General features: G+C 66.9%; 54 protein-coding genes (2 of these 54 only partly in view). 42 read left to right on the top strand and 12 right to left on the bottom strand.

Going from position 1 to position 57,671, the window contains the following annotated elements; all coding sequences use genetic code 11:
* From rpsM to glmM, 8 genes are all read left to right on the top strand, one after another.
* Positions 1-174: the end of a 30S ribosomal protein S13 gene (rpsM, locus tag NNX37_RS01805; RefSeq protein WP_230021123.1), read on the top strand. Its footprint begins 204 nt before the window's first position; the window shows 174 of its 378 coding nt (coding positions 205-378); the start codon falls outside the window, past its left edge; its stop codon occupies positions 172-174.
* A gap of 66 nt (positions 175-240) precedes the next feature.
* Entirely contained in the window at positions 241-642 is a 402-nt protein-coding gene (gene rpsK, locus NNX37_RS01800; protein WP_049829160.1) for a 30S ribosomal protein S11, read from the top strand.
* A gap of 182 nt (positions 643-824) precedes the next feature.
* Positions 825-1,835: a DNA-directed RNA polymerase subunit alpha gene (locus NNX37_RS01795; protein ID WP_146361126.1), complete on the top strand. Its 1,011-nt coding sequence runs from the start codon at positions 825-827 to the stop codon at positions 1,833-1,835.
* A gap of 65 nt (positions 1,836-1,900) precedes the next feature.
* The gene (rplQ, locus tag NNX37_RS01790; RefSeq protein WP_255790480.1) at positions 1,901-2,443 is read left to right on the top strand and encodes a 50S ribosomal protein L17; all 543 of its coding nucleotides are present in this window, start codon (positions 1,901-1,903) and stop codon (positions 2,441-2,443) included.
* Positions 2,444-2,481: 38 nt separating this feature from the next.
* The gene (locus tag NNX37_RS01785) at positions 2,482-3,411 is read left to right on the top strand and encodes a tRNA pseudouridine synthase A (RefSeq protein WP_255790479.1); all 930 of its coding nucleotides are present in this window, start codon (positions 2,482-2,484) and stop codon (positions 3,409-3,411) included.
* Positions 3,412-3,718: 307 nt separating this feature from the next.
* Positions 3,719-4,162 carry a 50S ribosomal protein L13 gene (gene rplM / locus NNX37_RS01780; protein ID WP_146361130.1) on the top strand — a complete coding sequence of 148 codons (444 nt, stop codon included), beginning with the start codon at positions 3,719-3,721 and terminating at the stop codon, positions 4,160-4,162.
* 39 nt (positions 4,163-4,201) lie between these two features.
* Entirely contained in the window at positions 4,202-4,699 is a 498-nt protein-coding gene (gene rpsI, locus NNX37_RS01775) for a 30S ribosomal protein S9 (protein WP_255790477.1), read from the top strand.
* Positions 4,700-5,039: 340 nt separating this feature from the next.
* Positions 5,040-6,410 (top strand): phosphoglucosamine mutase, encoded by a 1,371-nt coding sequence (gene glmM, locus NNX37_RS01770; RefSeq protein ID WP_255790474.1) that lies wholly within the window; start codon positions 5,040-5,042, stop codon positions 6,408-6,410.
* 28 nt (positions 6,411-6,438) lie between these two features.
* On the opposite strand, the gene coaA is transcribed toward glmM, so the two are convergent.
* Positions 6,439-7,419 (bottom strand): type I pantothenate kinase, encoded by a 981-nt coding sequence (gene coaA, locus NNX37_RS01765; RefSeq protein ID WP_255790471.1) that lies wholly within the window; start codon positions 7,417-7,419, stop codon positions 6,439-6,441.
* A 122-nt stretch (positions 7,420-7,541) separates the two neighbouring features.
* On the opposite strand from coaA, the gene glmS reads away from it, so the two are divergent.
* From glmS to tsaD, 13 genes are all read left to right on the top strand, one after another.
* Positions 7,542-9,428 carry a glutamine--fructose-6-phosphate transaminase (isomerizing) gene (glmS, locus tag NNX37_RS01760; protein WP_255790467.1) on the top strand — a complete coding sequence of 629 codons (1,887 nt, stop codon included), beginning with the start codon at positions 7,542-7,544 and terminating at the stop codon, positions 9,426-9,428.
* Positions 9,429-9,441: 13 nt separating this feature from the next.
* Positions 9,442-9,792 carry a holo-ACP synthase gene (locus NNX37_RS01755; RefSeq protein ID WP_255790466.1) on the top strand — a complete coding sequence of 117 codons (351 nt, stop codon included), beginning with the start codon at positions 9,442-9,444 and terminating at the stop codon, positions 9,790-9,792.
* A 10-nt stretch (positions 9,793-9,802) separates the two neighbouring features.
* Positions 9,803-11,335, top strand: a complete 1,533-nt coding sequence (locus NNX37_RS01750) for an NAD(P)H-hydrate epimerase (protein ID WP_255790462.1) — start codon at positions 9,803-9,805, stop codon at positions 11,333-11,335.
* Between the two features lie 74 nt (positions 11,336-11,409).
* Complete coding sequence (gene glgX / locus NNX37_RS01745) at positions 11,410-13,590, top strand: glycogen debranching protein GlgX (RefSeq protein ID WP_255790461.1); 2,181 nt, start codon at positions 11,410-11,412, stop codon at positions 13,588-13,590.
* A complete protein-coding gene (gene treY, locus NNX37_RS01740) occupies positions 13,587-15,917 on the top strand; it encodes a malto-oligosyltrehalose synthase (protein ID WP_255790460.1) in 2,331 nt (776 codons plus the stop codon). Before glgX ends, treY begins: the two co-directional genes overlap by 4 nt.
* Positions 15,914-17,656: a malto-oligosyltrehalose trehalohydrolase gene (gene treZ, locus NNX37_RS01735; protein WP_255790458.1), complete on the top strand. Its 1,743-nt coding sequence runs from the start codon at positions 15,914-15,916 to the stop codon at positions 17,654-17,656. Before treY ends, treZ begins: the two co-directional genes overlap by 4 nt.
* Before the next feature lie 132 nt (positions 17,657-17,788).
* Positions 17,789-18,835, top strand: coding sequence for an L-glyceraldehyde 3-phosphate reductase (mgrA, locus tag NNX37_RS01730; protein WP_255790457.1), 1,047 nt, complete (start codon positions 17,789-17,791; stop codon positions 18,833-18,835).
* Complete coding sequence (locus NNX37_RS01725) at positions 18,836-19,360, top strand: GNAT family N-acetyltransferase (RefSeq protein ID WP_255790455.1); 525 nt, start codon at positions 18,836-18,838, stop codon at positions 19,358-19,360. It abuts the gene before it with no gap.
* Positions 19,357-20,637 carry an alanine racemase gene (alr, locus tag NNX37_RS01720; RefSeq protein ID WP_255790454.1) on the top strand — a complete coding sequence of 427 codons (1,281 nt, stop codon included), beginning with the start codon at positions 19,357-19,359 and terminating at the stop codon, positions 20,635-20,637. Before NNX37_RS01725 ends, alr begins: the two co-directional genes overlap by 4 nt.
* Positions 20,634-21,212, top strand: coding sequence for a tRNA (adenosine(37)-N6)-threonylcarbamoyltransferase complex ATPase subunit type 1 TsaE (gene tsaE / locus NNX37_RS01715; protein WP_255790451.1), 579 nt, complete (start codon positions 20,634-20,636; stop codon positions 21,210-21,212). The genes alr and tsaE overlap by 4 nt, the downstream gene beginning before the upstream one ends.
* Positions 21,213-21,281: 69 nt before the next feature.
* Entirely contained in the window at positions 21,282-21,950 is a 669-nt protein-coding gene (tsaB, locus tag NNX37_RS01710) for a tRNA (adenosine(37)-N6)-threonylcarbamoyltransferase complex dimerization subunit type 1 TsaB (protein ID WP_255790448.1), read from the top strand.
* A gap of 29 nt (positions 21,951-21,979) precedes the next feature.
* On the top strand, positions 21,980-22,465 hold the full coding sequence (gene rimI / locus NNX37_RS01705; RefSeq protein WP_255790896.1) for a ribosomal protein S18-alanine N-acetyltransferase: 486 nt from the start codon (positions 21,980-21,982) through the stop codon (positions 22,463-22,465).
* The gene (tsaD, locus tag NNX37_RS01700; protein ID WP_255790446.1) at positions 22,462-23,544 is read left to right on the top strand and encodes a tRNA (adenosine(37)-N6)-threonylcarbamoyltransferase complex transferase subunit TsaD; all 1,083 of its coding nucleotides are present in this window, start codon (positions 22,462-22,464) and stop codon (positions 23,542-23,544) included. Before rimI ends, tsaD begins: the two co-directional genes overlap by 4 nt.
* 66 nt (positions 23,545-23,610) lie before the next feature.
* Here the strand turns inward: tsaD and NNX37_RS01695 are convergent, their stop codons facing one another.
* Positions 23,611-24,756, bottom strand: coding sequence for a glutamate--cysteine ligase (locus NNX37_RS01695; protein WP_255790442.1), 1,146 nt, complete (start codon positions 24,754-24,756; stop codon positions 23,611-23,613).
* Between the two features lie 161 nt (positions 24,757-24,917).
* Here NNX37_RS01695 and NNX37_RS01690 point away from each other — a divergent pair, with 161 nt between their 5' ends.
* Positions 24,918-25,730 (top strand): shikimate 5-dehydrogenase, encoded by an 813-nt coding sequence (locus NNX37_RS01690; protein ID WP_255790440.1) that lies wholly within the window; start codon positions 24,918-24,920, stop codon positions 25,728-25,730.
* A 33-nt stretch (positions 25,731-25,763) separates the two neighbouring features.
* Here NNX37_RS01690 and NNX37_RS01685 read toward each other — a convergent pair whose 3' ends face one another.
* Positions 25,764-26,981, bottom strand: a complete 1,218-nt coding sequence (locus tag NNX37_RS01685; RefSeq protein ID WP_255790438.1) for a THUMP-like domain-containing protein — start codon at positions 26,979-26,981, stop codon at positions 25,764-25,766.
* Positions 26,982-27,035: 54 nt separating this feature from the next.
* On the opposite strand from NNX37_RS01685, the gene NNX37_RS01680 reads away from it, so the two are divergent.
* Positions 27,036-28,184 (top strand): MalY/PatB family protein, encoded by a 1,149-nt coding sequence (locus NNX37_RS01680; protein ID WP_255790437.1) that lies wholly within the window; start codon positions 27,036-27,038, stop codon positions 28,182-28,184.
* Positions 28,185-28,193: 9 nt separating this feature from the next.
* Here the strand turns inward: NNX37_RS01680 and NNX37_RS01675 are convergent, their stop codons facing one another.
* The 5 genes from NNX37_RS01675 to NNX37_RS01655 all read right to left on the bottom strand — a co-directional run bounded on the left by NNX37_RS01675 (position 28,194) and on the right by NNX37_RS01655 (position 32,489).
* Positions 28,194-28,496 (bottom strand): hypothetical protein, encoded by a 303-nt coding sequence (locus NNX37_RS01675; protein ID WP_255790436.1) that lies wholly within the window; start codon positions 28,494-28,496, stop codon positions 28,194-28,196.
* Positions 28,497-28,634: 138 nt separating this feature from the next.
* On the bottom strand, positions 28,635-29,393 hold the full coding sequence (locus NNX37_RS01670) for an iron ABC transporter ATP-binding protein (protein WP_255790435.1): 759 nt from the start codon (positions 29,391-29,393) through the stop codon (positions 28,635-28,637).
* Between the two features lie 37 nt (positions 29,394-29,430).
* Positions 29,431-30,447 (bottom strand): iron chelate uptake ABC transporter family permease subunit, encoded by a 1,017-nt coding sequence (locus NNX37_RS01665; protein WP_255790434.1) that lies wholly within the window; start codon positions 30,445-30,447, stop codon positions 29,431-29,433.
* Positions 30,440-31,480, bottom strand: coding sequence for an ABC transporter permease (locus tag NNX37_RS01660; RefSeq protein WP_255790432.1), 1,041 nt, complete (start codon positions 31,478-31,480; stop codon positions 30,440-30,442). Before NNX37_RS01660 ends, NNX37_RS01665 begins: the two co-directional genes overlap by 8 nt.
* 67 nt (positions 31,481-31,547) lie before the next feature.
* Positions 31,548-32,489, bottom strand: a complete 942-nt coding sequence (locus NNX37_RS01655) for a siderophore ABC transporter substrate-binding protein (RefSeq protein ID WP_255790431.1) — start codon at positions 32,487-32,489, stop codon at positions 31,548-31,550.
* Positions 32,490-32,825: 336 nt separating this feature from the next.
* Between NNX37_RS01655 and groES the strand changes: the two genes are divergently transcribed.
* The 11 genes from groES to NNX37_RS16465 all read left to right on the top strand — a co-directional run bounded on the left by groES (position 32,826) and on the right by NNX37_RS16465 (position 47,490).
* Positions 32,826-33,122 (top strand): co-chaperone GroES, encoded by a 297-nt coding sequence (gene groES / locus NNX37_RS01650; protein WP_087076694.1) that lies wholly within the window; start codon positions 32,826-32,828, stop codon positions 33,120-33,122.
* 76 nt (positions 33,123-33,198) lie between these two features.
* Positions 33,199-34,809, top strand: coding sequence for a chaperonin GroEL (groL, locus tag NNX37_RS01645; protein ID WP_255790430.1), 1,611 nt, complete (start codon positions 33,199-33,201; stop codon positions 34,807-34,809).
* A 212-nt stretch (positions 34,810-35,021) separates the two neighbouring features.
* Positions 35,022-36,539, top strand: coding sequence for an IMP dehydrogenase (gene guaB, locus NNX37_RS01640; RefSeq protein ID WP_255790429.1), 1,518 nt, complete (start codon positions 35,022-35,024; stop codon positions 36,537-36,539).
* Between the two features lie 150 nt (positions 36,540-36,689).
* Positions 36,690-37,829, top strand: coding sequence for a GuaB3 family IMP dehydrogenase-related protein (locus NNX37_RS01635; RefSeq protein WP_255790427.1), 1,140 nt, complete (start codon positions 36,690-36,692; stop codon positions 37,827-37,829).
* 64 nt (positions 37,830-37,893) lie between these two features.
* Entirely contained in the window at positions 37,894-39,618 is a 1,725-nt protein-coding gene (locus tag NNX37_RS01630; protein ID WP_255790421.1) for a glycerol-3-phosphate dehydrogenase/oxidase, read from the top strand.
* A 93-nt stretch (positions 39,619-39,711) separates the two neighbouring features.
* Complete coding sequence (locus tag NNX37_RS01625) at positions 39,712-40,188, top strand: PTS sugar transporter subunit IIA (RefSeq protein WP_255790895.1); 477 nt, start codon at positions 39,712-39,714, stop codon at positions 40,186-40,188.
* A 55-nt stretch (positions 40,189-40,243) separates the two neighbouring features.
* The gene (locus tag NNX37_RS01620) at positions 40,244-41,062 is read left to right on the top strand and encodes an SURF1 family protein (protein ID WP_255790420.1); all 819 of its coding nucleotides are present in this window, start codon (positions 40,244-40,246) and stop codon (positions 41,060-41,062) included.
* Positions 41,059-41,475, top strand: a complete 417-nt coding sequence (locus tag NNX37_RS01615; protein WP_255790417.1) for a DUF3817 domain-containing protein — start codon at positions 41,059-41,061, stop codon at positions 41,473-41,475. The genes NNX37_RS01620 and NNX37_RS01615 overlap by 4 nt, the downstream gene beginning before the upstream one ends.
* 83 nt (positions 41,476-41,558) lie before the next feature.
* On the top strand, positions 41,559-43,148 hold the full coding sequence (guaA, locus tag NNX37_RS01610; protein WP_255790416.1) for a glutamine-hydrolyzing GMP synthase: 1,590 nt from the start codon (positions 41,559-41,561) through the stop codon (positions 43,146-43,148).
* Positions 43,149-43,296: 148 nt separating this feature from the next.
* Complete coding sequence (locus NNX37_RS01605) at positions 43,297-47,172, top strand: DUF4011 domain-containing protein (RefSeq protein ID WP_308206294.1); 3,876 nt, start codon at positions 43,297-43,299, stop codon at positions 47,170-47,172.
* A gap of 3 nt (positions 47,173-47,175) precedes the next feature.
* A complete protein-coding gene (locus NNX37_RS16465; RefSeq protein ID WP_308206293.1) occupies positions 47,176-47,490 on the top strand; it encodes a hypothetical protein in 315 nt (104 codons plus the stop codon).
* 28 nt (positions 47,491-47,518) lie between these two features.
* On the opposite strand, the gene NNX37_RS01600 is transcribed toward NNX37_RS16465, so the two are convergent.
* From NNX37_RS01600 to NNX37_RS01590, 3 genes are all read right to left on the bottom strand, one after another.
* On the bottom strand, positions 47,519-48,256 hold the full coding sequence (locus NNX37_RS01600) for an SAF domain-containing protein (RefSeq protein ID WP_255790414.1): 738 nt from the start codon (positions 48,254-48,256) through the stop codon (positions 47,519-47,521).
* A gap of 181 nt (positions 48,257-48,437) precedes the next feature.
* On the bottom strand, positions 48,438-48,731 hold the full coding sequence (locus tag NNX37_RS01595) for an FmdB family zinc ribbon protein (RefSeq protein ID WP_255790412.1): 294 nt from the start codon (positions 48,729-48,731) through the stop codon (positions 48,438-48,440).
* Positions 48,732-48,784: 53 nt separating this feature from the next.
* A complete protein-coding gene (locus NNX37_RS01590) occupies positions 48,785-49,402 on the bottom strand; it encodes a 5-formyltetrahydrofolate cyclo-ligase (protein ID WP_255790407.1) in 618 nt (205 codons plus the stop codon).
* A 67-nt stretch (positions 49,403-49,469) separates the two neighbouring features.
* Between NNX37_RS01590 and galU the strand changes: the two genes are divergently transcribed.
* From galU to NNX37_RS01570, 4 genes are all read left to right on the top strand, one after another.
* Positions 49,470-50,375, top strand: a complete 906-nt coding sequence (galU, locus tag NNX37_RS01585; protein ID WP_255790406.1) for a UTP--glucose-1-phosphate uridylyltransferase GalU — start codon at positions 49,470-49,472, stop codon at positions 50,373-50,375.
* Positions 50,376-50,381: 6 nt separating this feature from the next.
* Positions 50,382-51,002, top strand: coding sequence for a GNAT family N-acetyltransferase (locus NNX37_RS01580; protein WP_255790405.1), 621 nt, complete (start codon positions 50,382-50,384; stop codon positions 51,000-51,002).
* Positions 51,003-51,178: 176 nt separating this feature from the next.
* Positions 51,179-51,946 carry a hypothetical protein gene (locus tag NNX37_RS01575; protein WP_255790404.1) on the top strand — a complete coding sequence of 256 codons (768 nt, stop codon included), beginning with the start codon at positions 51,179-51,181 and terminating at the stop codon, positions 51,944-51,946.
* A 24-nt stretch (positions 51,947-51,970) separates the two neighbouring features.
* Complete coding sequence (locus NNX37_RS01570; protein ID WP_255790403.1) at positions 51,971-53,212, top strand: phosphotransferase; 1,242 nt, start codon at positions 51,971-51,973, stop codon at positions 53,210-53,212.
* Between the two features lie 71 nt (positions 53,213-53,283).
* Here the strand turns inward: NNX37_RS01570 and NNX37_RS01565 are convergent, their stop codons facing one another.
* Positions 53,284-53,760 (bottom strand): Lrp/AsnC family transcriptional regulator, encoded by a 477-nt coding sequence (locus tag NNX37_RS01565; protein WP_255790402.1) that lies wholly within the window; start codon positions 53,758-53,760, stop codon positions 53,284-53,286.
* Positions 53,761-53,893: 133 nt separating this feature from the next.
* On the opposite strand from NNX37_RS01565, the gene NNX37_RS01560 reads away from it, so the two are divergent.
* From NNX37_RS01560 to NNX37_RS01545, 4 genes are all read left to right on the top strand, one after another.
* Positions 53,894-55,141 (top strand): MFS transporter, encoded by a 1,248-nt coding sequence (locus NNX37_RS01560; protein WP_255790401.1) that lies wholly within the window; start codon positions 53,894-53,896, stop codon positions 55,139-55,141.
* A 37-nt stretch (positions 55,142-55,178) separates the two neighbouring features.
* On the top strand, positions 55,179-56,153 hold the full coding sequence (locus NNX37_RS01555) for an N-acetylglucosamine kinase (protein WP_255790399.1): 975 nt from the start codon (positions 55,179-55,181) through the stop codon (positions 56,151-56,153).
* Positions 56,143-56,586 (top strand): NUDIX hydrolase, encoded by a 444-nt coding sequence (locus NNX37_RS01550; RefSeq protein WP_255790398.1) that lies wholly within the window; start codon positions 56,143-56,145, stop codon positions 56,584-56,586. Before NNX37_RS01555 ends, NNX37_RS01550 begins: the two co-directional genes overlap by 11 nt.
* Positions 56,587-56,807: 221 nt before the next feature.
* Positions 56,808-57,671: the 5' portion of an ABC transporter ATP-binding protein gene (locus NNX37_RS01545; RefSeq protein WP_255790894.1), read on the top strand. Its footprint extends 237 nt past the window's final position; 864 of the gene's 1,101 nt are visible here — the first part of the coding sequence; its start codon is at positions 56,808-56,810; its stop codon lies beyond the right edge, outside the window.

Here is a 57,671-nt window from a genome sequence, read left to right as displayed (position 1 = left end):
GACCTCCGCCGTGAGGTGGCCGCCGACATCCGCCGCAAGGTCGAGATCGGCAGCTACCAGGGCATCCGGCACCGCCGCGGCATGCCCGTCCACGGTCAGCGCACGAAGACCAACGCTCGTACCCGCAAGGGCCCGAAGCGCACCGTTGCCGGTAAGAAGAAGGCCGGCCGCTAAATAAGCGGTCTTCCGGCCAGGGCCCGAATCCGGGCCACCTAAACCAAACTCTTTGTAGGAGAAGTAATGCCCCCCAAGACTCGTGGAGCGGTCCGCAAGCCGCGTCGCAAGGATAAGAAGAATATCGCGCTCGGCCAGGCGCATATCAAGAGCACCTTTAACAACACCATCGTGTCCATCACGGACCCGTCCGGTGCTGTTATCTCATGGGCTTCCGCCGGTGAGGTTGGCTTCAAGGGCTCCCGTAAGTCCACCCCGTTCGCTGCTCAGATGGCTGCTGAAGCTGCCGCAAAGCGCGCACAGGAGCACGGCGTCCGCAAGGTCGACGTCTTCGTGAAGGGTCCGGGCTCCGGTCGCGAGACCGCAATCCGTTCGCTCCAGGCCACCGGCCTGGAGGTTGGCTCCATTCAGGACGTCACGCCGAGCGCACACAACGGTTGCCGTCCCCCGAAGCGCCGCCGCGTATAAGCAGCACTGCGGTTCCGGTTCCCCCGGCGGGCAGTCCACTTTCTCTAAGTGGCCTGCCCGCCGGCGGGCGCCGGTCCCGGGCTGGCTGTAAGCCGTCCAAGACGCCCGCGGAAGACCCGTCGTCGTCGTTTCCACCATTTGTGTTGCGTCATATAGCGGATGCTCGCTGAAAGGAAATGCAAGTGCTCATTGCACAGCGCCCCACCCTCACTGAAGAAGTCGTAGCCGACAACCGCTCACGGTTCATCATTGAACCCCTGGAGCCCGGTTTTGGTTACACCCTTGGTAACTCCCTCCGTCGTACCCTGCTGTCCTCCATTCCCGGTGCCGCTGTAACCAGCATCCGCATCGAGGGCGTGCTGCACGAGTTCACGACGGTTCCCGGCGTCAAGGAAGATGTCACTGAGATCATCCTGAACGTCAAGAACCTCTCGGTTTCCTCCGAGCACGACGAGCCCGTTGTGGCATACCTGCGCAAGCAGGGCCCCGGCGTGGTTACGGCTGCGGACATCGCTCCGCCGGCCGGCGTGGAGTTCCACAACCCCGACCTGCACATCGCCACGCTGAACTCGAAGGGCAAGTTCGAACTCGAACTGACCATCGAGCGCGGCCGCGGCTACGTGTCGGCCAGCCAGAACAAGTCCGGTGACCAGGAGATCGGCCGCATCCCGGTTGACTCCATCTACTCGCCGGTCCTGAAGGTGACCTTCCGCGTGGAGGCCACCCGCGTTGAGCAGCGCACCGACTTCGATCGTCTGATCGTTGACGTTGAGACCAAGGATGCCATTGCACCGCGCGACGCCGTCGCCTCTGCCGGTACCACCCTGGTTGAACTGTTCGGCCTGGCACGTGAACTCAACACCGCCGCTGAAGGTATCGAAATCGGTCCGAGCCCCACGGATGCCGCACTGGCAGCCGACATGGCCCTGCCGATCGAAGACCTCGAGCTGACCGTGCGTTCGTACAACTGCCTCAAGCGCGAAGGCATCCACACCGTGGGTGAACTCGTAGCCCGCTCCGAGGCTGACCTGATGGACATCCGCAACTTCGGCGCGAAGTCCATCGACGAGGTGAAGGCAAAGCTGGTTGAACTGGGTCTGTCCCTGAAGGATTCCCCTCCCGGGTTCGACCTGGCCGCCCGTGCCGCAGCTATTGAAGAGGACGAGTCCGAATACTCGGACGACGAGCTCTAACTGAAGCAAATTCTTGCCGTTCGGGCCTTTGAGCACCGCGCGGCACCGTTTGAGGAGAAAAAGTAATGCCTACACCCACCAAGGGTAAGCGCCTCGGAGGCAGCCCGGCACACCAGCGCCTGATGCTGGCCAACCTTGCCGCGCAGCTGTTCGAGCACAAGCAGATCACCACCACGGTGACCAAGGCCAAGCGTCTGCGTCCCTACGCAGAGCGCCTGATCACGTTCGCAAAGCGCGGGGACCTGTCCTCACGCCGCCGCGTTCTGGCCCTGATCTCCGACAAGGGCATCGTCCACGAGCTCTTCACCGACATTGCTCCGGCAGTCGAGAAGCGCGACGGCGGCTACACCCGTATCACCAAGATCGGCAACCGCAAGGGCGACAACGCTCCCATGGCTGTCATCGAGCTGGTCCTGGAACCGCTTTCTGCCAAGCAGTCGGTAGTGGCTGAAGCCAGCACCGCAGCTGCCGCTGCTGCTCCGGCTCCGGTCGAGTCCGCTGAGTCTGCCGACTCCGCCGAATCCGCCGAATCTGCTGATTCCGCTGAGTCTGCCGACTCCGCTGAAGAGGCACCCGAAGCAGTCGTAGAGACCGAAGAGAAGAAGTAATTCTTCGCTGACGTCCCGGTGCCCTTAATATGGGTGCTATGACTACTGAAAGGCCCGCCGTCCCCGAAATGGATGGCGGGCCTTTCCGCGTCCGGATGGACCTTGCGTATGACGGGGCTTCCTTCTCCGGATGGGCGGCCCAGCCCGGCCTGCGGACCGTCCAGGGCCTCGTGGAGGACGCACTGGCTGTCCTGCTGCGCAGGCCGGTCCGCATCACCGTAGCGGGGCGGACCGACGCCGGCGTCCACGCCCGCGGGCAGGTGGTCCATTTCGACCTCACCGCCGCGGAATGGCACGAACTGGCCCGGGGCCGGGACCTGGACCCGGGCGTCTCGCTGCGGCGCAGGCTGCACGGGGTGATCAACAAGGAGCTGACCATGGCGGCCCGGGAGGCCGGCCTCCAGCGGCGTGCCATAGACGCCTTGGGCGGCGCTGTTGAGGTGTTGTCAGCGGTGCCGGCCCCCGCAGGCTTCGACGCCCGCTTCTCGGCCCTCTGGCGGCGCTACAGCTACCGCATCTGCGACCTGCCCGAGACCCGGGACCCGCTGTCCCGGCACACCACTCTGTGGTTCAAGGCGCCCCTGGATACCGCGCTCATGAACGAAGCAGCGGCCGGGGTGCTGGGCGTCCAGGATTTTCTCTCCTACTGCAAGCCCCGCAACGGTTCCACCACCATCCGCGAACTGCAGGAGTTTCACTTCCGGCGCGGTGCCGACGGCGTGATCACCACACACATCCAGGCCGACGCGTTCTGCCACAATATGGTCCGTTCGCTGGTGGGCGGTTCGCTGCTGGTCGGATTGGGGGAGCGGCGTCCCCAGTGGCTGGCCGACCGCCTCGCTGCCAGGATCCGGGACTCGAAATCGCTGCTGGCCCCACCCCACCCGCTGGTGCTGGAAGAAGTCTGCTACCCGGCGCCAGCGGAGCTGGCGGGCCGGGCGGAACTCACCCGCGCACACCGCAAATAGCGCATCCGCAGGCCGGGGTCGTAAAATGGGGGCAAATCCCATATCCCGGCGCCTCGGCAGCTTTTGACCAGACTACGTAAGCAGGCTATTGTTTATAGTCGTTGTGCGTGTCCTACCTCGATAGGCCTATGCCCACGGGAGCGGCTCAGTTGCAGAGCCACCTGGCCCCGGGGAAATAGCCGAGATATCAGGACCACTGGTTAATTCAGTCCTCACCTGACCATCCGGTAACGCATAGAGAAGCTGCACTGTCCATGGCATCCATGGGCGGCGCGCCACCTAAGAAGAAGAAACGAAGGCAAACACCGTGCGTACGTACACCCCGAAGCCCGGCGACATCAACCGCCAGTGGCACGTCATTGACGCCACCGACGTTGTCCTAGGCCGTCTTGCCAGCCAGACCGCAACACTGCTGCGCGGAAAGCACAAGCCGACCTTTGCTCCCCACATGGACATGGGCGATTTCGTCATCATCATCAACGCTGAGAAGGTTGCCCTGACCGGCGCCAAGCTCGAACAGAAGCGTGCCTACCGCCACTCGGGTTACCCGGGCGGTCTGTCCTCCGTCAACTACGCCGAACTGCTGGAAAAGAACCCGGTACGTGCAGTTGAGAAGGCCATCCGCGGCATGCTGCCCAAGAACTCCCTGGCTGCTGACCAGATCAGCAAGCTGAAGGTCTACCGCGGTGCGGAGCACCCGCACGCCGCACAGCAGCCCAAGACCTTCGAAATCACCCAGGTCGCCCAGTAGTTCTGGCCCGCCAACTAAGAAATTAATTCAAGGAGAATCGTGGCTCAGAACACTGAAGAGCTGAATGAAAACACCGAGGAGCTTTCGAGCTACACCTCGGAATCCTCTGACTCGGTTCAGGCCGACGTCAAGGAACGCCCCGCCCTGACTGTCCCCGGCTCTGCCGTTGGACGCCGCAAGCAGGCTATTGCCCGCGTGCGTCTGGTGCCGGGCACCGGCAAGTGGATCGTCAACGACCGCGAGCTCGAGGATTACTTCCCGAACAAGCTGCACCAGCAGGAAGTCAACGAGCCGTTCAAGCTTCTTGAGCTCGAAGGCGCCTACGACGTCATCGCCCGCATCCACGGCGGCGGCCCGTCCGGCCAGGCCGGCGCGCTGCGTCTGGGCGTTGCCCGCTCGCTGAACGAGATCGACCGCGAGAACAATCGCCCCGCCCTGAAGAAGGCAGGCTTCCTGACTCGTGACGCCCGCGTCATCGAGCGTAAGAAGGCCGGTCTTAAGAAGGCCCGCAAGGCACCTCAGTACTCCAAGCGCTAATTCAGCGCTTCCCTTTGTGCAGTCGCTGGAGCGACTGCACAAAGGGTCCCTCGCGCTGAATTGGCGCTTCGCTCCACAAGCGCCCGTTGGGGGCTTGTGGAGTGCAAGAGCTGATTCAGCACGGGGGTTCACCAAAAGGCAGTCGCTACGGCGGCTGCCTTTTGGCGTTAAGGCAACGGCCCGGGCATTGGGTTGACCACACTTGCTCTGGATATTTTGACGCCCGCTCTGCACTTTGGGTTTCCACGTTTCGGAGACAGGGGTGAACCGGTGGCAGAATGGGCCAGTAAGTTGCCCTGAATGGCTCCCGATGTGGCTATAACCTGCTTGAGGATACGTAATGACTAGATTGTTTGGAACGGACGGCGTCCGTGGGCTGGCCAACGGCCTGATCACCGCCGAAGTTGCCCTCGGGCTCGCCCAGGCCGCGGCGGTGGTTCTCGGCCACCGCCGCGTGGAAGCGGGCCGTCGTCCGGTGGCCGTGGTTGCACGGGACCCCCGCATCAGCGGCGACTTTATTTCCGCCGCCATGGAGGCCGGACTGGCCAGTTCCGGCATCGACGTCTACGACGCCGGTGTCCTGCCCACCCCGGCGGCGGCCTACCTCGTCGCTGACCTCGGAGCCGACTTCGGCGTCGTTATCTCCGCTTCCCACAATGCCGCCCCCGACAACGGCATCAAGTTCCTGGCCCGCGGCGGCCAGAAGCTGGATGACGCCGTCGAGGACGCCATCGAAGCCGAGATGGTACGTCCCAGCATGCGCCCCACCGGAGCCGACGTGGGACGGATCCACCGCTTCGCGGACGCCGAGGACCGATACGTGGTCCACCTGCTGCAGACCCTCCCCAACCGGATCGAGGGCTTGAAAGTGGTCCTGGACTGCGCCCACGGAGCAGCCAGCGGCTGCTCGCCCCAGGTCTTCGCCGACGCCGGCGCCGAGGTTATCGTCATCGGTGCAGAGCCGGACGGCATCAATATCAACGACGGCTACGGATCCACGCACCTTGAGCAGCTGCAGGCCGCGGTCGTCGCGCACGGTGCCGACCTGGGCATCGCCCACGACGGCGACGCGGACCGCTGCCTCGCCGTAGACCACGAGGGCACAGTGGTGGACGGCGACCAGATTATGGCGATCATGGCCGTGGCCATGAAGGAGGCCGGCAAGCTCAAGGACAATGCCCTGGTGGCCACGGTCATGAGCAACCTCGGATTGAAGCTCGCCCTGCGCGACGCCGGCATCCAGGTCATTGAAACCGGAGTGGGGGACCGCTACGTGCTCGAGGGAATGCGCAGCGGCGGCTACAGCCTCGGCGGGGAACAGTCAGGCCACGTCATCTTCTCCGAGTACGCGACCACCGGCGACGGCGTCCTCACCGGCCTGCAGCTGGCGGCACGGGTGGCGCGGACCGGGCAGACCCTGAAGCAGCTTGCCGGAGTCATGCAGAAGCTTCCGCAGGTACTGATCAACGTCAAGGGCGTCGACAAATCCGCCGTGGAGACCAACGAGCCGGTGCGGCTCGCGGTCGAGCAGGCAGGCATGGCGCTGGGCGAAACCGGACGGGTGCTGCTGCGCCCGTCCGGTACGGAACCGGTGGTCCGGGTCATGGTCGAGGCAGCCGACATGGAAACCGCCGCAGACACCGCCCGGCGTCTCGCCGAAACCGTCGAAGCGAATCTGGCCCTCAACGCCGGTGCAGGCGCCTCGGTCTAACCGGACACGGTCCCGCCTAGGCCCCGCCTCAGGTCTTGCGCAGGAGCATCCGCCGCACGGAGTGGTCCGCGTCCTTGGTCAGCACCAGCTGGGCGCGGCCCCTCGTGGGCAGCACATTGGTGATGAGGTTCGGCTCATTGATCCGCTTCCAGATGTCCAGGGCCGTGGCCCTCGCCTCGTCGTCCGTCAGGTCCGCGTACCGGTGGAAGTACGATGCCGGGTCAGCGAAGGCCCCGGTGCGCAGCGACTGGAAACGCTGGACATACCATTCCTCGATGTATGAGGTGCGGGCGTCCACGTAAATGGAGAAGTCGAAGAAATCGCTCAGCGCGAGGCCGGCACGCCCGTCGGCACGCGTCCGCGCCGGGGCAAGGACGTTCAGCCCTTCGACAATCAGCACGTCAGGACGGCGGACCACCACTTCCTCGCCCGGGACAATGTCATACGTCAGGTGGGAATACTTCGGCGCCCGGACCTCCTCGGCGCCGCTCTTGACCTCGCTGACAAAGCGCAGCAGCCGGCGCCGGTCATAGGATTCTGGGAAGCCCTTGCGCTGCATCAGCCCGCGGCGTTCAAGCTCCGCGTTGGGGTACAGGAAACCGTCGGTGGTAATAAGTTCGACATTGGGTGTCTCCGGCCAGCGGCGCAGCATCTCGCGCAGCACCCGGGCAGTGGTGGATTTTCCCACTGCCACGGATCCGGCCACTCCGATCACGAACGGGGTGCGGGTGGTCTTCTCGCCCAGGAACGTGGTGGTGGCACTGTGCAGGCGGCCGGCCGCAGCAACGTACAGGTTCAGCAGCCGCGAGAGCGGAAGGTAGACCTCCCTGATCTCATCGAGGTTCAGCTGCTCGCCCAGGCCGCGCAGCCGCAGGATGTCATCCTGGTTGAGCGGGGAACGGATCTCGTGTGACAGCCGTGACCAGGTCTTGCGGTCAAGTTCGACGAAGGGAGTGAAACTGCTCTCGGGCGGCTGGGCCGCGGAGGACTTGACATGGCGTTCGGTCACCTTAGGAATTCTGCCCTGAACAGCAGGCAAACCCAAACGGCTGGAACTGCTGCAGGGCCCCGTAACCGGCAGGAGATGCCGTACTTTCTGCATCCTGTCCGCAGGCCGGTACTCTTAGTGCTATGTGTGGAATTATTGGATATGCAGGCCGTCCGGGCGCCGTCCCAGGTATTGGCGCAGGCGGGCACGGAGCCCTCGACGTAGTGATGGAAGGCCTTCGGCGGCTGGAATACCGGGGCTATGACTCAGCCGGTATCGCCGTCCTTACCCCGCTCGGCATTGAATACCGCAAGAAGTCGGGCAAGCTGGCCAACCTGGTGGCCGAACTGGAATCGGCACCGCTGACCCCTGCCACCACCGGCATCGGGCACACCCGGTGGGCCACGCACGGCGGCCCCACCGACGAAAACGCCCACCCGCACCTGGCGGACAACGGCCGCCTGGCCGTGATCCACAACGGCATCATCGAGAACTTCGCCGAGCTCAAGGCGGAACTGCTGGACGCCGGCACGGTCTTTGTATCCGAAACCGACACCGAGGTGGCCGCAGCGCTGCTGGCCTCCGTTTACCGCGGCGAAGGCGACGCGGATCTGGCAAAGTCCATGCAGCTCGCCTGCCAGCAGCTCGAGGGTGCGTTCACGCTGCTGGCCGTGCATACCGACTCTCCCGGCACCGTGGTTGCCGCCCGCCGCAACTCCCCGCTCGTCGTCGGGCTGGGCGACGGCGAGAACTTCCTGGGCTCGGATGTCTCGGGCTTTATCGACTTCACCCGCCGCGCCGTCGAACTGGGGCAGGACCAGGTAGTCACCATCACCCCTGACTCCGTCCTGATCACCGACTTCTTCGGCGAAGAAGCCGCCGGCACCGAGTTCTATGTGAACTGGGATGCTGCGGCAGCCGAAAAGGGCGGCTACGACTCCTTCATGGAGAAGGAAATCAACGACCAGCCGCAGGCAGTGGGTGACACCCTGCTGGGGCGGTCCGACATTGACGGACGGCTCACCCTCGACGAGCTGCGCGTCAGCCCCGAAGAGCTCAAGAACGTCAACAAGATCATGGTGCTGGCCTGCGGGACCTCCGCCTACGCGGGACAGGTGGCCAAGTACGCCATCGAGCACTGGTGCCGGCTGCCGGTCGAGGTGGAGCTCAGCCACGAGTTCCGTTACCGGGATCCGATCGTCGACTCGAACACGCTGGTCGTGGCGATCTCCCAGTCCGGAGAAACCATGGACACGCTGATGGCGGTCCGCTACGCCAAGGAGCAGGGCGCGAAGATCCTCGCCATCTGCAACACCAACGGTTCCACCATTCCGCGCGAATCGGATGCCGTCCTGTACACGCACGCCGGACCGGAAATCGCCGTCGCCTCCACCAAGGCGTTCCTGGCGCAGATCACTGCCGCCTACCTGCTTGGCCTGTACCTGGCGCAGATCCGCGGCAACAAGTTCCAGGGCGAGATCAAGGACATTCTTGCGGATCTGGGGAAGGTGCCGGAGAAGATCCAGCAGGTGCTGGACAATTCCGGCCAGATCAGGGAACTGGCGCAGCTGATGAAGGACACCAAATCGGTGCTGTTCCTCGGCCGCCACGTCGGCTTCCCGGTGGCCATGGAAGGCGCCCTGAAGCTGAAGGAACTCGCCTACATCCACGCCGAGGGATTCGCCGCCGGCGAGCTCAAGCACGGCCCGATCGCGCTGATCGAGGAAGGCCAGCCCGTGTTCGTGGTGGTCCCCTCACCGCGCGGCCGGGATTCGCTGCACGCCAAGGTGGTCTCCAACATCCAGGAAATCCGTGCCCGCGGCGCCAAGACGATCGTGATCGCAGAAGAGGGCGACGACGCCGTCAAGGCCTACGCCGAGCACATCTTCTACGTGCCGGAAACCCCGACCCTGCTGGCCCCGCTGCTCACCACGGTGCCGCTGCAGATCTTCGCCTGCGAACTGGCCACGGCCAAGGGCTTCGACGTGGACCAGCCGCGTAACCTCGCCAAGTCCGTCACAGTGGAATAAGGAGCGGGATTCGGTGATTATCGGAATCGGCGTCGATGTAGTGGACGTACCGCGGTTCGGCCGTCAGCTGGAACGCACCCCCGGGCTGCGCGCCCGCCTGTTCGCTCCGGCGGAACGTGAGCTGAACCTGCGTTCCCTCGCCGCGCGGTTCGCGGCGAAGGAAGCCGTCGCCAAGGCCCTGGGCGCACCGGCCGGCATGAACTGGCAGCACTGCCAGGTCGTGCTGGATCCCTCCGGTGCCCCGATGCTGCAGATCGACGGAACAGTGGCCGCCGTGGCGGAGGGCAAGGGTGTGCAGACCTGGCACCTGTCGCTCAGCCACGACGGCGACATGGCTACTGCAATGGTCATCGCCGAAGGCTAGGACGAAGCGCATGATCCGTGCGTATACCGGTACCGCGGTCCGCAGGGCCGAAGCCCCGCTGCTGGCCGCAGGCCGCGGCGGGGAACTGATGCGGCGTGCAGCCTACGGGCTGTACGCCGCCACTGCCGCCTCACTGGCGGCCCGGCGCGGCCGGATCTACGGTTCGAGCGTCACCGTGCTTGCCGGCAGCGGCAACAACGGCGGCGATGCGCTGTACGCGGCCGCCCGGCTTGCCCGGCGCGGAGCGGCGGCGACGGCGGTGCTTACGTCTGCCGCAGCCCACCCCGAAGCGCTGGCGGCCTTCCGGGCACAGGGCGGAAAGACCCTCGCCCTTACCGGGTCCAACGCAGCAGCGGTTTCCGGCGCCGCGCTGGCCGCCGACGCCGTGCTCGACGGCGTCCTGGGCACCGGCGGCAGCGGCGGGCTCCGCGGACCCGTCCGGATACTCGCGGAGGCACTGAACGCGGCCCGGCTGCAGGGAAAGGCCCCGCTGGTCGTGGCCTGCGACCTGCCCAGCGGAGTTGATGCCGATTCCGGCCGGGTGGAGGGAACCTGCCTGCAGGCGGACCTCACAGTCACCTTCGGCGCCGTCAAGACGGGACTGCTGGCCGGGCCCGGCGCGGCAGCGGCCGGGGAAATCCACTGCATCGACATCGGGCTCGGCCCGTACCTCGGAACCCCGGACGCCTACCGGCTGCAGGCCGAAGACCTGGCCGGGCTCCTGCCGGTTCCCACCCCCGCGGACCAGAAATACAGCCGCGGCGTCCTCGGTGTAGCCGCCGGCTCGGAGACCTACCCCGGAGCAGCGCTGATGGCCGCGGGAGCAGCCCTCGCCACCGGCGTCGGCATGCTCCGCTACCTGGGACCCGCGGCCGTGGCCCGGCTGATCAACCTGGCGCACCCGGAAGCCGTCTGCAGTACGGACGCGGTCGCGGACATCCACGTCCAGGCCTGGGTTGCCGGACCCGGTGCCGGCAAGGACGAAGACCAGCGCCGCCGGGCCCGGGACGCCATGGCCTCGGGGCTGCCGGCCGTGATCGACGCCGACGCGATCGGCGTCGTCGCACCCGGCCTGCACCCGGCCGTCATCCTGACCCCGCATGCCGGTGAACTCACTGCGCTGCTGCGGTCCCTGGGCGAGGACGCCGACCGCGCGGAGATCGAAGCCGATCCGGTCCGTTACGCCCGCCTGGCAGCCGCACGCACCGGCGCCACCGTCCTGCTCAAGGGGTGGGCCACGCTGGCCGCTGCTCCCACCGGCGAACTGTACAGCCAGGCCGAGGCCACGCCGTGGCTTGCGACGGCGGGAAGCGGCGACACGCTCTCCGGCATCCTGGGCGCACTGCTGGCCACCGACAGGACGCCGGAGACCGAACGGGAACCGGGCCACTACGCCCGCCTGGCGGCAGCTGCAGCCCACCTGCATGGCCGGGCCGGAGCGCTGGCAGCCGCCGACGGTCCGGTTCAGCCGTCACTGCTGGAGCCCCGGATCCGGGCAATTGTTGCGAATCTCACCAAGCAGTCGCACCGCAAATTCAAGTAAGCTCCAACTCTGGGGTAAAAAAGTAAGTAGACATATCAATTACGTGTTGTCAGGGAACTAGTCAGGAGCACTACATGGAAGTTTGGCCGGGAGATGCCTATCCGCTGGGCGCAACCTACGACGGAAACGGCACCAACTTCGCGCTTTACAGCGAGGTGGCAGATTCCGTAATCCTGTGCCTGTTCGATGAGGACGGCACCGAGCACCAGGTCCGCCTGACCGAGGTCGACGGGTATGTCTGGCACTGCTACCTGCCGCAGGTCATGCCGGGGCAGAAGTACGGTTACCGCGTGGACGGGCCGAACGATCCGGAGAACGGCAACCGGTGCAACCCGAACAAGCTGCTGCTGGACCCCTACGCCAAGGCCGTTGCCGGCGAGATCGACTGGGACCAGGCGCTGTTCGGCTACAACTTCGGCGACGAACACTCACGCAATGACGAGGACTCCGCCCCGCACATGATGATGGGCGTCGTCATCAACCCGTTCTTCGACTGGGACGGGGACCGGAAGCCGAAGATCCCGTACCACCAGACCGTGATCTACGAAGCGCACGTCAAGGGCCTCACGGAAACGCACCCCGACGTGCCCGAGGACCAGCGCGGCACCTATGCCGGCGTTGCCCACCCCTCCGTGATCGCACACCTGCAGAAGCTCGGGATCACCGCGATCGAACTGATGCCCGTGCACCAGTTCGTCAACGACTCCACCCTGCAGGAAAAGGGGCTGTCGAACTACTGGGGCTACAACACCATCGGCTTCTTCGCCCCGCACAACACCTACAGCGCCACCGGCGACCAGGGCCAGCAGGTCCAGGAGTTCAAGGCCATGGTCCGTGCGCTGCACCTCGCCGGCATCGAAGTGATCCTCGACGTGGTCTACAACCACACCGCCGAGGGCAACCACATGGGTCCGACGCTGTCCTTCCGCGGCATCGACAACGCGTCCTACTACCGGCTGGTGGAAGACGACAAGAAGTACTACATGGACTACACCGGCACGGGCAACTCCCTCAATGTCGGCAACCCGCACTCCCTGCAGCTGCTGATGGACTCCCTGCGGTACTGGGTCACCGAAATGCACGTCGACGGTTTCCGCTTCGACCTGGCCTCGACGCTGGCCCGCGAGTTCTACGACGTCGACCGCCTCTCCGCCTTCTTCGAACTGGTGCAGCAGGACCCGGTAGTTTCCCAGGTCAAGCTGATCGCCGAGCCGTGGGACGTTGGACCCGGCGGCTACCAGGTGGGCAACTTCCCCCCGCAGTGGACCGAATGGAACGGCAAGTACCGGGACACCGTCCGCGATTTCTGGCGCGGAGAACCCTCCACGCTGGGCGAATTCGCGTCCCGCATCACCGGCTCGGCCGACCTGTATGAGTCCTCGGCCCGCCGCCCCGTGGCGTCCATCAACTTCGTCACCGCCCACGACGGCTTCACGATGCATGACCTCGTGTCCTACAACGAGAAGCACAACGATGCCAACGGCGAGGACAACAACGACGGCGAGTCCCACAACCGCTCCTGGAACTGCGGTGTTGAGGGCCCCACGGATGATCCTTCGGTCCTGTCCCTGCGGGCACGCCAGCAGCGCAACTTCCTCGCCACACTGCTGCTTTCGCAGGGCGTGCCGATGATCGCCCACGGCGATGAGCTGGGCCGGACGCAGCAGGGCAACAACAACACCTATGCGCAGGACTCCGAGCTGAGCTGGATCAACTGGGAGACCATGGATGCGCCGCTCCTGGAATTCACCGCAGCGGTCAACACCCTGCGCGCCGAACACCCCACGTTCCGCCGCCGCCGCTTCTTCGACGGCCGCCCGGTCCGACGGGGCGAGGGCGAGGCACTGCCGGACATCGTCTGGCTGAACGAGGACGGCTCCACCATGTCCCCGGATGACTGGGACACCCCGGTCAGCCGTTCCCTGGGCGTGTTCCTGAACGGCCAGGGCATTTCCGGCAAGGACGCACGTGGACAGCGCATCACGGACCTGAACTTCCTGCTGTACTTCAACGCGCACGACGAAGCAGTGAAGATCACCCTTCCGGCCAAGGAATACGCCCCGATGTGGGACACGGTCATCGACACCGCCGGTGAATACGCGGACTCCGAGCCGGTTGCCGCTGACGCGCAGATGACCGTCGCTGCCAAGTCGATGGTGGTCCTGCGGGCACACGCAGAGGAAGAGGAGCACGACCACTCCGTGGCGGCGTCACTTGCTGCCATGGCAGCCCAGAACACAGAGGCTGCTGAATGAGGACACCGCTCTCCACGTACCGCCTCCAGATCCGTCCGTCCTTCACCCTGTTCGACGCCGCGGAGCTGGTGCCGTACCTGGCCGAGCTCGGCGTGGACTGGGTCTACCTTTCACCCATCCTCACGGCGGAAGCGGGATCGGACCACGGCTACGACGTCACCGATCCCTCAGCCGTCGACCCGACCCGCGGCGGAGCGGAGGGGCTGAAGGCCCTCTCCGACGCCGCCCACGCGGCAGGCCTTGGCGTGCTGGTGGATATTGTGCCCAACCACATGGGCATTGCCACCCCGTTCCGGAATCCGTGGTGGTGGTCCGTGCTGGCCGAAGGCCGCAGCTCCCGGTATGCCGAGGCCTTCGACATTGACTGGGATGCCGGGAACGGGAAGCTGCGGCTGCCGGTCCTGGGCGACGGCGACAATGAGCTCGAGCAGCTCAAGCTGGCGGGCAACGAACTGCACTACTTTGACCACCGGTTCCCGGTGGCCGAAGGCACTGCCTCGGAGGGGGACAGCGCGCAGGACGTGCACGCCCGCCAGTCCTACGAACTGGTGAACTGGCGCCGTGCCGACAATGAGCTGAACTACCGCCGGTTCTTCGGGGTCAACACCCTGGCCGGCATCCGCGTGGAAGAGCCCTGGGTCTTTGACGAGGCACACGCCGAAATCAAGCGCTGGTTCGACGAAGGCCTCGTGGACGGCCTGCGCATCGACCATCCGGACGGCCTCGCCGATCCCAAGGGCTACCTTGCCCGGCTGCGCGAGATCACCGGCGGCGCGTACATCCTCGTGGAAAAGATCCTGGAACCGGGCGAAAAGCTCGCCGCGGACTGGGAAACCGAAGGCACCACCGGCTACGACGCGCTGGCCGACATTGACCGGTTGTTCGTGGACCCGGCGGGCAGTGACACGCTGACCGCACTGGTGCCGATGGAACCGTACGCACAGATGATCCACGGCACCAAGCGGGTCATCGCGGACAACCTGCTGCACTCCGAGGTGCAGCGCCTCGTGCGCCTGCTCCCGGCGGACAGCGGGCTGGACCCGGAAACGGCTGCAGATGCGCTCGCGGAGCTGCTGGCCTGCTTCCCGGTCTACCGCAGCTACCTGCCCGAAGGCGCCGGGTACCTGACCGACGCCGTGATTGCGGCCAAGGTCCACCGCCCTGATCTCGCAGCCGCGCTGGATCGCCTGCATGGGCTGCTGAACCCGCTGGTGGACGGAGAAACCGAGGTTTCCCTTTCCCGCCTGGGCGAGCTCGCGGTCCGTTTCCAGCAGACCTCCGGCATGGTGATGGCCAAGGGCGTCGAGGACACGGCGTTCTACCGTTACTCCCGCCTGACGTCCCTGAACGAGGTGGGCGCCGACCCGGCGCACTTCTCGGTGGCGCCGTTTGACATGCACACGCGCCTGATCCGCCGGCAGCTGGAACAGCCGGCAGCCATGACGGCCCTGACCACGCATGACACCAAGCGCAGCGAGGACACCCGCGCCCGGATCTCCGTACTCGCGGAAATCCCGGGGGAGTGGAGCGAGGCGTTCACGCGCCTCGACGCCCTGGCTCCGATGAATGACGGGCCGATGGCGAACCTGCTCTGGCAGACCTTCGTCGGGGCCTGGCCGCTGAGCCGGGAACGTGCACACGCCTACGCCGAGAAGGCCGCCCGCGAAGCCTCCAGCAGCACCACCTGGACGGCTCCCAACGCCGAATTCGAAGAGCGGATGCATGCAGCCATTGATGCGGCGTTCGACAATCCGGACGTCAATGCGGTGATCACCGCACTGGTGGAACGGATCCGCGAAGCCGGGTACAGCAATTCACTGTCGGCAAAGCTCCTGCAGCTGACCATGCCCGGCGTACCCGACGTCTACCAGGGCACGGAATTCTGGGACCGTTCGCTCGTGGACCCGGACAACCGCCGCGAGGTGGACTTTGCCCGCCGCCGCGAGGTGGCGGCGTCGTTCGCCGATGCCGGTGCCCCCGCAGTGGACGAGGATGCGGCAGCGAAGCTGCTGGTCACCACCCGTGCGCTGCAGCTCAAGCACGGCCGGCCCGAGCTGTTCACGGGGTACGTTCCCGTAGCGGTGGAAGGATCCGCGGCTGAACACCTCTTCGGGTTTGACCGCGGCGGTGCGGTAACGCTGGTGACCCGTCTTCCGCTGGGGCTTGAGCGCGACGGCGGATGGCAGGACACCGCCGTCGTCCTGGCACCGGGCACCTACCGCGACGTGGTTACCGGAAAAACGCACGACAGCAGCGGCCGGGTGGCAGCTGCAGATCTGTTCGGCACCTATCCGGTGGCCCTGCTTGTTCGGGAGGACGGCAAATGAGGACCAACTTCGATGTATGGGCACCCAAGGCCGGCACCGTAACGCTGCTGGCCGACGGCCGGCACCTGTCGATGACCCGGGGCGAAAACGGCTGGTGGCACGTCCAGCACGCCGAACTCACCGAGGACATTGACTACGGCTACCTCATTGACGGCGCCGAGACCCCCGTGCCGGACCCCCGGTCCCGGCGGCAGCCCGAGGGTGTGCACGCACTTTCGCGCACCTTCGATCCCGATCTGTACCAGTGGCACGACTCCGATTGGGTCTCCCCGGGCCTCGACGGCAGCGCGATCTACGAAATGCACGTGGGCACCTTCACCCCGGAAGGAACCCTGGACGCAGCCATCGGCCGGCTGGACTACCTGGTGGACCTGGGGGTCCGCTTTGTCGAACTGCTGCCGGTCAACGCGTTCAACGGAACCCACAACTGGGGCTACGACGGTGTGCTCTGGTACGCCGTGCAGGAAACCTACGGCGGTCCCGAGGCCTACCAGCGCTTCGTGGACGCGGCCCACCGGGCCGGCCTAGGCGTCATTCAGGACGTGGTCTACAACCACCTGGGCCCCAGCGGCAACTACCTCCCGATGTTCGGCCCCTACCTCACCGAGGGAAAGTCGAACACCTGGGGGGACTCGGTCAACCTGGACGGCCCGCTCTCCGACGTCGTCCGCGAGTACATCGTGGACAACGTCCTGATGTGGTTCCGCGACTACCACGTGGACGGACTGCGGCTGGATGCGGTGCACGCCCTGCACGACGAACGGGCAGTGCACATCCTCGAAGAGATGGCCGCCGCGACGGACGAATGCGCCGAAGCCCTGGGCAAGCCGCTGTTCCTGATCGCGGAGTCGGACCTGAACAACCCCCGGCTCATCACCCCGCGGAACGTCAACGGCTACGGCCTTGCGGGCCAGTGGTCCGATGACTTCCACCATGCCGCCCACACCAACCTCACCGGTGAAAACGGCGGCTACTACGAGGACTTCGACTCGGTTGGTGCGTTGGCGAAGGTCCTGCAGGAAGGGTTCTTCCACAACGGAACGTTCTCCTCCTTCAGGGAACGCGGCCACGGCCGTCCCCTGGACAAGGAGGTGGTGACCGCACGCCAGCTGGTCACCGCCATCCAGAACCACGACCAGATCGGCAACCGGGCCGCCGGCGACCGGCTCAGCGCGACCCTGGGGTACGAGCAGCTCGCCCTCGGCGCGGTGCTGAGCCTGGCCTCGCCGTTTACCCCCATGCTGTTTATGGGCGAGGAGTTCGGGGCGTCCACGCCCTGGCAGTTCTTCACGTCCCATCCGGAACCCGAGCTGGGCAAGGCCACGGCCGAGGGCCGACTGAAGGAATTCGAGCGGATGGGCTGGGATCCGGCCACGGTTCCCAATCCTCAGGATCCCACGACGTTCACCAACTCGAAGCTGGACTGGTCCGAGGCGGAAGAGGGGGACCACGGGCGGCTGCTGGACCTGTACCGCAGGCTCCTGACGCTGCGCCGGGAAACCCCCGACCTGATGGACCCGGACCTGCGCAACGTCCGCGTGGACTATGACGAAGCGAGCCGCTGGCTGGTCCTGCAGCGCGGTTCCACGGCTGTGGCGCTGAACTTTGCCGACGCCCCGCGCGAGGTGCCGCTTCCGTTCGGCAGGCGGCCGGACGTACTGCTCGAGACCGCTCCGGTGGAACTCGATGGCGATGCCGTGCAGATCCCCGCGTATGGTGCGGCGATTCTGGCCGGATAGCAAACCCCGGCCTGCCGCTGCAGCCGGCACCCGCAGGTAACTGCGGGTGCCGGCTGCAGCGGCTTAAGCGGGCCCCGGAGCAGGAGAAGGGCACGGCGACGTGAGCCCCGCAACAGTGGCAGTATGGTGCCCATGACTTATGTTGCTGCAGACAACCGATACGAATCCATGCCCTACCGCCGCGTCGGACAGAGCGGACTCCAGCTGCCGGCGGTCTCACTGGGGCTGTGGCACAACTTTGGTGATGACAAGCCCTTCGAAACCCAGCGGGCCATCCTTCGCCGCGCGTTCGACCTCGGTGTCACCCACTTCGATCTGGCCAACAACTACGGCCCGCCCTACGGCTCCGCCGAAACCAACTTCGGCCGGCACTTCCGGGACGACTTCCGTCCGTACCGCGACCAGCTGGTGATTTCCAGCAAGGCCGGATACGACATGTGGCCGGGCCCCTACGGAAACTGGGGATCCCGCAAGTACCTGCTTTCCTCCCTGGACCAGTCCCTGGAACGCATGGGCCTGGATTACGTGGACATCTTCTACAGCCACCGCCCGGATCCGGAGACCCCGCTGGAGGAAACCATGGGCGCCCTGGACACTGCTGTGCGCTCCGGCCGCGCACTCTACGCGGGCATCTCCTCCTACTCGCCGGAAAAGACCATCGAGGCGGCCCGGATCCTGCGTGAAATGGGCACCCCGCTGCTCATCCACCAGCCGTCCTATTCCATGCTCAACCGCTGGGTGGAGGACGGGGAACCGGATCTGTTCGCGGCACTGCAGGAAGTAGGCGCCGGATCCATTGCCTTCTCGCCGCTGGCCCAGGGCCTGCTCACCAACAAGTACCTCAACGGTGTGCCGGAAGACTCCCGCGCCGCCGCCGGCAAGTCCCTGGACCAGTCCCAGCTTTCGGAGGAAAACCTGGAACGGGTCCGCGGGCTCAACCGCATTGCCGAATCCCGCGGCCAGAGCCTGGCCCAGATGGCCATCGCCTGGGTCCTGCGCACCCGGCCCGACGGCGCGTCCATCACGTCCGCCCTCATCGGCGCCTCCAGCGTGAAGCAGCTGGAGGACTCGCTGGCGGCAGTGAACAACCTGGAGTTCACCGCGGATGAACTGCGCCGGATCGACGAATACGCCGTCGACTCCAAGATCAACCTGTGGGCAGCAGCCCTCGAGGCGTAAATGGCCGCACTGACCATCCGGGAGGCCCGGCCGGCTGACTGGCCGGGCATCTGGAGCCTGATGGAACCCATCGTGCGCGCCGGGGAAACCTACTGCTGGGACACCGATACCACCGAGGAGCAGGCCCGGCAGCTGTGGCTGGAGCCTGCCCCTACGGTGGTGTTCGTGGCCAAGAAGGACGGAGCGGTGGCAGGCACCGCCCAGCTGCACCCCAACAGGTCCGGCAACGGCAGCCACGTAGCCAACGCGTCCTTTATGACCGCCGCCGAGTTCAGCGGACAGGGCATCGCCAGGGCCCTGGCCGAACACGTCCTGGACGAGGCTGCGCGCCGGGGCTACCGGTCCATGCAGTTCAATGCCGTGGTGGAAACCAACACGCGGGCGGTGAAGCTCTGGCAGTCCCTGGGGTTTTCCCTCCTTGCCACGGTGCCCGGGGCCTTCCGGCATCCAACCGAGGGGTTCACCGGGCTGCACATCATGTACCGCACCCTGGAGGCTGGCAGGAGTGAAACAATAGGGTCGTGAACTACCCTGAATTCCCGGCGCCGGCCGAGCGTACTGCCGTTATCGACCTGGCTGCCATCCGGCATAATGTCCGTCATCTGTCCCATGTGGTTAGTCCCGCCCGCGTCATGGCAGTAGTCAAGGCCGATGCATACGGGCACGGTGCGGTGGAGACCGCGCGGGCCGCGGTCTCCGCCGGGGCGGCCTGGCTCGGAGTCGCCCATATCAGCGAAGCGCTGGCGCTCCGGACCGCCGGCATCACCGAACCCGTACTCGCCTGGCTGCATACCCGTGAGGCGGAATTCGGTGAAGCCATCCGGGCCAACGTGGATCTGGGGGTTTCCGGCTGGGATCTGGAAGAGGTGGTCGCGGCCGCCCGGGAACTGGAAATGCCGGCCCGCGTACACCTGAAGATCGACACCGGACTGGGCCGCAACGGCTGCCCGGAAGACCTCTGGGAAGCCTTCGTCGGCAGGGCGCTGGCCTACCAGGAGGAAGGCCTCCTGCGGGTTGTGGGGATCTTCTCCCACTTTGCCGTAGCGGATGAACCACACCGTCCGGAAACCGATGAGCAGCTGCAGAAGTTCCGTGAGGCTGTCGCCGTCGCCGAAGACGCAGGTGTGGACCGCGAGGTGCGGCATATCGCGAACACTCCCGGAGCCCTCTCCCGTCCCGATGCGCACTTTGACCTGGTCCGGATCGGACTGGGCATCTACGGGCTCTCGCCCTTTGCAGGACAGACCTCGGCGGAACTGGGCCTGCGGCCGGCCATGACGGTGAAGACCACCATCGCGGCCTGCAAGGAAGTACCTGCCGACCAGGGTGTTTCCTATGGCCTGCATTACCGGACCCAGGAGCCCACAACCCTGGCCCTCATCCCGCTGGGGTACGCCGACGGTATCCCGCGCGTCGCCACCGGCGGTCCCGTGCAGGTGGACGGGCAGGTGTACCCGGTGGTGGGACGCGTCGCCATGGACCAAATGGTGATTGACCTGCACCGGACCGGCATCGCCGGCACCCCGGACTCGCTCGTGGGACGGGAAGCCGTCCTCTTCGGCGGCGAGGGCCAGCCAAGCGTCGATGAGTGGGCCTCCGCCGCCGGCAGCATCAACTACGAGATCATCAGCAGGATCGGCGGCCGCGTGCCGCGCACCTACATCGACAGCGATCCGCGGTCCACGGAGGGCGACGCCGAGGCGCTGCCCATTGCTTTGGAGGCGGCGCCGGAAAGCACTACGGCCCCGGAAGGCGCCACAGACCCGGAGACGCACGCGGCACAGGCGGTAGAGGCCCCGTGACGGGCACGGACACGCCAGTATGGGAAGCGGAATACCGCACGTCCGGCGCCGAAGAAACCCAGGCGCTCGCCGAACGGCTCGGTCGCGTCCTGCGTCGGGGGGACCTGCTGCTGCTCACCGGTGAACTCGGCGCCGGCAAGACCACCTTCACCCAGGGGCTCGGCGCCGGACTCGGTGTGCGTCCGGGCATCATCTCGCCCACCTTCGTCCTGGTCCGCGAGCACCCGAACCTGGGCGACGGACCTGACCTCATCCACGTGGATGCCTACCGGCTGGGCTCCGAAGGCGAAGTCGACGACATTGACCTCGAGGCCTCCATGGACCGTTCCGTCACCGTGGTCGAATGGGGCCGGGGGCTGGTGGAGCACCTCTCCGACAGCCGGCTGGAAATCACCCTGATCCGTGCCGTCGGGGGCGGTCCGGGAACAGCCACCGGGACCGGCTCGCGTGACACCGGGACGGCCCCGTCCACGGACTTCTCCACTGACTTCTCCGCCGAAGACACCGACGAGGACCGCACCATCCGGCTGGCCGGCTTCGGCCCGCGCTGGCAGCAGGCCCCGGACCTGGGCTGACAGGCCGGGGGCTGCGGCGGCGGGGCCCGGGGGAAACCGTCCCGCGGGCAGCGCCGTAGAATAGGAACCGTGCTGATTCTCTCCATTGATACCTCCGCCATAGCCAGTGCGGCACTGCTCAACGGGGAGTCAGAGGTCCTGGCCTCCTTCGCCAGCGAAGACACCCGCTCCCATGCCGAAGTCCTCGCCCCCGCCATCGCCGGCCTGCTGGCCGACGCAGGGGTTGCCGGACCGGACCTGGACGCCCTCGTTGTGGGGGTTGGACCCGGTCCCTTCACCGGGCTGCGCGCCGGGATCGCCACCGCGCGGACCCTGGCCTTCGCGTGGGACAAGCCGCTGCACGGAGTGATGAGCCTGGATGCCATTGCCGTGGACGCTGCCCTGGATGCGTGGCGCCACGGCATCGACGAGTTCGCCGTCGCCACCGATGCCCGCCGCAAAGAGGTCTACTGGGCTGCCTACCGCAGCACCGGCGGCACCCCCGAACTGCTGGACGGCCCGCACGTGACGGACCCCGCTGGAGTCCCCGCACTCCCCGTCTACGGAGCAGGGGCCGGCCTGTACCCCGAAGCCCTGCACACGGTGGAGGGTTTCGCCGATGCGCAGCCCACCGCCGCCGCACTGGGACGCACCGCCGTCGTCCGCCTGGTGCGGGGACTGCCGCTGCTGCCCAGCACCCCGCTGTACCTGCGCGAGTCCGATGCCAAGGTTCCCGGCCCGCGGAAGCGTGCCCTGTGACCACCCCCGGAACCGTGCGCATCCGGCGGATGGGCGCCGAGGATATTCCCGCGGTCGATGCCCTGGAACGGCGGCTGTTTCCCGTCGATGCGTGGCCACTGCAGATGTTCCATGACGAGCTGGCGCAGTCGGACACCCGGTCCTACTACGTGGCGGTGGACCCGGCCGGAACCGTCATCGGTTATGCCGGCCTGATGTGCGTGCTGCCGATCGCGGATGTCCAGACCATTGCCGTCGTCCCCGAAAGCGAAGGCGCAGGCATCGGCTCGCGGCTGCTCACCACCTTGGTGGACGAGGCGAAGCAGCGCGGCGCCGAGGACGTGCTCCTGGAAGTCCGGGACGACAACCCCCGCGCGCAGCGGCTGTACCGCTGGTTCGGCTTTGAACAGATCCACGTCCGGCCGCGCTATTACCGCGACGGCGCCTCCGCGCTGATCATGCGCCTGCCCCTGGCCGGGTGGTCCGGCGCTCCGACGGCGGCCGGGACCGCAACAGAAACGAAGGACAGTAAATGAACCGCACCGACCCCCTGGTGCTCGGCATCGAATCCTCCTGCGACGAGACCGGGATCGGCATTGTCCGGGGGACCGACCTGCTGACCAACACGGTGTCCTCCTCCATGGACGAACACGTCCGCTTCGGGGGCGTCATCCCCGAGATCGCCTCCCGCGCGCACCTCGATGCGATGGTCCCGGCCCTGCAGGCGGCGCTGGCCGAAGCAGGAGTGACCCTGGCGGAGCTGGACGCGATTGCGGTGACCTCCGGCCCCGGGCTGTCCGGGGCACTGATGGTGGGGGTCAGCGCCGCCAAAGCCCTGGCCCTGGCCACCGGGAAGCCGCTCTATGCGATCAACCACCTGGTGGCGCACGTAGGCGTGGGCGTACTCGACGGCGGCGAGCTGCCGGAGAACCTCGGTGCGCTGCTGGTCTCCGGCGGACATACCGAGATCCTGCGCGTGGCGGACCTGACTTCCGACGTGGAACTGCTCGGTTCCACCATTGACGACGCCGCGGGCGAGGCCTATGACAAGGTGGCCCGCATCCTCGGGCTGGGCTACCCCGGCGGACCGGCCATCGACCGGCTGGCACGCGAGGGCAACCCCAAGGCCATCCGGTTCCCGCGCGGACTGACCCAGCCCAAATACATGGGCACCGCCGAAGCGCCGGGCCCGCACCGCTACGACTGGTCCTTCTCCGGCCTCAAGACCGCCGTGGCCCGCTGCGTGGAGCAGTACGAGGCGGCAGGGCAGGAGCTGCCCGTGGCGGACATTGCCGCGTCCTTCCAGGAAGCCGTGGTGGACGTGATTACGGCCAAGGCGGTGCTGGCCTGCACCGAGCACGGTATTACCAACCTGCTCCTCGGCGGCGGAGTGGCCGCGAACTCGCGGCTGCGGGAGCTGACCGGTGAGCGCTGCGCCGCGGCGGGCATCACGCTCCGCGTGCCGCCGATCTCCCTGTGCACGGACAACGGCGCCATGGTCGCGGCGCTGGGCGCGCAGGTGGTTATGGCCGGCGGCGAACCTTCGGGGATCGGCTTCGGCACGGACCCGTCACTGCCGGTCACCAGCATCCACCTCGCTGCAGCCCCGGCCTAGCCCGGCCTCATACAGAGAAGGGCCCGCGGCGATGGTTCGCCGGGGCCCTTCTCTGTATGCGGCGGCTCAGGCTCCGCGGAGCCGGCGGATACCGTCGAAGACGACGGCGCGCAGGTCGCCGTCGTTCTCCTGCGCTACGCGGCGCTGCTGCTGGTAGCCGGCGCCCCGCTCAATGATGGTCCGGACGTCGGCCAGTTCGGCGCTGCAGCCCAGTTCGGCGGCAATCGGCGTCAGCCGGGGGAGGACGTCCTCGAGCAGATGATCGGTGACCAGCTTCTCGTTGCCCTCAGCGTCGAGGATGACGATGGCTTCCAGGCCGTAGCGGGCTGCCCGCCACTTGTTTTCCTGGACGTGCCAGGGCGGCATGGTGGGGATGGCGCCGCCGGCGTCGATGATCGAGGAGAACTCGTGCACCAGGCACTGGGTCAGGGCAGCAATGGCGCCCACGTCCTGGATATCCGCCAGCCCGTCGCAGACCCGCATCTCGATGGTGCCTAGCCCCGGGACAGGGCGGATGTCCCAGCGGATTTCACTGATTGAGTCGATGACTCCGGTGGTGAACATGTCCTGTACGTAGGACTCGTACTCGCTCCAGGAGGCGAACTGGAACGGCAGCCCCGCGGTGGGCAGCTGCTGGAACATCAGGGCGCGCTGGGAGGCGTAGCCGGTATCATCGCCGGACCAGTAGGGGGAGGAGGCAGACAGCGCCTGGAAGTGCGGGAAGTAGTTCACCAGTCCGTCCAGCACGGGCAGGACCTTGTCCCGGCTGTCCAGGCCCACGTGGACATGCACACCGTAAATAAGCATCTGCTGGCCCCACCACTGGGTCCGGTCGATGAGCTTGGCGTAGCGTTCCTTGTCCGTGACCGGCTGCGAGCGCGGGGTGCTGAACGGGTGGGACCCGGCACAGAACAGTTCCACCCCCATGGGGTCCGTCACCCGCCGCACTGCTGCGAGGGAGCGGGAAAGATCCGCCTTGGCCTCCGCCACCGTGCTGCAGATGCCGGTCACCAGTTCAACGGTGTTCTCCAGCAGTTCCTGCTTGATGTGCGGATGTTCGTCGTCTTCCCGCAGTGCGGGGTCATTGACGTTCACACCGCGCAGTACTTCATCCGCCACGGAGACCAGATCTCCGGTGGTGCCGTCCACGAGGGCCAGTTCCCACTCGACTCCCAGTGTTGACTGGGCCGATTTGGCGAACTCGATTTCCAAACTGTCTCCTGCTTTATGCGTTACCACTGAAGTACCCGGACCCGCATCACTGCGTTGAGAACCTTACCAATCCTATAGCCGCACGCGCGGTTGCCGGGCCTCGGCCCGGAACCGGCCGCCAAACCCGGGGGAGACGGCACCTGCACGGACATAATGGGTAGATGCCGATCCTGAACAAAGACATGACCCTGTGCATTTCCCTGGCCGCGCGGCCGAGCAACATCGGCACGCGCTTCCACAACTACCTGTATGAGCAGCTGGGCCTGAACTACGTCTACAAGGCCTTCGCCCCCGCGGACCTGGCGCAGGCCATTGCCGGGGTGCGCGGCCTGCCCATCCGCGGCTGCGCCGTCTCCATGCCGTACAAGGAGGACGTGATTGCCCTGGTGGACCGGATGGATCCGTCCGCGGAGGCCATCAGTTCCGTGAACACCATCGTCAACGACGACGGCGTGCTCACCGCCTACAACACCGACTACCTGGCCATCGCCCGGCTGCTGCGGGACCACCGGGTGCCGGTCACGCACTCAGTGCTGCTGCGCGGTTCCGGGGGGATGGCCAAGGCAGTGGCTGCCGCCCTGCGGGACGCCGGGTTCTCCGATGTCACCGTGGTTGCCCGCAACGAGGCCACCGGCCGGGCGCTCGCGGACCTCTACGACTTCGCCTGGCAGGCGGAACCGGGGACCTCCACTGCGGACCTGCTGATCAACGTGACCCCGCTGGGCATGGCCGGGCAGGACGAGGACGTGCAGTCCTTCGGCGACGACGCGGTGGCCGGGGCGAAGACGGTGTTCGACGTCGTCGCGCTGCCCGCCGAAACCCCGCTGATCGCCGCGGCCCGGGCCGCCGGGAAACCGGTGATTACCGGTGCCGAGGTTATTGCCATCCAGGCCGAGGAACAGTTCGTGCTCTACACCGGTGTCCGGCCGACGCCGGCGCAGGTGCGCGAAGCCGGCGAGTTCTCCCGCGCCTGACCGGTTCGGGGAAGGAGAGCGGGGCCGCACCGCCTAGGCGGCCGGCACCGGTTCCACCACCAGGGCCACGCGGTCTTCGCCGATCCGTGTGAGGACCAGCGTGGCTTTGTTCGGACCTTTGCCCGAGCCCGTAAGCAGGGCCTTGCGGACCTCCTCCGGCGTCACGGACATACCGCGCTTCTTGATGTCCAGGACACCGATGCGGTTTTCCCGGACCCAGGCCTTCAGCGCCCTGATGTTGTACGGGCGTACGTCGAGGATCCGGTAGGCACGGGCGAAGGGGGTTTCGCGCAGTTCCGGGGCGCAGATGTAGGCAATATGCGGATCCAGGAGATGTCCGTCCAGGGTGGCCGCGACGTCGGCCACCAGCCCGGCACGGATCACGGCGCCGTCGGGTTCATACAGGTAGCCTTCGGCCGGACCCATGGCCACGTCCTGGGCACCGGCGTCGTAATCCACCGGCGAGGTCAGTTCCGCTGCGCCCCCGGAGCCGATCACCAGGGCGGCCCGCCGTACGCCCTCGCGGCGCAGTGCGTTGAACCACAGGGTGGCCTCGGTGACGTCTCCGTCCACGGACACCCACTGCGCCTCGCAGTTGGCGGGCAGCGCCTCGTGCGGGATGCCGGGTCCCATCTTCACTCCGACGGGCAGGCCGGCATCCGCCAGTGATTCCACGAAGGACAGGGGAGGGGAGAAGGCCTCCGGGTCGAAGATGCGGGTGGTGCCCGACGTCGACGTGGTCCTGCGCGCCGGGTCCAGCCAGACGCCGTCGAACCCGGTCAGGTCGAAGTCCTCGGCGCGCCCCTGGACCACCGTGGCTTCCGGCCAGGGCATGAGGTTGATGGTAGCTGCCGCGGCGGTGATTTCATCCAGCTCGACGGCGGTCACCTGCCGGTCCAGGGTGGCCAGGGCCAGGGAGTCGGCGCCGATGCCGCAGCCGAGGTCCGCGACCTTGTCCAGCCCGGCCTCCTGGTAGCGGCGGGCGTGCAGTGCGGCCACGTTCAGCCGGGTGGCCTGCTCCAGGCCGGGCTGCGTGAAGACCATGTGCTCGGCGAACGGACCGAACTTTCCGCGGGCCTTCATCCGCAGTTTTGCCTGCGTCAGGACGGCGGCCACCAGCTCGGGGGCATGCCCGGCCTTGCGCAGGTCCGTGTTCAGCTTCAGGGACTCGGATTCGAGATAGGGGGGAAGCGAGTTCAGCAGCTGCCATCCCTCGGGGGTCAGAACATGGGCAAGGGAAGTATCGGGCATGCCCTCCAGCCTAGTTGTTCTGCCTGCGGGCACGTTAGCTGTAGGTTGGGCGGCATGACGAAGATCGCCGCCGAGCCGCTGGCTGCACTGCGGGCACGCACCAGCTACAAATGGCAGACCTATCCGGCGGACGTGCTGCCGCTGTTCGTGGCCGAAATGGACTATCCGCTGGCCGGACCGGTGCAGCAGGCCATCATTGACCGGGTGCTCGCCTCCGACACCGGATATATCGCCGGACCTCAGCCGGTGGCAGAGGCCTTCTCGGGGTATGCCGCGCGGACCTGGGCCTGGGCGGTGGACCCCGGGGACGTCCGGAGCACCACGGATGTGAGCGTGGCGATCGTGGAATGCCTGCGCCAGGCCGTGCCCGTGGACGGTGTCGTCATCATCACTCCGCCCGTCTATCCGCCGTTCTATAAGCTGCCGCCGGAAGCGGATTCCCTGGTCATGGAAGTGCCGCTCCTGTCCGACGGCGACGGCTGGGCCTTGGACCTGGCCGGGCTGGAGCGGGCCTTTGCCCGCGGCGCCGATGCCCTGCTGCTGTGCAACCCGCACAATCCGCTGGGACTGGTTCATTCCGCCGATACCCTGCGGGCGCTCGCGGACCTGTCGGCGAAGTACGGAGTGGCCGTGATCAGCGACGAGATCCACGCCCCGCTGACGTACGAACCGGGGGAGTTCACCCCGTACCTCGCCGTCTCGGAGAACGCGCGGGAATACGGCCTCTGCGTCACCGCTGCCAGTAAGGCCTGGAACATCGCCGGCACCAAGTGCGCCGTGATGGTGGCGCAGAGCGAGCGGACCCGGCTGATGCTGGCCTCCATGCCTGAGGAAGTCTCCGCGCGCACCAGCATCCTCGGCCTGCATGCCACGGCAGCGGCCTATAACGACGGCGGTCCGTGGCTTGCCGGTGTAATGGAGTCCCTGGCCGCGAACCGGACCCTGCTGGCTGAGCTTCTGGCGGAGCGGCTGCCGGGCACGGGATACCGGCCGCCCTCGGCCGGCTACCTCGCCTGGCTGGATTTCCGGGCCCTTGGCTGGGGTGACGATCCCGCGGCGGCGGCACGGGAACGGGCACGGGTGGCGCTGGAACCGGGGCTGCGGTTCGGACACCAGGGCGCCGGGTTTGTCCGGCTGAACTTCGCCTGCTCCCCGGAGGTGCTGGCCGAGGCCGTGGAGCGGCTTGCCGCAGTTTCCGTCTAGCCTGCCGGGCTAGGCCGCCGGAGCGAGGATGCTCAGTTGGCGGGGAGCCAGCGTCCCGCCTTTGATGTGCACGACGGGCACGGGGAGGGACCCGGTTTCCGAACTGCGGACCAGGCCGGCCATCGCGTCCTCGGTTGCCGTCGCCCGGCGCAGGTCCAGGAGCACCGTGAGGCCGGGAAGGGCAGTGTTGGCCCTCCGCACCAGGACGTAAAGCACCCTGCTGTTTTGCTCGGTGACGCGTCCGCGGACTTCCAGCCGTGCCATGCGGCGGTCAAGATCAAACCGGATGCCGACACGCAGTTTGGGCTCCATGGCAGGTCCTTCCCCGAAGGGCCGCAGAAGTGCGACGGATTCCAACCTAGGAGCCCCGCGCGGGCTCTCACAATGCGCATCGCCCATACTGCCTGCCCGGGCAGTACAGTTTCTGCCGGCGGCCCCCGGTAAGGCCCGTCAGGCGAAGTACACGCCGATCCGGTTGCCGTCGATCTCTTCGATCCGGATATCGATGTCGTAAATGTCCTTCAGGACCTCCGGCTGCATGATGGCCGACGGCGGCCCCTGGTGGATCAGCCGGCCGTCGCGCATGGCGATGATGTCGTCGGAATAGCAGGAGGCGAAGTTGATGTCGTGGATGACCAGGACCACTGTCTTCCCGAAGTCGTCCGTGAGCCGGCGCAGCAGCCGCATCATTTCCACGGAGTGCTTCATGTCCAGGTTGTTCAGCGGCTCATCGAGCAGCAGGTAGTCCGTGTCCTGGGCCAGCACCATGGCAATGAACGCCCGCTGCCGCTGGCCGCCGGAGAGCTCGTCCACAAACCGGTCCGCCAGTGCCGTCAGGTCCAGGTAGGCCATGGCCGTCTCGATGTGGACCTTGTCTGCGGGGCCCGGCCGGCCGCCGTTGTGCGGATAGCGGCCGAACCCCACCAGGTCCCGCACGGTCAGGCGTACGGTGAGCTGGTTGTCCTGGCGCAGGATGGCCATTTTCCGGGCGAGGTCCCGGCCCGGGGTGGAAACGACGTCGAGCCCGTCCACGGTAACCGTGCCGGAGTCCATGGGGAGCAGGCGGCTGATCATGGACAGCAGGGTCGACTTGCCGGCACCGTTGGGTCCGATGATCGAGGTGATGCCGCCTTCCTTGATCCCGCAGCTCACCCCGTCCACAACAACCGTGGAGGAATAGCGCTTGGTAACGCCGTTGACGGAGATCATGAGGCGGGGCCTTTCGAGCGGTGCAGGGGGAGGAAGGTCATTTCACCTTTCCCCTCAGGAGCAGGACGAGGAACACGATGCCGCCCACGAATTCGATGACGATGCTCAGCGCGGTGTCGAAATCGAAGATCCGCTCCAGCACCAGCTGGCCGCCCACCAGGGCGATGATTCCCAGCAGCACGGCGATGGGCAGTACCGCGGCATGCCGGAAGTTGGCACACAGCTGATAGGCCAGCGAGGCGACCAGCAGGCCGAAGAACGTCACCGGTCCCACCAGGGCCGTGGACACCGCGACGAGCACCGAGCAGATGATCAGCGTGAGCGTCACTGCCCGTTTGTGGTCCACCCCGAGGTTCACCGCGGTATCCCGGCCCAGGGCCAGGACATCGAAGGAATGGCGCATCCGCCAGGCCAGGGCACTGACCAGTGCGACGGCGGCGGCGGAGTAGCCCAGCAGGGCGGCGTCCACATTGTTGAAGCTTGCGAAGAACAGGTCCTGCAGGATGATGAACTCGCTGGGGTCGATGAGCACCTGCAGCAGCGAGGAGAAGCCGCGGAACATGGTGCCGAAGACAATGCCGACCAGGAGCATCAGGTGCAGCGATTTCCCGCCGCCGGTGAAGAGCCAGCGGTAGAGCAGGAACGAGAACCCGACCATCAGCAGCACTTCGAGGCAGAAGCGGACCGGTGCGCCCAGTGACAGCAGGGCGCCGCCGCCGAGGGTAAACACCAGGACGGTCTGGATCAGCACGTAGAGCGCGTCAAAGCCCATGATCGACGGCGTCAGGATCCGGTTCGCAGTGACTGTCTGGAACAGGACGGTGGAGACTCCCACGGCGTAGGCCACCAGGATCATGGAGCCGACCTTGACCGCCCGGCGGGGCAGCGCGTAGCCGAGGTTGCCGCGCAGCTCGATGGTCATAAACACCGCAATCAGCGCCGCTGCGGCGATGCCGAGGGTGATGATCCAGAACTTCGCCGGAACGGTCCGGACCGGATGGCGGCGGTGTCCGGTCAGTGCAGCGGGCAGTGCGCTGGTGGAGGTCTCAGGCATGGGAACCGCGCTTGCGTAGGAGGAGGTACAGGAAGATGACGCTGCCTACCGCGGAGACCACAACGCCGACCGGGATTTCGTAGGGGTAGCGGATGGTGCGCCCGATGATGTCGCAGAGCAGGACGAAGCCCGCCCCGAAGACGGCAACCCAGGGCACTGCCCGGCGGACATTGTCACCGATCAGCAGGGACACCAGGTTGGGCACGATGAGGCCCAGGAAGGGGATGGAGCCGACACTGACCACCACAACGGCGCTGATGAGGGAGACGATGACCAGTCCGAGCGCCATGACCCGGTTGTAGCTCAGGCCGAGGTTGGTGGTGAAGTCGGCTCCCATGCCCGCGACCGTGAACCGGTCCGCCGCCAGGTATCCGATGACGGTCAGGGCGCCCACAATCCAGAGCAGTTCGTAGCGGCCCCGCAGGACGCCGGAGAAGTCGCCGACCATCCAGCTGTTGAGTGTCTGGAGGAGGTCGGTGCGGTAGGCGAAGAAGGTGGTGACGGCGGAAATCACGCCGCCGAGCATGATGCCCACCAGGGGGACGATCAAGGTATTGCGCAGCGGGATCCGGCGCAGTACCAGCAGGAAGAGGGCGGTTCCTGCTGCCGCAAAGACCGACGCGGTGGACATCTTCATAAACATCGAGGCGCCGGGCAGCAGCACGGTCACCGCCAGGATTCCCAGCTGCGCCGACTCCACGGTGCCGACGGTGGAAGGTTCCACGAATTTGTTCCGGGCCATCAGCTGCATGATCAGGCCGGCCACGCTCAGTGCCATGCCCGCAAGGACGATGCTCAGCGTGCGGGGGAGCTGGCTGGCCCAGAACAGCATGTGCGTGGTGGGGTCCCCGGCCAGCAGCGAGGACAGCGACAGGTCGCCGACGCCTACAAAGAGGCTGACGGCCGCCAGGAGGATGACGAGGCAGATCCCCAGGGCCAGTGCGGCGCGTGAACGCACAAAGCGCCGCCGTTCAGGGGGAGCGGCGGCGGAAGCGGAGGCCGGTTTTTTCGCCGGCGCGGCGGGGGCTGTCATATATCGGTGTCCAGTTCCTCCGCGGCCCGGAACCGGCAGTTCCGGGCCGCGGAGAGCAAAAGTGCGGCTAGAGAGCGTCGTGGACGGTGTTAACCATGGTGTCCACATTGTTCAGGCCGTATCCGACCAGGTACCAGCTGGCGGAATCCAGCATGGTGATGTTGTCGTTCTGCGCAGCCTTGGTGCTCTTGACCAGATCGTTGTCGAGTACGGCGGAGGCGGCTTCACCCGAGGTGCCGACGGCGACGTCGCGGTCAATCACGAACAGGTGGTCCGGGTTGGTGTCGGCGACGTAGTTGAAGGAGACCTTTTCGCCGTGGGCACCTTCGGACTTGACCTCTGCGGCCGGCGTGACGCCGAGGACGTCGTGGATGATGCCGAAGCGCGAGCCGGCGCCGTAAGCGGTCATTTCGCCGCCGCTGGTCAGGACGATCAGGCCGTTGCCGGCATCGGCTGCCAGTTCCTTGGTGTCTTCAACCTTGCCTTCGAGAGCATTCAGCTTCTCTTCGACCAGGTCTTCCTTTTCGAAGATCGTGCCGAGGGTCTGGGTGTTCTCCGTGAAGGAGTTCCAGGAATCGGCGTTGTCGACGCTCAGGTCGATGGTCGGGGCAATCTCGCTCAGCTCGTCATAGGAGTCGGCCACCCGGCCGGAAATGATGATCAGGTCGGGAGCTCCGGCGTTGATCGCTTCAAAATCGGGCTCCTTCATGCTGCCGATCTTGGTGATCTCTTCGGCGCCGTACTTGGCGAGGCTCTCCGGGAAGTTGGCGGCGGGCACGCCGTCGACGTCAATGTCGAGGGCATCCATGGTGTCGAGGGCACCGAGGTCGAAGGTGTAGACCGTCTCCGGGTTCACCGGAACTTCGGTGCTTCCCTGGGCATGCTCAACCGTCACGGTTTTAGCCTGCGCGGACTCGACGTCGGCATCTGCTGCTTCAGTGGAGCAGGCGCTGAGCGCGAGGAGGGATACAAGGGCGGTTCCGGCCAGCAGGCGGGACTTGGGAATCATGGGGGCTCCGGTAAGAGTCGATGTGCCTATCCGGGGGAATAGGGCACAGAAATGTTTTCTAATAGTGCGCGCAGATGAAAGCTATCCCGCTTAGGCGAGCCTAAGCAAATTCCGTTTACGCATCCGGACCCCGGCAGTCCGCGGGCAGCGGCGGGGAAACCGGTGCTTGCTGGCACTCACCTTGACCGAGTGCTAACCGTTGCATAAAGTCTGAGTTAGCACTCCGAACGTGAGGGTGCTAACTCCCGAAGGGAAAGCGCGAACCGGCACCGCGACGACGGCCAGCGCCAGACCAACGGCCCCATTCCGTTAGAAACTACGCAAAGGAGAGCCCGAGTGTCGGTCTCTATTAAGCCCCTTGAGGATCGTATTGTTGTCCGCCCGCTCGAAGCCGAGCAGACCACTGCTTCCGGCCTCGTTATCCCGGATACTGCAAAGGAAAAGCCCCAGGAGGGTGAAGTAGTTGCAGTTGGACCCGGCCGCGTTGATGACAACGGCAACCGCGTCCCGGTTGACGTTGCCGAAGGCGACGTAGTCATTTACTCCAAGTACGGCGGAACCGAAGTCAAGCACGGCGGCCAGGAATACCTGGTGCTGTCCGCCCGCGACGTGCTGGCCGTCGTCGTAAAGTAGTTCCCCTGGAAAACCCCGGCCAAGATTCTGGCCGGGGTTTTCTGATGCAGATGTAGTTGTCGGAAAGGACACACACATGGCAAAGCAGTTGGAGTTCAATGACTCCGCCCGCCGCTCGCTCGAAGCCGGCGTCGATAAGCTCGCCAACACGGTCAAGGTGACCCTCGGCCCGCGCGGCCGCAACGTCGTCCTGGCCAAGACCTGGGGCGCTCCCACCATCACCAACGACGGCGTCACGATTGCCCGCGAAGTTGAGCTGGAAGACCCGTACGAGAACCTCGGCGCACAGCTGGCCAAGGAAGTTGCCACCAAGACCAACGATGTTGCCGGCGACGGCACCACCACGGCCACCGTGCTCGCACAGGCCCTGGTCAAGGAAGGCCTGCGCAACGTTGCCGCCGGTGCTGCCCCCGGGCAGCTCAAGCGGGGCATCGAGGTGTCCGTGGACGCCGTTGCCAAGCGCCTGCTGGAGAACGCCAAGGAAGTTGAAGGCAACCAGGTTGCCCACGTGGCCGCCATCTCCGCGCAGAGCACGGAAATCGGCGAACTGCTGGCCCAGGCCTTCGACACGGTCGGCAAGGACGGCGTGATCACGATCGAGGAGTCCTCCTCGACGCAGACCGAGCTGGCCATCACCGAGGGCATGCAGTTCGACAAGGGTTACCTCTCGCCGTACTTCGTCACCGACGCCGAGCGCCAGGAAGCCGTCCTCGAAGACGCGCTGATCCTGATCAACTCCGGCAAGATCTCCTCGGTTGCCGAGTTCCTGCCGCTGCTGGAAAAGGCACTGCAGACCTCCAAGCCGCTGTTCATCATCGCCGAAGACGTGGACGGGGAAGCCTTGTCCACCCTGGTGGTCAACAAGATCCGCGGCACCCTGAACGTCGTCGCCGTCAAGGCGCCGGGCTTCGGTGACCGCCGCAAGGCCATGATGCAGGACATCGCGACCCTCACCGGCGCGCAGGTGGTCAGCCCCGACCTCGGCCTGAAGCTGGACCAGGTTGGCCTTGAGGTGCTGGGCTCCGCCCGCCGCATCACGGTCACCAAGGACAACACCACGATTGTTGACGGCACGGGCTCCGAAGCCGACGTCGCCGACCGCGTGGCACAGATCCGTGCCGAGATTGAGCGCACCGATTCCGACTGGGACCGCGAGAAGCTGCAGGAACGCCTGGCCAAGCTCTCCGGCGGCATCGGCGTCATCCGCGTGGGTGCAGCCACCGAGGTGGAACTGAAGGAAAAGAAGCACCGCATCGAAGATGCCGTTTCCTCCACCCGCGCCGCACTCGAAGAAGGCATCGTGGCCGGCGGCGGTTCCGCACTGGTCCACGCCGCCCGCGCACTGGACACCGATCCGGAGGTGACGAAGCTGCAGGGCGACGCCGCCACCGCCGTCGGCCTGGTCCGCCGTGCACTGGCCCAGCCGCTGCGCTGGATCGCCGAGAATGCCGGTTCCGAAGGCATGGTCGTCGTTGCCAAGGTTGGCGAGCTGGAAATCAACAACGGTTTCAACGCCGCCACCGGTGAGTACGAAGACCTCATTGCCGCCGGCATCATCGACCCGGTCAAGGTCACCCGCTCGGCACTGCGCAACGCTGCCTCGATCGCTTCGCTGGTGCTCACCACCGAAGCCCTCGTGGTGGACAAGCCGGCCGAACAGGATGATGACCACGGTCACCAGCACTAATTAGCCCTGCTCCGCACCTCACCGTGCGGAAAACGGCCCGGGTCCCGCCCTTGGAAGTCACTTCCGGGGCGGGGCCTTTGCTTTGCCGTGGCATCCCTCACACACGGCAGATACCTTCGGGGCGGAATAGGGGCGGGCCCGCTTTCGTTTTACGATGGGTACAGGCTAAATCGGGCCTTTTCCTTCCTCTCATCCCCGAAAGAGGCGCAGCTTTGAGTCAGCAGTACCCAGAACACGATCCGTTCGGCTTCGTCGGCCTCACCTACGACGACGTCCTCCTGCTGCCCGGCCCGACGGATGTCATTCCCTCTGAAGCCGACACCAGCTCCCGGCTGTCCAAGCGCATCACCGTACAGACTCCGCTGCTCTCGGCCGCGATGGACACCGTGACCGAATCCCGCATGGCCATCGCCATGGCCCGGCAGGGCGGCCTCGGCGTGATCCACCGGAACCTTTCCATCGCCGACCAGGCCGAGCATGTTGACCGGGTCAAGCGCAGCGAATCCGGCATGATCACCAACCCGGTGACCATTTCCCCGGACGCCACCCTGCAGGAACTCGACGACCTCTGTGCGCATTTCCGTGTGTCGGGCCTGCCGGTGGTGGACACCGCCAACACCCTGCTGGGCATTGTCACCAACCGCGACACCCGCTTCATTCCGCGTGCCGACTACCCGAGCCGCAAGGTCGAAGAGGTCATGACCCGCATGCCGCTCATCACCGGCCGGGTCGGCATCAGCGCCGAAGAAACAATGGAGCTGCTGGGCAAGAACCGCATTGAGAAGCTGCCGCTGGTGGACGACGCCGGCAAGCTGCAGGGCTTGATCACCGTCAAGGACTTCGACAAGGCCGAGCAGTACCCGCTCGCCACCAAGGACGACGAGGGCCGCCTGCGCGTCGGCGCCGCCATCGGCTTCTTCGGCGACGGCTACGAACGCGCCATGTCCATGGTGGAGGCCGGCGTCGACATCCTCGTGGTGGACACCGCCAACGGCCACAGTGCAGGTGTGCTGGAAATGATTGCCCGCCTCAAGAAGGACCCGGCGGCCGCACACGTGGACATCATCGGCGGCCAGGCAGCAACCCGCGAAGGCGCCCAGGCCCTGATCGACGCCGGCGCCGACGCCGTCAAGGTGGGCGTCGGACCGGGCTCCATCTGCACCACCCGCGTTGTTGCCGGTGTGGGCGTCCCGCAGATCACGGCCATCTATGAGGCCTCCAAGGCCGCCATTCCGGCCGGCGTTCCGCTGATCGCCGACGGCGGCCTGCAGTACTCGGGCGACATTGGCAAGGCCATCGTGGCCGGCGCCGACACCGTCATGCTCGGCGGCCTGCTCGCCGGATCCGCCGAAAGCCCGGGCGACCTGGTCTTCGTCAACGGCAAGCAGTTCAAGTCCTACCGCGGCATGGGCTCGCTGGGCGCCATGCAGTCCCGGGGCAAGAACACCTCCTACTCCAAGGACCGCTACTTCCAGGCCGACGTCCCCAGCGACGAGAAGCTGATCCCGGAAGGCATCGAGGGCCAGGTGCCCTACCGCGGCCCGCTGTCCGCCGTGGCCCACCAGCTGGTCGGCGGCCTGCGCCAGACCATGTTCTACACGGGCGCACGCACCATCCCCGAGCTGAAGGCAAAGGGCAAGTTCGTCCGGATCACCCCGGCCGGGCTGAAGGAATCCCACCCGCACGACATCATGATGACGGCCGAAGCGCCGAACTACGGACGCCGCTAAACCGGTTCCTAATGCCGAGGGCAGCTCCCGCGTACCGCGCGGGGGCTGCCCTCGGGGTTTAAGGCCCCCGGTGGCGGCTGTTCGCTAACTCCCGAGGGCCATTACCGGCAGCTTTCCGGCTCAGGACGCGCACTGGGATAACCTAGGGACGTGAGTAACGAGATAGAAATTGGCCGTGGCAAGCATGGGCGCAGAGCCTACTCCCTGGATGACGTAGCGATTGTGCCCTCTCGGCGCACCCGCGACCCCCAGGATGTTTCCATCAACTGGCAGATCGATGCCTATCAGTTCGAGATGCCGGTCATCGGCGCTCCGATGGACTCGGTGATGTCTCCGGCATCGGCGATTGCCCTCGGCAGGCTCGGCGGGCTCGGCGTACTGAACCTCGAGGGCCTGTGGACCAGGTACGAGGATCCGGAACCGCTGCTGGACGAGATTGCCGCTCTCAGCAGCGACAACTTCAACCCCGAAGCCACCCGCCGCCTGCAGGAAATCTACAACGCTCCCATCCGGGCCGAACTCATCAGCTCCCGCCTGGCCGAAATGCGCGACGCCGGCGTGACGGTTGCCGGCTCGCTCACCCCGCAGCGCACCCAGGAGTTCTACAAGACCGTCCTGGCCGCCGGCGTCGACGTCTTCGTCATCCGCGGCACCACCGTGTCGGCCGAGCACGTGTCCAAGACCGTGGAACCGCTGAACCTGAAGCAGTTCATCTACGAACTCGACGTTCCCGTGATCGTCGGCGGAGCGGCCGGCTACACCCCGGCCCTGCACCTGATGCGCACCGGCGCCGCGGGCGTCCTGGTCGGCTTCGGCGGCGGTGCCACCACCACCACCCGGCGGGCCCTGGGCATCCACGCCCCGATGGCAACCGCCATTTCCGACATTGCCGAGGCCCGCCGGGACTACATGGACGAGTCCGGCGGACGGTACGTACACGTGATCGCCGACGGCGGCATGGGCACCAGCGGCGACATCATCAAGGCCTTCGCCATGGGCGCCGACGCCGTGATGCTGGGTTCCGCGCTGGCCCGTGCCGAAGAGGCACCGGGGCAGGGCTGGCACTGGGGGCAGGAAGCGCACCACAGCGAGCTGCCGCGCGGCGACAGGGTCCGCCTGGACACGGTGGGACCGTTGAAGGAGGTCCTCTGGGGCCCCTCGCACCACACCAACGGAACCTCCAACCTCATGGGTGCCCTGCGCCGGGCAATGGCCACCACCGGCTACTCGGACCTGAAGGCCTTCCAGCGCATCGAAGTGCTGGTATCGCCGTACCAGTACAACCTGTAAATACCGGCGCCCAGCCCATAGAGTGGACGCAGCTACGGCAGGACCCTAGAGAGGAACCTGGACCATGACTGCAGACGCCCTGAGCCCCGAGTACCGGATGGATGCCATGGACCGGCTCCAGGCAACCACCCGGCCGGGCAACGAGCTGGACATCCTGATCGTCGGCGGCGGCGTGGTCGGCGCCGGCGCGGCGCTGGACGCGGTGACGCGGGGGCTGAAGGTAGGCATGGTGGAGGCCCGGGACTGGGCATCGGGCACCTCGTCGCGCTCTTCCAAGCTGATTCACGGCGGCCTGCGCTACTTGGAGATGCTGGACTTTGCGCTGGTCCAGGAAGCCTTGAAGGAGCGCGGGCTGCTGCTGCAGCAGATCGCCCCCCACCTGGTCAAGCCGGTGGCCTTCCTGTACCCGCTGACCAAGCGGTTCATCGAGCGGCCGTACGTGGGCGCCGGTATTTTCCTGTACGACACCATGGGCATGACCTCCGGGAACTCCCGGGGGGTGCCCATGCAGAAGCACCTGACCCGGGGCCAGACCCTTCGCATGGCTCCGAGCCTGAAGGATAACGCCATGGTGGGCGCCATCCGGTACTACGACGGCCAGGTGGATGACGCCCGGTACGTGGCCAACATGGTCCGCACGGCCGCGCATTACGGTGCCGCCGTGGTGAACCGGCTCGCCGTCGTCGACTTCCTGCGGGAGGGGGAACGCGTGGTCGGCGCCCGGGTCCGTGACCAGGAAACCGGCAGCGAGTTCGACATTGCCGCGAGCCAGGTGGTCAACGCGACGGGCGTCTGGACGGATGAAACCCAGGCCATGGTGACGGACCGCGGGCAGCTGAAGGTCCGCGCGTCCAAGGGCGTCCACCTGGTGGTTCCCAAAGACCGGATCCAGTCCACCGTCGGCATGATCCTGCGGACGGAAAAATCCGTGCTGTTCGTCATCCCCTGGGGCCGGCACTGGATCATCGGCACCACGGACACCGACTGGCACCTGGACAAGGCGCACCCTGCGGCCACTTCCGCGGATATCGACTACATCCTGGAACACGTCAACCTGGTGCTTAAAACCCCGCTGACCCGCGAAGACGTCGAAGGGGTCTACGCCGGCCTGCGCCCGCTGCTCGCCGGGGAAAACGACTCCACGGCCAAACTGTCACGCGAACACGTAGTGGCACACCCGGTCCCGGGCCTCGTGGTGGTGGCCGGCGGTAAATGGACCACCTACCGGGTGATGGCCAAGGACGCCGTGGACGAGGCGGCCCGGGCACTGGATGAAAAGGTTCCCGAGAGCTGCACGCAGACCATCCCGCTGCTGGGTGCAGTGGGTTACAAGGCGGCCTGGAACCGGCGGCACCGCACTGCCGAGGAATACGGGGTGCACGTGGTGCGTGTGGAGCATCTGCTCAACCGCTACGGTTCCATGGCGGATGACCTGCTCGGGCTCATCAAGGCGGACCCGACGCTCGCCGAGCCGCTGCCCGGCGCCGACGACTACCTGCGCGCCGAAGCCGTGTACGCCACCACGCATGAAGGGGCCCGGCACGTCGAGGATGTCCTCGCCCGGCGGACCCGGATTTCCATCGAGACCTTTGACCGCGGCGTCTCCGCGGCACCCGTGGTCGCCGAACTGATGGCTCCGCTGCTGGGCTGGGACGTGGAACGGGTGGAAAGCGAAGTTGCGCACTACCTTGCCCGGGTCGAGGCTGAACGCCGCAGCCAGGAGCAGCCCGATGACAAGAGTGCCGACGCCGCCCGCCTGGCGGCCGAAGACATAGCCCCGCGCATCTAGCGCACCGCGACCAATGGAAACGACGAACGCTCCTTGAACGAACAACAGTCGGCCGGACAATCCCCGGTGCCGCCCCGGAACGGGGAACTTACCCTGAACGAAGCCGGCGCAGTGCTGACCGAACCCGGCCTGGTGATCCTGTCCATGGAGGCCGCAGACCGGTACGACGCCGCCCGGCAGCTGGCGGAACGGATGTTCCGGGCCGGGCGGATCAGCAACCTGGAGGGCTTCCTGGACCAGGTGAATGCCCGGGAGCACCAGATGGCCACCGGCCTGCCCGGCGGGATCGGCCTGCCCCATGCGCGCAGCGAGTATGTGCAGGAAACCTCAATCGCGGTGGGGATCGCCCGCTACGGCCACAGCATCGATTTCGGGGCGTCGGACGGTCCGGCCACCGTTGTCCTGCTGATTGCCACGCCGGCGGCGTCCTTCTCCCACCATCTGGAAGTCCTTGCCACCATTGCCCGGTCCCTGTTCCGGCCTTCCTTCCGGGACTCCCTGCGCCGGGCCAATGATGCCGAGGTCATAGCCGAACTGATCAACTCTTCGCTGGTCTTTTTTGACCACTGAGGCGGCCGCACACCGGCATTGGGTTTTCTACAGCTTCACGAAGTACCGTTAACAGGTGCTCAAAACTGCTCTGCAGCCGCGCTGGATCGCCGGACTGCTCTTTGCCCTGATCCTCTCGACGGTCTTTGTGCTGTTGAGCCAGTGGCAGTTTTCCAATGCCGACACGGACGAATCCGCGGAGCCCCGGGCCACCGAGGACGTCCGTCCGCTGACCGAGGCCTTCACCCCGGGCAAACCCATGTATGAAACCGAAGCGGACCAGATGGTCTCGTTCACCGGTTCCTTTGACCCGGGCAAGTCGGTCCTCGTGGAACAGCGGCTCCAGGACGGCGACATGGGCTACTGGGCGGTCACCGCCTTCACCGTGGACGGCGCACCGGCGGGTGAATTCATTCCGGTGGTCCGCGGCTGGGTTTCCGACCCGGACGACGTGACCGCCGTGCCGGACGGCGAGGCCGCCGTCGTCGGCCGGCTCCTGCCTTCGGAGGCACCGCTGGTGGCGACGACGCCCAAGGAGGGCCGCGTGGCCGCGCTGTCCACCGCTGAACTCATCAACCTGTGGGACGCGCCCGCCTACTCCGCCTTCGTCACCGCCTCGGAGATCACCGTGGACGGCGGGGCCGTTGACACCGGAAGCATGAAACCCGTGGTCGTGGACGCCCAGCCCGAGGACACCCCGGTCAACTGGCTCAATATCTTCTACGCGCTCGAGTGGATCGTTTTCGCCGGCTTCTCCGTCTTCCTCTGGTGGCGCCTGGTGGCCGACGAGTACCAGCGCAGCCTCGAGGACGATGAGTACGAGGACGACGACCACGACGACGACGACGCACCCGAACCCGACAACGAACACCCCAGCAGTGAGGTAACCAAGTGAGCGAATCCGCAAGCACCGCCAAGGCACCGAGGAAAAAGAAGCGCCGGTTCGGCGGTACCCATGCCCAGATCCGCTCGGCCCTGAAGTTCTACAAGGTCTTTTCCTATGTGACCGGTGTGCTGCTGCTCGCCCTCGTGGTGGAGATGATCGCGAAGTACGGTTTCGATACCGAGATCATTGTCGGCGGGGTCAACCTCTCCATCGGCGTTCTCATCCTGCACGGCTGGATGTACGTGGTGTACCTGCTGTCCGACTTCCGGCTGTGGCAGCTGATGCGCTGGCCGTTCTCCAAGTTCATCCTGATTGCGCTGGGCGGCGTTGTGCCGTTCCTCTCCTTTGTGGTCGAAGGCCGGATCCACAAGCAGGTCCTGACCGAGCTCGAAGCCCATCCTGAAGCGGCCAAGCGCTACTAGGGGAGCGGACCGCCGTCCGCCCGGCCGTTCCGCAGCCGCGGTCCGGTGTGCGCGGCCGGCGGCGGGCCGACTATCCTTGAAACGTGACTAATCCCGCGACTGATCCCATTGAAGAGCGGCCCGTCCTTGTTGTGGACTACGGAGCGCAGTACGCCCAGCTGATTGCCCGCCGGGTGCGCGAAGCAGATGTCTACTCCGAGGTGGTTCCCCACACCTACAGCACCGAGCAGCTGCTCGCGAAGAACCCGGCTGCCATTATTCTCTCCGGCGGCCCCTCCAGCGTGTACGCCGAAGGTGCCCCCAAGGTCGATGCAGACCTGTTCGAATCCGGTGTTCCGGTCTTCGGCATCTGCTACGGCTTCCAGGCCATGGCTGCCGCCATGGGCGGCAAGGTCGCCAAGACGGGGCTGCGGGAGTACGGCTCCACCGACGCACGCGCCGTCGGCGGCGCCCGCTCGATCCTTGAAGGCACCCCGGACGAGCAGAACACCTGGATGAGCCACGGCGACAGCGTGCAGGAAGCGCCCGAGGGCTTCGATGTCCTGGCCAGCACCGCAGGCGCCCCCGTCGCTGCCTTCGCCAACGAGGCGAAAGGGCTGTACGGCGTCCAGTGGCACCCCGAGGTCAAGCACTCCGCCCACGGCCAGGCCGTGCTGGAGAACTTCCTCTTCAAGGGGGCCAAGCTCGAACGGAGCTGGACCACCGGCAACATCGTCGAAGAGCAGGTTGCACGTATCCGCGCCCAGGTGGGTAACTCGCGGGTTATCTGCGGCCTGTCCGGCGGCGTCGACTCCGCCGTGGCAGCGGCCCTGGTGCAGCGCGCCGTCGGTGACCAGCTGACCTGTGTCTTCGTTGACCACGGTCTGCTCCGCGAAGGCGAAGCCGAGCAGGTGGAACGCGACTTCGTGGCTGCCACCGGCGTCAACCTGTACGTCGCTGACGAACAGGAACGCTTCCTGACCGCGCTGGCCGGAGTCTCCGACCCGGAAACCAAGCGCAAAATCATCGGCCGCGAATTCATCCGCGCCTTCGAAGAAGCCGAACGGGCCATCATGTCCAAGGCCGAGGCAGAGGGTGAACCCATCCGCTTCCTGGTCCAGGGCACCCTGTACCCGGACGTCGTCGAATCCGGCGGCGGTGAAGGCGCAGCCAACATCAAGAGCCACCACAACGTGGGCGGGCTTCCCGAAGACATGAAGTTCGAACTGGTGGAGCCCCTGCGGGCGCTCTTCAAGGACGAGGTCCGTGCCGTGGGCGCCGAGCTCGGCCTGCCGGCCGAAATCGTCGGACGCCAGCCCTTCCCCGGTCCCGGACTGGGCATCCGGATTGTCGGCGAGGTCACTCAGGAGCGGCTCGACCTGCTCCGCCGCGCGGACGCCATCGCCCGCGCCGAACTGACCAGCGCCGGTCTCGACGACGAAGTGTGGCAGATGCCGGTAGTGCTCCTGGCCGATGTGCGCAGCGTCGGAGTGCAGGGCGACGGCCGGACCTACGGGCACCCGATCGTGCTGCGGCCGGTGTCCAGTGAAGACGCGATGACCGCTGACTGGTCCCGGCTTCCGTACGATCTGCTGGCCCGGATCTCCAACCGCATCACCAATGAAGTGGACGGAATTAACCGTGTGGTGCTGGACGTTACCAGCAAGCCGCCGGGAACAATCGAGTGGGAATAGCGTAACGGGGACAGAGGACGGCCGTTTCGGCCGTCCTCTGTTTTGTCTCCCCGCGTTGCTATGTTCGGGAAACCCGCTCCGACGCGATAGTTTTGAAGGTATGCCAATTTGGTCGAGAACGCGCGGAAGTGCAGAAAAGAGGGCACTAGTGTCTGAGCAGAATACCGGGGAGAATCCCTCGGACTTCCTGCTGCCGTGGCTGGGACAACTGGGACAGCACGCCGGAACGGACACACTGCTCCATTTCACGCCGTCCGCAGCCAACAGCATCGACCTCACGCACGCGCATCCTTCCGGCCTGGCGCAGCTGCTTGCCGGCCGGCGTACCCGCCTGTCGACTCTGCTGCGGGACGCAGACCAGTACGGTGCGGCCATGAAGGCAGGGCGCCTGCTGCGTGCCAAAATCTACGAGCTGGGCACTGACCGCGGTATCGACGTCGGCTACATGGCTGCCGGCACCGCCTCCTGGCGCTACGCTTCCGACGATGCGGTGCGGCCCGAGTCCCTGACCGCGCCCGTGCTGCTGACCCCGGTTGCCCTGACGGTCCACGCATCGCAGGATGACTACGAGCTGCAGCTGACCGAAAAGGCAGCGCTGAACCCTGCCCTGGTCCGGCACCTGCAGCAGGAACAGGGCCTGGACATCGACGTCGACGCGCTGACCCGCCTGGCGTACGGCACCGCCCGCTTCGATCCCCACCCGGTGCTGGAAAAGCTCCGCGCCGTCACCGGCAGCGTCCGCGGCATCAATATTGAACACCGTCTGCTGGTCTCCACCTTCGCGGACCTGTCGGACCTGAGCGAGGATCCTGCCCTGGATCCCGCCCACCCGATCCTCCGCGCCCTGATCGATGCTGCACGGGACGGCTCGGCGGGTCCCGTCGTCGCCGAACCGCTGGACCTTCCGGCACTGGACGAGCGCGACCCCGCGGACGAACTGCTCATCCTCGACGCTGACCGGCAGCAGCAGGAAGTCCTGGACCTGATCAACGCAGGCCAGTCACTGGTGGTCTCCGCGCCGGCCGGTACGGGCCAGACGCAGACGGCGCTCAACGCCGTCGCCGCACTGGCCAACGCCGGGAAGTCTGTCCTGGTAGTCGCCGAACGCCGCGGCACCCTCAATCAGTTCGTCTCCGAACTGGATTCAATGCAGCTCGGCTCCCTGATCCTGCAGGTCAACGCGGGGCTCACCCAGCAGCAGCTGAAGGACCAGCTGGTCCGGGCCATCGTGCGCAACGAAAAGTCGCAGGCCCCGGAACTTCAGAGCCTGCACAAGGTCCTGCTCGAAAACCGCCACCAGCTCCGCGACCACGTGAAGTCGCTTCACAACGTCCGCCGACGCTGGGGCTGCTCGCCCTACCAGGCCATGCAGTCCCTGGCCGAGCTGACGTCCATGAACCCGGCGCCGGCCACCACTGTCCGGCTCAAGCGCAGCGTCCTGGACAGCATCACCGACCGCACCGAACTTTCCGGCCGCCTGCGCCGGGCCGCGGAACTGGGCAGCTTCAGCCGGGCCGCAACCACCAGCCCGTGGTACGGCGCCAAACTGCTCAACCGCAAGGAAACGGAAGAGGCGTACACGCTGACCCAGACCCTTGCCGCGGACCTTCCGGCACTGCGCGCCAAGGTCCAGGACGTGGCCGGGCACTCCGAAATCCGCCTTGGTGAAACCTTTGCCCAGTGGGGCGAGCAGCTTGAACTGCTCGTTGCCGTGCGGGAAAGCCTGGACAAGTTCACCCCGGACATTTTCGACCGCCCGGTAACGGACCTGATCTCCGCAACCGCCTCCTCTTCCTGGCGGCGCGAGCGCGGCATCGACATGAGTTCCATGACCCGCTCCCGCCTGCGGCGCGTGGCCAAGGAGTATGTCCGCCCCGGTGTGCACATATCGGACCTGCACGCTTCCCTGGCCGAAGTCCAGCAGCAGCGTGCCGTCTGGACCCGCTATGCGACCACCCAGCGCCATCCCTCGGTGCCCACCGGGCTGGCCGAGATTAACCGCTCCTACCTGCTGGTGAAGCGCCAGCTGGATACCCTTACCGAGATCCTGGCCGAGACCCCGTTCCACCCGGACCTGGCCTCCCTGCCGCTTGATGAACTCGAGAAGCAGCTCAGCGAGCTGGCGGGGGACCGGGAAACCCTGGAAACGCTGCCCGAGCGGACCCTGCTGCTCGACGAGATGCGTGCCCAGGGCCTCGGTGAACTGCTGGATGACCTGAGCGCACGCGAGGTCCAGCCCCGCCACGTCGGCTATGAGCTGGAACTGGCCTGGTGGCAGTCCGCCCTCGAAGCCATGATCAGCGGGGACGACTACCTTGCCATGTCGGACGGCAACAGCCTGCGCCGGCTGGAAGCCGAGTACCGCCTGGCGGACAACGCCCACATTGCCTCCGGTGCCGCCCGCCTGCGCTGGAGCCTTGCCTCACGCTGGCGTGCCGGCGTGCAGGCGGCACGCGGTGCTGCCGAGGACCTGCGCGAGCTGCTCAAGGACGGCGAGCTGTCCCTGGAGAGCCTGGGCCAGCAGTCCGAGGAACTTGTTTCGTCCCTGCTGCCGGTGTGGGCGGCGAGCCCCCTGGTGCTGCCGATGGTCCTCCCTGAGCACCGCCGCTTCGACACCGTGGTCCTGCTCGATGCGGAGTCCACCAGCCTGCAGTCCGCGGTTCCGGCACTGGCCCGCGCTTCGCAGGTGATTGCCTTCGGCGACAGCTGCCTGGGCGGCCCGCGGCCGTTCACCATCGGCGTCGAACCCGCCGGTACGGCTCCGCAGCACGTGGAGCTGATCAGCGCCTTCGAAGCACTGGAACGTGTCCTGCCCAGCCGCGCCCTCTCCACCGTGTACCGGGGAACCGACAAGGCACTGCTGCGCCAGCTCAGTGACTCCTTCTACAGCGGCCGGCTCACCATGGTCCCGAGTGCCGACGAAGTCACCACCGGACACCGCGCACTCTCCGTGGAATACCTGCCCGACGGAACCGGCATGCCGAGCGCCGACCATGAAGGCGTGGAAAGCGTTGCGGCGGAAGTCAACCGCGTGGTCGACCTGGTCTTCGAGCACATCCGGCGCCGCCCGCACCAGTCCCTCGGTGTCATTACCGCCAGCCCGCGCCACGCCGTGCGGGTAGCCGAGGCAATCCGCGTCCAGATGGCCAACTTCCCCTGGGCAGCCGATTTCTTCACGGCGAAGTCGGAGTCCTTCCGGGTGGTCCCGGTGGACCGTGCCGTAGGCATGGTCCGGGACTGCGTGATCTTCTCCCTCGGCTTCGGCCGCACCCCGCACGGGCGCGCCCTGCACAACTTCGGGCCGCTTTCGGCACCTGACGGACGCAAGAAGTTCGTCACTGCCATGACCCGGGCGCGGTACAAGCAGCACGTACTGACCTGCTTCCAGCCCGCGGACCTGGACCGGACGCGCCTGGGCTACGGCGCCCTGGACTTCTACGAGCTCATCAAGCGTGAACTCGATCCGGAAACCGGCCGGGTGGAAGCCCCCGCCGCCGGAGGCATCATGGAAGAGGATCCGCTGGTCGCGGACCTGGTGGGCCGCCTGCGTGAGCGCGGCGCCAAGGTCTGGGACCACTACGACGGCACCATCGACATTGTCGCTGCGGCTCCCCATTCAGCGGGTCCCGCGGGTACGCCCGCACCGCTGGCCATCGAATCCGACGGCACGGAACGGTACCGTGCCATGTCCGTCCGTGAACGCAGCCGGCTCCGTCCGCAGCTGCTGGAACGCCGCGGCTGGCGGTACATGCCGCTGTGGACCATCGAGGTCTTCAGCGACCCGTCCGCCTGCGCTGACCTTGTCAGCCGGTACCTTGAGCTGCCGGATCCGCCCGTGGGCCAGAAGCCCGTGCCCCGCAGCGCGGAAGCGGTCGAAAACGACGTGATCGAAAACAACGGGGTCGGAAACGATGCGAACGACGCCGCGGGGGAGACCGAACAGGTGAAGGTGACCCCGCACGGAAGCAGCCGGATGCGTGACCGGAGGCCGGGCCCCGTCCGGGACAGCACTGCAGGAGAGTAATCAATGACTGAGGAACCGGTGGTCCCGGAGGCTGCGGCGGAGAACTCCGCCGCAGCCTCGGGGACCACCCCGGCTGCGGGGGAGCACGAGGCCCCGGGCAGCACGCCTGAGGGCGCGGCCCCGGACAACGATTCCCCGGACACCGGCCCGCGCAGCCCCCGACGGCGCGGCAACCGCCGGGCGGTTTCGGCGGGACCGGTCGGTGCGGCCGGGCTTTTGCCTGTGACCGCCAAGGAGGACGATCCCCGGGTGTGGGGCGACAGCCTTGAGGACAGCGATTCCTGGCTGCGGGAGCAGCGCCCCCCGCACTGGGGATGACCTGCAGGGCTGCCTGCGCCGCGGCAGCCTAGCCGTCGTCCGTCAGAACCAGATAGACCCCGCCTGACCCGGAGGCCGCTGTGAGGCGGGCGGCGTTGTCCCGGTCCGCCGCCACCACCACCAACCCCTCTCCGCCGCCGCTGCCCGGCCACCCGCCGGCCGCGTCGCCGCCGGAGACCCACAGCACCGGCACCGAGGCGGCCAGGACAACTGCACCGCCGTCCTCCGCCGTCGCATCGCCTGCTGCCGTGCTGCCCCACGCGTCGTCGGCCCCCGCAACAACGTTGACAAGCTGCCCGGGACCGAGCAGATCGAGGACGGAAGGATCTGCAGGGCGCAGGGGAACGGCCACGGATCCGGGCGGAGAGCCGATCAGCAGCCCGGCGCCGGCGAGGGAGATTTCAGTGACGGGGCTGCCCCGGAGCAGCGGGGTGGCGAGCCGCCGGCCCAGCAAGGCCTCCGGCTCTTTGTGGGCGCCGGGCGGAACGGCCTCGGCGGGCACGCGTACCGTCTCCATGGTTCCGGCATCGAGCACCGTGCCGGCGGGCAAATCCCGGGCAGCACGGACCATAGCGGACCGTTCCGCGGTCTCCGGGACCAACGCCTCGACTGCGGATCCGGCGGCCGCACAGCAGGCCAGGGCTGCGAGCAGACGGCGGTGGCGGACGATGAAGCGGCGAACACTTCCAGCAGGGCCCGTGGAACCGGAAGGCAGGCCCGGATAGGGATCGGGGGCCGGCCGGGCGATAAGGCGGCGAAAAGGCATGCAGCCACGCTAGCCGCGGGACGCTCCGCGGCAGCAGCCATGGTTCAGGAAGCAACCGTGGTGTCAGCGGCGCCGGGGCAAAAGTGCCGATGTGGAGGAAGAGACGGAGAAAAGCAGGCTCCGGGGTTACACCGCGTGGCGGGCAGCTACGGTGCCGGGAAACCCGGTCCGGCGGCGGGACTTAGGACTGTGAGCTGCCCGAACCTGCGGCGGGGGCAGGTGCGGAGGTTCCGGCTCCGGCAGGTGCCGCGGGGGAACTGTCCGACTTGGCAGGAGCTGCGGGGACAGTGGATGCGGCGTCGCGCGAATCGGTGCGGTAGAAACCGGAGCCCTTGAAGACAACTCCGACGCTGTTGAACTTCTTCCGCAGGCGGCCGCCGCACTCGGGGCAGACCGTCAGGGAGTCTTCACTGAAGGACTGCTGGATATCGAACGAATGGGAGCAGTCCTTGCAGGCGTAGGCATACGTGGGCACTCTGGTGATCCTCCTTGGGCAACTCTCAAGCTGGCACTCTCAAGCCTTGAGTGCTAAGTATACATGGGCTCCGACGGCACCTGCCGCCACTCCGAGGGTGTCAGCACGGCGTCCACCGCTGCATCCAGGGGGGTGGTTTCGAAGCTCCCGGCCGGAACGAACTCGTGGTCATAGACCACTGCCGCAGCGGGGGCGGGGTTACCGTCCGCACGCAGCCGTGCCAGGAACCGGTCGTAATAACCGCCGCCCTTGCCCATCCGCCCGCCGCTGGAATCCGCTGCCAGCGCCGGTACGAGCACGAGGCCGAGCTCCGGCAGATCGGCGGCGGCGAAACGTTCACCGGTGGGTTCCAGGAGCGAGCCGTGCAGTCCCGGTGCCAGCACGGTTTCGGGTGTCCAGTCACACCACGACAACCTGCGCCCGGGTTCGCACACCGGGACCACAACACGGTACCCGGCCCTGCACAGGCCCTCCAGCAACTCGCCCGTGCCAGGCTCGGACCCCACTGACAGGTATCCGGCCACCGTTCCGCCGCGCGGCACCAGTTCCTGCGCCCGGGCGAGTCCGAGGCGGGCAAGGCCGGAGGCGGCATTGGCTTTGTCGGCATCCGTCATTTCCCGGCGTAAGCGCAGGAAATCTCTTCGGGCCTGATCCTTGTTTAGTGCACGCATATGCCCATTGTCCCTATCCGGATGCTTATTTGGTGCAATCTGAGACCTCTTAGGTACGCTTACGACTATGACGACGTCACGCCCCTCCATAACCAAAGCCGTAATCCCCGCCGCCGGCCTGGGTACGCGCTTCCTCCCCGCCACCAAGGCCATGCCGAAGGAAATGCTTCCGGTGGTGGATAAGCCGGCCATTCAGTACGTGGTCGAAGAGGCCGTCAACGCGGGTATGCCGGACATTCTTATGATCACCGGGCGTAACAAGCGCTCCCTCGAGGACCATTTCGACCGGGTCCCCTTCATCGAAAAGACGCTGGAAGATAAGGGTGACCTGGAAAAGCTCGCATTGGTGCGGGCTGCTTCCGAGCTCGGCGAAATCCACTACCTCCGCCAGGGCGACCCCAAGGGGCTGGGCCATGCCGTCCTGCGGGCCAAGCTGCACATCGGCGACGAACCCTTCGCCGTCCTGCTGGGCGATGACCTGATTGATGCCCGTGACGATCTGCTGGAAAAGATGGTCGAGGTCCAGGCAAAGACCGGCGGTTCCGTTATTGCCCTGATCGAGGTGGATCCGGAGCAGATCAGCGCTTACGGCTGTGCCGATATCTCCGTGGTCGAGGGTGAGGACTACGTCCGCGTCAACAAGCTCGTGGAAAAGCCCGACGTCGCCGACGCACCCTCCAACCTGGCAGTGATCGGGCGCTACGTCCTCCACCCGTCGGTCTTCGAAGTTCTCGAAGAAACCGGTCCGGGCCGGGGCGGCGAAATCCAGCTGACGGATGCACTGCAGACGCTGGCTGCCGGTGAGGGCGAAGGCTCCGGCGTCTACGGCGTCGTGTTCCGCGGCCGCCGCTATGACACCGGCGACAAGCTGAGCTACCTCAAGGCCGTGGTTTCACTGGCATCCGAACGCGAGGATCTCGGCCCGGCGCTGCGGGACTGGCTAAAGGATTTCACCGGCACGCTCGAAGACTAACTACTGATGCCTGATTCGGTGGCGTGGCCGGTGGTGCTGGAGAGTGACGACGTCATCCTCCGGCCGATCCGGCACCGGGACCGGCGGGAATGGACGGAAGTCCGTTCCCGCAATGCCGGCTGGGTAGGGCCCTGGGAGGCGAGCAACCCCGTCTCCGGCGGCGAGCCGCCGACCTACGGTGACATGGTGCGCAGCCTCAACCGCCAGGCACGGCAGGATTCGGCCCTGCCGTTCCTCATCACGGAGCGGCAGGATCCGTCCCGGCCGCCGGCGATCGTGGGACAGCTGACTGTTTCCACGATCGTCTGGGGATCGGCCCGGATGGCGACCCTGGGCTACTGGGTGGATCAGGGCAGGGCCGGCCGGGGGATTGTACCGACGGCGGTGGCGCTGGCCACCGACCACTGCTTCCAGGCGCTGGCCCTGCATCGGATGGAAATCAACATCCGGCCGGAGAACGGCCCAAGCCTGCGGGTGGTGGAAAAGCTCGGATTCCGGGATGAAGGCATGCGCGAGCGATACCTTCATATCGACGGCGCGTGGGCCGACCACCGGAGCTTTGCACTCACTGCCGAAGAGGTCCCGGAAGGCCTCCTGAACCGCTGGAAATCCCGGCGCGGCCACTAGTCAGCGATTTTCCAGCCGGACACGCCGACACACCGGACCGAATGCGGGTACCGGTGGTCCGGAGCTTCTACCGTCATAGGTGTGGACTTCTCTCTAAACAGCATGCCGAGCAGACCACGTCCGCCAACACCATCCGCCCGTCCGCCTCACCGGACAAGGGGTCCCAGGGGATCATCATGAACAACATCAGCACCACACCCAGCGGGGGCGGGTCTCTGCACGTCTACGGTCAGCAAGCCGCGCGCCCGACGGAGCCCGCACAGGCCTTCCGGATCCGCACCGGCCGCACCGTCCTTGCAGCTGCCGGCCTTGCCGCCGTCCTGACGGTTGTCATCGGCACGCTTCTTGCCGCCTTCACTGCCGTATCCTGGCTCCTCCCCGTCGTCGGCCTGGGCGCGCTGGCCGCGGTTGTCGCGATGCTCCGCTCCCTCGCCCTGCGCGACCGCAGGCGCCGGGTCGACAACGCATTCCGCGCCGCCATGGGACCCGACCCCCGTGAGCTGCAGAACCTGTCAGTCGCAGAGCTGGAGATCCCCGAAGCGGACACCGAGCCGCAGCGCGAAACTGTCCTTTTTGACCGCGAGTCCGCGCCCGTGCCGGAGGAAACCGTAGCCGCAGGGGGTGCACTCCCGGCCCGGACAAGGGCCGAGGAACCGCGCACGGAGGCCCTGCCGTCCGTTGCAGCCGTCGTTCAGCCCCCCGCCCGGCCCAGCACCACGCCCTGGCAGCCGGTTGAGCTGCCCAAGCCGGTTTACGTCGATGCGCCCAAGGCGGAGCGCCCGGCCCCGGAACCCATCGTCCTGCCGGAAACCCCGCGGTCCCTGGCCAAGACCCCGCTGCGCCCTTCCAGCGCACCCGCTGCACCTGCTGCGCCTGCCCACCAAGAACGAACTGAGACCGGCAAGATCAACCTCGACGACGTCCTGCAGCGCCGGCGGGCCTAGGCGACGCTAGGCTAGGCGCCTGCCGTGCCGGCCGTACCCAACCGCCGCCGCGTGCCGGCAGCAGATACGCTCTCCGTCCTGAGCAGCGCCGCGATGCGGGGACCCCTGCAGGACCTGCTCCGGGCCCGGGGGCTGAAGCTGGAGCACTGGGAACACCTGCGCAGCCACCACCGTCCCGGAGGAGCCGTCTCGGCCCTTTACCGGGTCCGCTGCCGCAGGCCGGCCGGGGGCGGGCCGAACCCCGGAACGGACCTCACCCTTCATCTCGGAGCCACCACCGCGGATGGCACCGACGCCGCCGGACCCGAGGTCGCCGCGGCCCGGATCGCCGGCCTGGAGCTTCAGCTGTGGGTCCACCCCCACGACCCGGTGCTCCGGTCCCTGCCTTGGGCCACTGATGCCGCGGCCGTGGCCAGGGACGTCTTTGCCGCAGCGGAGCCGGTCCGGCTTTCGCTCGTCGCCTACCGGCCGCTGCGCCGGGCCGTGCTCCGCGCCGAACACTCCGGCCAGGCAGCGTATCTGAAGCTTCTTCCTCCGGCGCTGCTGCCCGGACTGCGCCGGCGGCACCGCCTGCTGGAGGCCGGCAGCGTACCGGCCCCGCGGCTCCTTCCGGCTCCTGCGGACGCTGCCCGCGGCGCAGCCGTCCTCAGCGCTCTTCCCGGCACCTCCCTGTTCCGGCTCCTGGTCGACGACGGCGCCGCGAAGGTACGGCCCGAAACATTCCTGGAGCTGCTGGATGCGTTGCCGTCCGCGGCGCTGGACCTGCCGCTGCGCCGGTCCTGGGCGGACCGTGCCGAGGATTATGCCGCCACTGCGGCCGCAGCCCTGCCCGGGGAGGCAGCCCGCATCCGCGAGCTTGCCCGCGGCATCCGGGAGGCAGTGGACTCCGCTCCGGCGGGGCCGCTCGTACCGGCCCACGGGGACTTCCATGAGGGCAACCTGCTGCTGAACGGGGGAACGGTCACCGGCCTGCTGGACGTCGACGGACTGGGTCCGGGACGGCGGGTGGATGATCTGGCCTGCCTGCTGGGACATCTGGCGGTCCTTGCCGCCGCCAATCCCGGGCGTCCCCAGCTGGACCGGGCACTGGCCGGTTACCGGCGGGTCTTTGAAGAGGCCGTGGATCCGGCAGCGCTGAACGCCAGGGCCGCCGGCGTCGTGCTCACGCTCGTGTCCGGTGCACGTGCCGGACAGGGGACAAGCCGAACCCGGAATGCCCTGGTCCGGCTGGAAACGGCACACCGGCTGCTCCGCGCCGCCGGATAGGCCGCCGGATAGTAGGAGCTGCCGGACGGTAGCCGCCGCCCGGCTGTAGCCGGGCAGCACTGCCTGCAGCATCACACCGCGGGCGGGACCAGTTTTTCCAGCAGGGGTTCGGTGCGGTACGGAATGTGTTCGTGCAGGGCCAGCACCGTTTCCGTCCGGATCACTCCCTTGATCCTCAGAACTGAACGCAGGGTCTGCTGCAACTGCTGCGTGTCCGTGGCGGTGAGTCGGCACCAGACATCGCCGCGCCCGGAAATCTCGTGCACTTCAAGCACCTGGGGGAGCGTGCGCAGTCCGGAAATGACGCCGTCGAGATCCCGGTGGTTCACCTCGATGGTGACAAAGGCCTGCACGTCGTAGCCCAGCTTGGCCAGATCGACGTCGCGGCCGCTGTTGCGGATGACGCCGGTGCGCATCAGGTGGCGTACGTGGCTCTGGGCGGTATTGCGGGCCACACCGAGTTTCTCGCTCAGGTCGCTGATCTGCGCCCGGGGGTCCCGAACCAGTTCCAGCAGCAACCGGCGGTCCAGCGAGTCCAGATTGGCCATCTAGCGCAGCTCCTGTCAGTAACTCAAGACTTTATTGAGCGGATCGATCAAAAAACCAGTCTAATGTGTCTGCACTGCTCGCCGGTCCTTCATCCTGTAGGAGCATTAGCTACAAATAGGATGGATGTGCCCCGTGACAGTGCTCAGTGAGCTGCGTATGCAGCCCGCCGCCCGCACCAGGCGGAAGGAGTGGGACGCGGCCATCCGGCCCCGGCTGATCCTGACGATTTCCGTCATGGGCACCCTGCTAATCGGCGCCAACCTCGCGACCCCGCTGTATCCGCTGCTGGGCGAGTCGCTGGGCCTGTCCTACTTCGGCGTCACGCTGGCGTTCGCCTCCTATGTGCTGGTCCTGGTGGCAGGCCTGCTGCTGGTGGGGCACTGGTCCGACTACATCGGCCGCCGGGCCGCCATGGTGGTGGCCGGCGTCGTCTCCCTCGCCGGCGGACTGATCTTCGGCACCGCCACCGGAGTCGGCGCCCTGATGCTCGGCCGCGCCCTCCAGGGCGCCTCGGTGGCCCTGGCCACCGGTGCCAGCTCCGCCGCCCTGCGCGAGCTGCTGCCGCATAAACCCGAATGGGCCACCCGGTTCACTCTGCTCGTTTCAGCCGGCGGTGTTGCGGCGGGCCCGGTGATCGGCGGGCTGCTGTCCCTGCTGCCCTCGCCCACCATGACGCCGTTCCTCATCCACTCGGCAGTCCTGGCCGCACTTCTGGTTCCGCTGTGCCTGCTGAAGGCACGCCCGGCCATCTCCCTTCCCGACGGCGGGCCGCTGGCGATGCTGCGTCCGCGCAAGCCCGCTGTCTCGCACCGGGCCCGTTCGCAGTTCTGGATTGCCTCGACCACCGGGTTCCTCAGCTTCGCAGCCTTCGGATTCTGCCTGTCGCTGGCGCCCACCTACTTTTCCTCCATCGCCGGCACCACGTGGCGGCCCGCCATCGGACTGCTGGCCGCCCTGGCGCTGGGGGCGTCGGCGGTCAGCCAGCTCACCGGCATCCGCGGCCGCTACACGGCACCCGTCGGGCTCGCCGCCATGGGCACCGGCATTGCGCTGATCCCCGTGGCCGGGGCCACCGGAAGCCTCGTGCTCCTGACGGTTGGCTGCCTCATGGCAGGCTTCGGACAGGGCATGGCCTTCCGGGTGGTGTTCAACGAAGTTGCCGCAGCGGTTGAGGCGGCCGAGCACGCCCGGATTATCAGCACGGTCTACGTCATTACCTACCTCGGCAGCGCCATCCCGGTGCTCGGCCTCGGTGCCGCCGGCGGCATCTGGGGACTGGATGTTTCGGTGGCCTGGTTCTCGGGGCTGATTACGGCAGCATGCCTGACCCTGGCCGTCCTGAGCCTGCGGCGGAACCGGCGCCGCAGCTTCGCCGGCTAACTTCGCCCCGCACCGGCGCCGAACGTAGGGTGGACGAATGCAAGCATTCCCTCCTCCCGCCACCGACGACGCCGGCTCTCACGACGCCGGCCCGGACACCATAGGCCTCGACATCGGCGGAACCAAGACCCACGGCATCCGGCTGCACCGGGGCACTGCCGCAGCCGAATTCATTGCCGGCAGCGCCAACGTGCAGAATGTCCCGGTAGCGGCCGCCCGGGAATCCCTCGCGGAAGTTTTCGCCGGGCTGGGAACCGACGGCGTTGGCCGGGTGATCGCCGGGTCCGGGGGCGTGGACACAGCACAGGACGAGGATGCCCTGCGCGCCCTGATCGCCGAACACGTGCCCGGCGCCGTCGTCGACGTCATCCACGACACCCGCCTCATCCTCGCCGCCGGTGAAGCTTCGGAGGGCATTGCCCTTATTGCCGGCACCGGTTCCGTGGCCTGGGGCATCGACGGCTCCGGCAGGCAGGCCCGCTCCGGCGGCTGGGGCTACCTGCTCGGCGACGAGGGCAGCGGCTACTGGATGGGACGCGAAGCCGTCCGGCACACCCTCCGGCGCTTTAACCTGGGCCTCGAACCGGATTCGCTCAGCCGTGCCCTGCTGCGCGGGTGCGGCGCGGCCACCCCGGAGTCGCTGATCGGCCTGTTCCACGGGCCCACCGACCGCCGGTACTGGGCAGGCAAGGCGGGGCTGGTCTTCGAAGCGGCACAGGAAGGGAACTCCGCAGCCGCAGCAATCGTGGCCGAGGCCGCCGGACACCTGACCGGACTCATCCTGGACGTGGCCGGCCTGCTGCAGGTCTCCGGACCGGTGGTGATCGGCGGGGGACTGGGGATGCACCAGCCGATGCTGCAGGATCTGCTGCGGGATAGCTTGTCCGCAGCAGGACTGACGGACATCCGCTTCCTCACGGCCGACCCCGTTTTCGGGGTGGCCTACCTGCTCGGCGCGGGAGGTTCCGGATCCGCGGGAAGCGACCCGATCGGCGGCGGCAATGTCCGCTGACTTCGACGTCCGGGTCGGGGCGTATGCGGTGATTGTCCGTGAGGGGCAGCTGCTCCTGGCGCACTGGAACGAGCACGGCAACTCCCGATGGACGCTCCCCGGAGGCGGGCTGGAACGGGGCGAGGACGCCCCTGCCGCCGCTCTGCGGGAAGTGCGGGAGGAAACCGGCTATGACGCCTGCCTGGAAGAGCTTCTGGGGGTGGACAGCATCTTCATCCCTCCGGAAAAACGCATGCGCGGGGAACCCCGGATGCTTCATGCCCTGCGGATCATCTACCGGGCCACGCTGACCGGCGGATCGCTGCGCCATGAACAAAGCGGGAGCACGGATGAGGCCGCGTGGATACCGCTGGACGAGGTCCCGGCCCTCAACCGGACCGAGCTGGTGGACACCGGGCTGCGTCTGCTTGCCCCCGGCCGCCGGATACCCTGAGAGGCAAGCAACCACTCCCCGTCCCCCCTTTCCATTCCGGACCTTATGGACGCTGGACTAGCGCCGCACGTGTGAAATACCGTGATGCTTCACGGCACGTCGCGAGCTGCCCGGCACACCGGCACCCCCACGGAAGGCATGCACCAATGACTCCGCCGCCAGAACCCGCTGTTCGTTCCGATTCCTTCCAGCCGCCCGCCGGTACCGCCTCTGACCGGGCGATGATCCGGTTCCGGACAGTAACCAAGACCTACGGCGATGCCGCGCCGGCTGTCCAAAACCTGAACCTGGACATCGAGCGCGGGTCCATCACCGTCTTCGTCGGACCGTCCGGCTGCGGAAAAACCACCTCGCTGCGCATGATCAACCGGATGGTGGAACCGACGGCGGGAAGCATCGAGGTTGACGGCCGGGACATCTCCACCGTCAAGGCCGCGCAGCTGCGGCGTTCCATGGGCTACGTGATGCAGTCCTCCGGCCTGCTGCCGCACCGGACCGTGCTGGACAACGTGGCGACGGTGCCGCGCCTGAACGGCACCCCGCGGCGCGAGGCGCGGCGCCGGGCCGCGGAGCTGCTCGACGTCGTCGGGCTGGCCTCCGGTCTGGGCGACAGATATCCGGCCCAGCTTTCCGGCGGACAGCAGCAGCGGGTCGGTGTTGCCCGCGCCCTTGCCGCGGACCCGCCGGTGCTGCTGATGGACGAACCCTTCAGCGCAGTGGATCCGGTGGTGCGGGCCGAACTGCAGGAAGAGCTGCTGCGGCTGCAGAAGGAACTGGCCAAGACCATCGTGTTCGTCACCCACGACATTGACGAGGCCACCATTCTGGGGGACAAGGTGGCGGTCTTCGCCACCGGCGGCAGGCTCGCCCAGTATGCCGCCCCCGAGGAGATCCTCCGGGCGCCCGTTGATGACTTCGTGGCAGGGTTTGTCGGGAGGGACCGCGGCTTCCGGCACCTGTCCTTCCAGGACGGCAACGCCGTGCCCCTGCATCCGGTGCAGCTCATCGCCGCAGACCGGCTGCCGGACCCCGCCGCAACGGTCGACGACGGCTGGGCCCTGTGCGTGGATGACGACGGCGCCCCG

The sequence above is a fragment of the Arthrobacter zhaoxinii genome (genome assembly GCF_024385505.1).
GTDB lineage: Bacteria > Actinomycetota > Actinomycetes > Actinomycetales > Micrococcaceae > Arthrobacter_B > Arthrobacter_B zhaoxinii.
Note: the sequence above shows the minus strand (reverse complement) of the source record. Positions and strands in the feature narration are given on the sequence as shown.

Coding starts and splice junctions, on each gene's coding strand:
- rpsK (WP_049829160.1), top strand. CDS start 241: ATGCCCCCCAAGACTCGTGGAGCGGTCCGCAAGCCGCGTCGCAAGGAT.
- rplQ (WP_255790480.1), top strand. CDS start 1,901: ATGCCTACACCCACCAAGGGTAAGCGCCTCGGAGGCAGCCCGGCACAC.
- NNX37_RS01785 (WP_255790479.1), top strand. CDS start 2,482: ATGACTACTGAAAGGCCCGCCGTCCCCGAAATGGATGGCGGGCCTTTC.
- glmM (WP_255790474.1), top strand. CDS start 5,040: ATGACTAGATTGTTTGGAACGGACGGCGTCCGTGGGCTGGCCAACGGC.
- glmS (WP_255790467.1), top strand. CDS start 7,542: ATGTGTGGAATTATTGGATATGCAGGCCGTCCGGGCGCCGTCCCAGGT.
- NNX37_RS01750 (WP_255790462.1), top strand. CDS start 9,803: ATGATCCGTGCGTATACCGGTACCGCGGTCCGCAGGGCCGAAGCCCCG.
- glgX (WP_255790461.1), top strand. CDS start 11,410: ATGGAAGTTTGGCCGGGAGATGCCTATCCGCTGGGCGCAACCTACGAC.
- treY (WP_255790460.1), top strand. CDS start 13,587: ATGAGGACACCGCTCTCCACGTACCGCCTCCAGATCCGTCCGTCCTTC.
- treZ (WP_255790458.1), top strand. CDS start 15,914: ATGAGGACCAACTTCGATGTATGGGCACCCAAGGCCGGCACCGTAACG.
- mgrA (WP_255790457.1), top strand. CDS start 17,789: ATGACTTATGTTGCTGCAGACAACCGATACGAATCCATGCCCTACCGC.
- NNX37_RS01725 (WP_255790455.1), top strand. CDS start 18,836: ATGGCCGCACTGACCATCCGGGAGGCCCGGCCGGCTGACTGGCCGGGC.
- rimI (WP_255790896.1), top strand. CDS start 21,980: ATGGGCGCCGAGGATATTCCCGCGGTCGATGCCCTGGAACGGCGGCTG.
- tsaD (WP_255790446.1), top strand. CDS start 22,462: ATGAACCGCACCGACCCCCTGGTGCTCGGCATCGAATCCTCCTGCGAC.
- NNX37_RS01690 (WP_255790440.1), top strand. CDS start 24,918: ATGCCGATCCTGAACAAAGACATGACCCTGTGCATTTCCCTGGCCGCG.
- NNX37_RS01685 (WP_255790438.1), bottom strand. CDS start 26,981: ATGCCCGATACTTCCCTTGCCCATGTTCTGACCCCCGAGGGATGGCAG.
- NNX37_RS01680 (WP_255790437.1), top strand. CDS start 27,036: ATGACGAAGATCGCCGCCGAGCCGCTGGCTGCACTGCGGGCACGCACC.
- NNX37_RS01675 (WP_255790436.1), bottom strand. CDS start 28,496: ATGGAGCCCAAACTGCGTGTCGGCATCCGGTTTGATCTTGACCGCCGC.
- NNX37_RS01670 (WP_255790435.1), bottom strand. CDS start 29,393: ATGATCTCCGTCAACGGCGTTACCAAGCGCTATTCCTCCACGGTTGTT.
- NNX37_RS01665 (WP_255790434.1), bottom strand. CDS start 30,447: ATGCCTGAGACCTCCACCAGCGCACTGCCCGCTGCACTGACCGGACAC.
- NNX37_RS01660 (WP_255790432.1), bottom strand. CDS start 31,480: ATGACAGCCCCCGCCGCGCCGGCGAAAAAACCGGCCTCCGCTTCCGCC.
- NNX37_RS01655 (WP_255790431.1), bottom strand. CDS start 32,489: ATGATTCCCAAGTCCCGCCTGCTGGCCGGAACCGCCCTTGTATCCCTC.
- groL (WP_255790430.1), top strand. CDS start 33,199: ATGGCAAAGCAGTTGGAGTTCAATGACTCCGCCCGCCGCTCGCTCGAA.
- NNX37_RS01630 (WP_255790421.1), top strand. CDS start 37,894: ATGACTGCAGACGCCCTGAGCCCCGAGTACCGGATGGATGCCATGGAC.
- NNX37_RS16465 (WP_308206293.1), top strand. CDS start 47,176: ATGACTGAGGAACCGGTGGTCCCGGAGGCTGCGGCGGAGAACTCCGCC.
- NNX37_RS01600 (WP_255790414.1), bottom strand. CDS start 48,256: ATGCCTTTTCGCCGCCTTATCGCCCGGCCGGCCCCCGATCCCTATCCG.
- NNX37_RS01590 (WP_255790407.1), bottom strand. CDS start 49,402: ATGCGTGCACTAAACAAGGATCAGGCCCGAAGAGATTTCCTGCGCTTA.
- galU (WP_255790406.1), top strand. CDS start 49,470: ATGACGACGTCACGCCCCTCCATAACCAAAGCCGTAATCCCCGCCGCC.
- NNX37_RS01580 (WP_255790405.1), top strand. CDS start 50,382: ATGCCTGATTCGGTGGCGTGGCCGGTGGTGCTGGAGAGTGACGACGTC.
- NNX37_RS01575 (WP_255790404.1), top strand. CDS start 51,179: ATGAACAACATCAGCACCACACCCAGCGGGGGCGGGTCTCTGCACGTC.
- NNX37_RS01565 (WP_255790402.1), bottom strand. CDS start 53,760: ATGGCCAATCTGGACTCGCTGGACCGCCGGTTGCTGCTGGAACTGGTT.
- NNX37_RS01555 (WP_255790399.1), top strand. CDS start 55,179: ATGCAAGCATTCCCTCCTCCCGCCACCGACGACGCCGGCTCTCACGAC.
- NNX37_RS01550 (WP_255790398.1), top strand. CDS start 56,143: ATGTCCGCTGACTTCGACGTCCGGGTCGGGGCGTATGCGGTGATTGTC.